We start from the raw sequence: 46,359 nt of genomic DNA on the forward strand, positions 1-46,359 counted from the left end.
AAGTCTTTGAGAGTTGCCTCACAGCGTTTAGATCCCCCCTAGCCCCCCTTTTTAAGGCTACGGTGTACACACAAGTCAAAAAAAGATCAATTTCGCATTATTCTCTCGTTTATCTCGTTCCTATGCTCTGCATAGGAATGCCTGATTAGAGACTCAAACCCCCAAAGTTCGTTGATATAGTTAACAACTTGTTTAAATTTAGGTTGATAAAAAAGGTGAAAATTAATTTTGCGTTGCTCGAAATCCTTGGTAGGGACAATTCATGAATTGTCCCTACATCATTTTCACCAGATGGCTGCCAATAACACGAATGACAGCCTTTTATTGGCTAGCGAAACATACTACTGACTGAAGTATCTTCATGAATCCGCCAGATAGTTTCGCCTAACAGATTAGCTACTGACAGCACCACTAGTTGGGGAAACCGATTGTTTTCTGGTATGGGAATCGTATTGGTGACAATGACTTCCTCAAGCAATCCACTGGACAACCGCTCCACAGCTGGTGGAGAGAAGACTGCATGAGTTGCACAGGCGTATACTTGACGCGCTCCTTCTTCACGGAGTAATCGCGCTCCTTCTGCGATCGTTCCCCCAGTGTCGATCATGTCATCCACCAACACTGCCGTTTTGCCTTTAACATCGCCGATAACATTTAACACTTCTGCGACATTATGTGCCTGACGACGTTTGTCAATAATCGCCAGTGGGGCATCATTCAGTTTTTTTGCAAATGCTCTGGCTCGTGCAACACCACCAACATCAGGGGAAACAACTACTAGGTCGGGCAGTTGTTTGCTGGCTAGATAATCTAGCAATACTGGCGAACCGTAAACATGATCAAAAGGTATATCGAAATAGCCTTGAATCTGAGCCGAGTGTAAATCCATTGCTAGAACGCGGTTGGCACCTGCTTCGGTGATCAAGTTAGCAACCAGCTTGGCAGTTATTGACTCTCGTCCTGCGGTTTTGCGATCGGCACGAGCATAGCCATAGTAAGGAATTACTGCCGTCACCTGTCGCGCAGAAGCCCGACGACAGGCGTCAACCATAATCAATAATTCCATCAAATGATCGTTTACAGGTTGACAACATGGTTGGATTAAATAGACATCACAACCCCGAATCGATTCTTGGATTTGAACGTAAAGTTCTCCATCCGCAAATCTTTTACGAATCATTGGCCCCAAGTCCATGCCCACATAACGAGCGACTTCTTGAGACAGTTGTATATTGGCGGAGCCAGAAAAAAGTCTCAGGCGATGATTCTCGGTCAGCCCTGTTGCAGATGGTTGCATTTTGAAAGTTGCAGAACTGAGAACAGCAGATCCTCTATGTGCATTCATAGCAATATTATCATTGGAGATTTAATAGATTTAACCGAGAAATAGTCTAAAAAAACATCTGTGAGTTTTGTTAAAGCTTCCATACAAAATTTAAACATTTTCCCATAAAATTATCATTCGCTAACTGTCTAATTTTCTTGGTAAGCAAACTATTGATAGCTTAACGGACATCCAGTCTGTGTACTAGGTCTATAGTTCAAATTTTTTTGAGTTGAGGTAAATAACCTCAATCTATCAAATATTGGTGTAATAGATTGCTTCTTTTAACTACCTCATTTATAACTGACAGTAAAGCATTGACAAATTAAATGATATTTAAGTTTGCTGTTAGACAAGAGAAGATTTGAGACTAAGTGTTCAAGGTGTATCTTATTATATTCTATGATACTAGCAATAAATAAACTAGCAGATTTAATTTTAAGTTTTAATTCACACAATAAAATTCCAGAATAACGGAAAAAGGGGAAAGGCTTTGAATACATTCTTTACCGAGAAAGGCAGAGGGCAGAAGGCAGGAGGCAGAAGGAATAAGGAATACTGTTTTCTGCACTCTGCCACGACCGGAGGGAGTAAGGGTTTAAGACCCCCACTGAAACGAAGTTCAGTGGCCCTAATTTAAGGAGGGGGTCTGAATCCCCTTCTTAATTGTCCCCCTGCCCCCTGCCCCCTGCCTCTTGCCTCCTGAATTAATTTGCGTATACTCCTAACTGGGGGTATACCCATTAGGTAAGGTAGAATATCGCTGCATGTAACTGTGTTGCCTCTTGGACTTAATCTTTGTGGGTGACTTCCTCCTCAGTTGCTACTACACTCAATCAATCGATCATGCAACCACCCATTACAGTTGGCACTGTCTTGCAAAACCGTTACCGCATAATTCAAATTCTCGGACAAGGAGGATGTGGTAGAACCTATCTGGCAGAAGACCAGAGGCGCTTTAACGAACTTTGCGCGATCAAGGAATTGATTTCAACAGCAACGGAGGCTTTGGCTTTAGAAAAGGCACAAGAGCTTTTTCACCGAGAAGCTGCCATTTTATATCAAATCGAACACCCACAAGTCCCTAAATTCCGGGAAAGATTTGAGCAAGACCAACGCTTATTTTTGGTAGAGGACTACGTTGCAGGTCAGACGTACCGAACTCTACTAGTTGAACGTCAAGCGCTTGGTCAAACTTTCACAGAGGCAGAAGTATTGCAGCTGATACAGTCGTTGCTGCCTGTTTTAGAGCATATTCACAGTCGAGGGATTATTCACCGAGATATCTCGCCAGAAAATATTATTTTGCGAGATAGTGACGCTAAACCTGTGTTAATTGACTTTGGGGTGGTAAAGGAACTGGCAACGCGTTTGCGATCGCCAGAGAGTGCAATGCCAGAAACCACTGTGGGAAAATTAGGCTACTCTCCTAGTGAACAAATGCAAACAGGGGGAGCTTACCCTAGCAGCGACTTGTATGCATTAGCGGTGAGTGCGGTAGTTTTGCTGACTGGAAAAGAACCAAGGGATTTATTTGATGAAAACCAACTAACTTGGAATTGGCAGCGGTGGGTAAAAGTCAGTCCGCGATTTGCCCAGGTTGTGAATCGAATGTTGAATCATATACCGAGCGATCGCTATCAAAGTGCTGCTAGTGTATCTCAAGCACTACAACCTTTAGAGCAAGTCAGTCTTCCTTCCTTGAATGTGTCTAACTTGCAGACAATGGCTGTTGGTCGCCGTCCTGACCCGGTAGCATCACCACCTTCGCCGAAGAAGAAACCCGATCCTGTGATTCCACCAAGTCCCTCTAGTTCACTCTTGGATAATCCGTTAGCGATCGCGGCAATTGCCATTGTTGTAGTAATCGTCGCGGGATTTGGTTCTTGGGCATTAGTCAGTTCCATTCGCAGTCAGTCGAAAACAGCAACAGATGAGACGCTTCCACAAAATTTCCCTTCACCAGTAATTTCTGGTGGTACTACATTCACAGCCACACCCACACCTACGCCTACTAACGATCAACCTGTTGTATCTACTAAGCCCCTCAATCTGGGATCGTTGAATAACACAGCCACGGTTGAAGATACTCTCCAAGTAAATCAGATAATCCGGTATACTTTTTCTGGGCAGGAAGGTGACAAGTTAACTACGTTTCTTGAGCCAGGAAGCAGCATTTTGCTAACAGTCTTAAGTCCCAATGAACAACCAATTGATCTTAATGCCCGACAAGTAGCAGCATACGAAGGCACATTGCTGCTAACTGGTAGATATACTATTGAGTTAACTCTGCTTCCAGGAGTTGCCGAAAGTAATTACAATCTCAATGTTTCATTAGAGAAACCAGTCAAACCAATTCCCACAGAGACACCCCTGCCAATTCCCACAGAGACACTCATACCAATTCCTCCGACTGGTGAAACGCCAACTTTTCCGCCGGTTGATGAAACACAACCATTTTCTGGCCAAAGAAATTAATGTTAAGCACGCTACTGATTACTGGAACTGATACCGAAGCTGGTAAAACTGTTTTAACAACAGCGCTAGCAGCATATTGGCAAAAATATTACCCGCAGCATAGCTGGGGAATTATGAAACCGATTCAATCGGGAGTTGGCGATCGCGAGTGGTATCAAAAGCTGTTTGCGCTAGAACAATCTGCTGAAGAAATTACACCTTTGTACTTTCAAGCACCTCTGGCTCCTCCCATCGCCGCAGCAAAGGAAAATCGCCAAGTAGATTTAGCTCTTGTGTGGCAAGCTTTGTCTAAGTTGCGATCGCATCGTGATTTTGTGCTTGTAGAAGCTTTGGGAGGATTAGGTTCGCCAATAACCGAGGAATTAACGGTAGCTGATTTAGCAGGAGAATGGCGATTACCAACAGTATTGGTAGTGCCAGTGAGATTAGGAGCGATCGCTCAAGCAGTGGCAAATGTTGCATTAGCGAGACAATCGCGCGTCAATCTCAAAGGCATTGTGCTGAACTGCGTACAACCCCGAACGGATGCAGAAATAGCCGACTGGACACCATCTCAATTGATTCAATCACTGACTAACACACCAGTTTTAGGCTGCTTACCTTATCTAGATAACCTGACTGATTTAGATAAACTTGCTCAAATAGCATCAGATTTAGATTGGGAAACACTGACACTTTAAATTGGGCATTGGGCATTGGGCATTGGGCATTAAACATCTCCGAAATTGAAGGAGGCAGGAGGCAGGAGGCAGGAGGCAGGAGGTTTTTTCACTTATAGGATTCAAACCCCTCCTGAAAAATGTCCGTCTATTCCCCATGCCCCATGCCCCATACCCAATGCCCCATGCCCCATTTCCTACGATAAACTGGGAAAATAAACTCAGTTAGCCGTCTAAGTTAGCTGTACTTAAACTAGCTTGCCTTCATAATGGTTTCCACCTTTCCCAATCCCTCTTCTGTTGATCTATCTCGCATCCGACTGGCGATCCGTTCATTGCAACCGCAATTAGTAGAGTGGCGGCGGCGATTGCATCAACAACCAGAGTTGGGTTTTCAAGAAAAACTGACGGCTGAGTTTGTATCACAAAAGCTGCAAGAATGGGAAATTGAGCATAAAACTGGCATTGCCCACACTGGCATTGTTGCCACCATCAAAGGCAATAAACTCAGCACTCCCCACTCCCCACTCAGCACTGACAAAGTTTTAGCGATTCGGGCGGATATGGATGCATTGCCAATCCAAGAACTCAACGAAGTGCCCTACAAATCGCAGCATGATGGAGTGATGCACGCTTGTGGACATGATGGGCATACTGCGATCGCATTAGGTACAGCTTATTATCTCCAGCAGCATCGCCAAGACTTCTCTGGTACAGTAAAAATTATCTTCCAGCCAGCCGAAGAATCACCAGGAGGCGCAAAGCCGATGATTGAAGCTGGAGTCCTGAAAAATCCTGATGTTGACGCGATTATTGGTTTGCACTTGTGGAATAATTTGCCTTTGGGAACAGTGGGGGTGCGGGCTGGGGCATTGATGGCAGCTGTGGAGTGCTTTAACTGCACAATTTTGGGCAAAGGTGGACATGGCGCACTACCCCATCAAACTGTTGACTCAGTAGTTGTTGCTGCTCAAATCGTCAATGCCTTGCAAACCATTGTCGCTCGGAATGTTAATCCCATTGATTCAGCAGTGGTGACAGTAGGCGAACTTCATGCTGGAACCAAGCGGAATGTGATTGCTGATACAGCGAGAATGAGTGCAACTGTTAGGTATTTTAATCCCAGTTTGAAAGGCTTTTTTAACCAGCGTGTCGAGCAGATTATTGCTGGAATTTGTCAGAGTTATGGTGCGAGTTATGATTTAGACTACTGGTCGCTTTATCCACCAGTAATTAATGATATTAAAATGGCAGAACTGGTACGAAGTATAGCAGAAGAAGTGGTAGAAACTCCTATGGGTATTGTGCCCGAATGCCAAACAATGGCTGCTGAAGATATGTCATTTTTCTTGCAAGAGGTTCCTGGTTGCTATTTCTTTCTGGGTTCTGCTAACCCCGCCAAAGACTTAGCATATCCCCATCATCATCCCCGGTTTGATTTTGACGAAACCGCCTTAGCAATGGGTGTGGAAATATTTGTTAGATGCGTGGAAAAGTATTTTATCTCAACTTAAGTGAGCAAACAGAGCAATTGCGATCGCAATGCTTTCACTATGAGCAATCCAACACGCATATTTGACATCAAAATACCCAAGCTATTTCCAGGTTGCAGCAAGTGTTTTGCTATCCTAGCCGTACCAAATGCATACCAGATGTTCGTGTCAAATATGGGATAAAGGTAATGAGTAAACGCTCAATAAGAGGAAATCGCGGAAAATATTGTGAACAATCTGAAAAGTAGAGCGAATTTTCGACTTTATACCGTGAGTCCCAGGTTTCTATCTCTTGAATATTTTTAATACCCCATTGTAAATTAGCAGATGTGTATTTGATTGCATCCCAATTTCTGTGATACTTTACCATAAATGGCGATATAGCATCAAAAATTAAGAAAGAACCAGGAAAATTATCAGCTAGCATTGCAAATAGCTGCTTCACCTGTGACTCAGTAAAGTAGACCAATACTCCCTCAGCAATAAATAAAAGCGGGTTAGAAATCGATGTTTTCATCTTGTTTATCCAGTGTGATTCCAAAACCGAGCCACTAATAAACTTGCGGCGATCGCTCTCCTCAAAAAATCTTTGCCTGACTGCCATCGAATCAGCTAAATCGAGGTCAAACCAATTTAATGTCCCGTTGTCAAGTCGCTCAAATCTTGTATTCAAACCTGCACCGATCTCTATCACAGTGGTTCTGGGATAATTTTGTAAAAAGTTCTTAACCAACTGATCAATTGTTTGCCCTCGGATACATACTATTAATTGAGAACTAAGCGACTTAGAAACTTTATTGAAGTTATAGTCGATTTGTGAAAGTATGTCTACAGCTTTAGAATCATACAGAATAGGCTGTTGTTGACTTGCTTCAACTGCACGTGCCCATAATGTAATTAAAAGCGTCTCCTGAACAACTCCCAAACTGACTTTCTCTTTCAACATTTTCACTTTCCCTACAAATTTCTTAGCTAATAAAATGCTAAGGTTGAAGTTAGCCAATTGAAGCTTTACTATCAAGTGCTTGAAGTGACTTTTGATAAGGATGGTATTCAGTTAGTAGAATATCATAAGGGTTTTTGACTTGATAGACAACGCCACGCCACTCAACATTTTGCTTGATCATGGCTGATGCTGTAGCGAGGGTAGAAATTAATTGTGTCAGTGGAACTGCCAGCAAAAGTTTTACTAAAAATCGAAACGAAAAACGCTTCATCAGTTTGCTATGTTCCCAAACCACCTGCCGCACACCTTGTTCCAAACGTGTAATCAGTAAAACCATAACCAAGATATAGCCTACAAATCCGCCCCCAAACAAAGCTGCTGCTGCAAAGTTGCCTCTGAGTATGGAAATTAGCATCATTCCCATAGCTACTACAAGAGCTAATGAGGGTACGAATACCTGGACGACAAACAGCATCCACTTAGGGTGATAGAGCCTTGGCATGATTAATTGGCGTGTAATAAAGCGCAAGCATTGAGCTAAATCACAATCCTCGCCATTGATCATCATAACGGTAGGCACAAATTTCACTTTTAAGCCGATGTTTTGCAAAGCTCTGTGGACTGGTGCATCAACAGAAATGCTTTGCGTCCATATATCTAAAAGTTGGGCTTGTCGCAAATTAGAGAGTTTCATTGCCATTGAACCTCCCCAAGCATATTCGTGGATATACATAGAGACAACAGATGCCGAGTTATATACATATCGCACCAGCGAACCCCATTGTTCGCTTGGTGGTAAATACCAACGGTTTCCTGTGCTAGCTCCAATTTGCTTGTCTATTAAGGGTACAACTAATTCGCGTAACCAGTTTGGATGGGCAATGACATCAGCATCTATGAAAGCCGCTACATTGTAAGAATCATCTAATGCAAATATGGCTTGCACTAAGGCACTGCATTTGAGACTACAGGTGTTGTGCCGCACAATTAAAGGACTGACTTTAACGTGTGTTGCTCCTGTTTGCTGGATGGTTTTTGTGATGATATCCCAAGCAGGATCTTCCTGACTATCAACTACAATGTGCAATTCATACTGGGGATAGTTCTGGTTTACTAAGGCGCGAATACAATCAGCTAAGAATGGATCGGCACCTCGCAAGGCAAGGATAATTACCGCTTTAGGTAACAACTCATCTGGCATGATCTGCGATTTTGGCAAACAAAGTGATGATGTAAAAGCCAGCGCACAGAGCGTCTGAATAACTACAAAAACTACCAAAACTGCAAAAATATAGATCCCTATCTGGTTCATTGATTTACCTCAAATTGATTAACTCTGCTTAAATAAGTCACTAATGCGAATGACCCCGAAGACAATTCGCGCTGCACAACGCTCATTTTTGCTTCAGTTGTCCATTGGCGCAGCACTTCTATTTCGCCCTCGCGATCGGCATCATCAAGTAAAATCAGGGCATTGGTAGCAAGATGTTGTCCAAGAACAGGCAAAAGACCATACCGACCACCAGGTGTTTGATTCGTAGGAGGCCCATCACAAATAACTAAGCGGAAATCATTCGGCAGACTAGCTAAAGGAGGTTGATACCAAGAAAAGCCTCCGAAGTCGTGCAACGGTGATAAATAAATATTGACTCCTGAAATGCAATAGCGTTGCAGCATATCACTTACATGTGTGTACCACTTCGGTATATGCTCCAGGGAATAAACCTCAACACCGCGCCGACCAGCAAGCAATCCCACAAGAATAGTTGTTAGTCCACTGCCACACTCAAGGATAGGCCCAGGGGTATTCACAGCTTGCTTGGCCACTTCCTCTAGATAATCAAGGTCAGCAGCAAAAAAATTATTCTTCCAACCTACTAGCAATCCAGCTAGCATTTTGCGCGTTGGTACTTGCTCTAGTGGAAGATTGGCAATTTCTAGTACCACCTCATGGAAAGTAGGCGCAAGCCTGGCCTCTTTGTACAACATTATTTGACTATTGATAAACTTGAAACCCCAAGCTAAAGATTTGAAGGTATTGCTAAGCGGATTAGGAATGTAGGAATTTTTAAGCATTGTTGACATATCCTTTGTCATTCGTTTTTATTCAAGTCTGCATACACAACAAAAGAACAAAACATCCTTAATTGATATGCATACAAGCATTCACATCAATTCAGGCAAATCTTATGTAAGATTAGTATTTTTCAACTGTGTTTTCATGTAAGTAGGCAGCATTTCAATACTGTTTAAATTTTCTGTACGCATTTTGTTCAGTTTGACCACGCCAATCAGGCGATAAATTGTATCTAAAAATTCTGGATATATTTGCCCAATTGCAAACATCATTTTAATCAAAGTTTCTGTGATCGGGCTTTGATTGACTATTACTTCTGTCTGATTTTGTTTCAGAGATTTAATGACTGTATTTGCCACTTTTTTTGGTGTGGAGATACCCGCTAGCAGGGGTAGTGGTACATGGGTATTAAAAGTCATTCCGACTTTATTAATATATCCTGGACAAATTGCCGAGACATTTACATCAGTACCAGCCAATTCTTGTCGTATAGCATCAGTCCACATAATCAAACCAGCTTTACTTGCAGAATAAATGCTGTTGTAAGCAACTCCCTTTTTTCCAGCTACAGAAGCAATATTGACAATATGTCCACTACGCCTTTCCAGCATACTTGGCAGTAATAAACGGGTTATTTCCATAGCAGCAAGTAGATTTGTTGAGACAACTAACTGCATTTCTTCTAGAGAATAATCTACAAAATTACGATAGAGTTCTATACCAGCATTATTAATTAAAATGTCAACTGGGCCTGCAATTTTATTAATTTGCGTTGTCAGAGTAGAAAGTTCTGTCAAGTTTGTTATATCAAAGGGAATACTTATCCCTTTCCCTCCCAAAGCTTTGATTTGAGCGCATGTTGTATCTAGTCCGGACTTAAAACGAGAAACGCAAACCACAGTTGCCTGCTCTCTAGCTAGAGCATGGGCAATGTATACTCCTAAACCGCGTGATGCACCTGTCAAAAGTGCTGTTTTACCTGCTAAATTTGTCATGATAAACACCTTAAACCTTATCCTGTTGCTGTCAAACTATTTCAGACTATGAAGCTAAATAACAGCTTTTTTAGATAACTTATCCTGTATATTATTGCAACTATTTTATGGTGTAATTATATGAATTAATAATATGAACTCAATAAGTTGCAATTCTCCACTATATTTATTAGTGGTCTGATTAATTTCACCAAAAAGCTTTTGCTTCGCTGCCTTGTAATATGTCAGGATTTTTCCTGCTTTTATTTTGGATTTTTTGAAAAGTCAAATACGCAATTATCATCAACTTTATTTTACGAAAGTATTATTAGTTTTAGCGTGAATCAAAGTTCTGTAATACAGAACAGATTTTACATCTGCTGCCAAAATTTTGTCTTGTTTGCTTTGTGATGCAAGTTTTTCTTTTATTAAAAAATTGCTGCGGCGCTCTGAAGCTTCTAGTAAGTTATTCAAAAACATTGCTTTACTCCTTTCCAATGTTTAAATCTTCAGTTTTTACTTGGCCGTATTCCAGCTTGACAATCCTATCTGCTAGGTAAAAATATTGGTCGTCATGACTGATAACCAGTATAGTTTTACCTCTATTCTTTAGCTCTGCGAGAAGTTGAGTGTAGAAAATTTCCTTAAATACAGGATCTTGATCTGATGCCCATTCATCAAACATATAGATAGGACGGTCTTCTAAATAAGCAGTAACTAGAGCAAGTCGCTTGCGCTGTCCTTGAGAAAGGTCGGTGGTAGAAAGTACTCCATTCTTGACCTTAACTTTATGGTCTAGTTGTAGTTGAACAAGGTACTTTTGAGTCTGAATATCTAGATCGTTACTATCCAAACCTAGGAAGCGATCAAAAAGATAAAAATCGGAAAATACTACAGAAAATTGCTGGCGATACCACTCTAAATTATGATTATCGATGAGATTTTCATCTAGATAAACATTTCCTGTTTCAGGAATGTAAAGCCCAGTAATTAATTTAGCGAGGGTAGACTTACCACTACCATTACCTCCTACAATAAAAACAAGTTCTCCTGGATGAAATTTCAAGTTAATAGGCCCAAGGATAAAGTTGCTTTCTTCTCGCTCTTGATAATAAGTATGGGTTACATTTACTAGTTCTAAGCAGTTCCAAGATTTATCTGATGCCAGTGAAATATTGTAACTACTATCGTTTGAGTAATTGGCTAATGAAAGTCCTAAAGAATCTACTTTTTTTAAAGCAACTAAAGCTCTAGTTATGCTAGGCATCATACTCATAATGTACTCTAGAGGTGATATTAAATAAATAATAGTTAGGGCATATGCAGATAAAGTTGTCGGATGAATTTTATTGATAGTAGGTATGATGAATAAAAGTAACCCGATAGCCACAAAAAATAGAATTTGTCCCCAACTTGCAGCAGCAGCAAAGATACTCATACCCACAACATTATGATGACGGGATGATAAGGCAGTGGTATGAAAATCTTCAGAGAGAAATGCTTGGCGTCGACTATGATTCAGCTTAAGTTCCTTTGTGCCTTGAGTTACAGTACGGAAATGCTTAAACAATCTATCTTCCTGTTCACGAGCCAATTTTAGAAAAGACATAGCTTTCTTCATTGGTAGTGAATAGCTGAATATTCCCAGAAACATAAAGCTAATACCTATAAGGAAGACAATTTTAGATAACCAGCCCAGATAAATCAGACAAGCAATCACAATGGCAATGTTAATACATACAAAAGGAACAGTAATAATTGTATTAGAGATTGTTTGAATATCTTCAGTGAGGACGGCTAAAAGACCATGAGCACCGATTTGTTCTAAATGACGTAAGGGTGAGGCAAGAATGCGGCGGGTTAAAAGTATCCGCAAATTGAGAATTGCTTTTTGTGAAAGTTGGATTAACAGAAATTGAGAAGTAAAACTAGCAATTAGTCGTATTAGACAAAGACTAACAAAACTCCAAATCAATATAGTTTTTGATGGATGATTTTGGCTTAATGTCATATTAATTATGGCAATTAAGCCAGCAGCAGTAGCGCCACTAAAAATACCAGCTAATATTGCAAGACTAAGGTGGAGAGAAGAAGTACGTAATAGAAGGTGGATCAGGTTCATAAGTAATTAACAATCCACAGCATTCGGTCTGACGCAGAGACTTTTTTGAAGAGTAATTAAGCAGATATGTTATTTACTTAATAAACTCCTTGATAAGGGAGATATTCTACACATTGGGCTGCCATCAATTTGTACTTAGTGAGTCGTTATTAAGACAATACGGTTCAGTTAAGGTTACTAGTGTAGATAATTTGTCTTTGAAGACGCGATGAATCGCCGTCTCTACAAGTGTTTTGGGCTTATCTGAACTGTGTTGCTTATTAAGATGGTCTAACACTTGGTATGTGTGGTTGATGGTCTAACACTTGGTATGTATGGTTAATGGTCTAACGCTTGATATGTGTGGTTGATGGTCTTACACTTGGTATTGAAACTTTATAAATCGACTACAGCGACTAAATTATCATTTAGATGTCTGCTTTTTGTAGCCATTCTTGTATGCGCTGCATCCCCTCTTGCAAATCAATTTTGGGTTTATAATCCAAAAGACTTTCTGCTTTAGCAATTGAATAAGCATAGGGACGAGTGATAAAATCTATAGATTCCGGCAGAATATCGGCTTTTTTGCCAAATAGTTTCTGCCCTTGGGAACGTAGTTTTATCAGAAGTTGGAGTTCATCTTTTGGCAGAGATATGGGTGTAGGCGTACCTGCCATTTCTACCAAATAGGTAAAATATTCTTTCCAAGAAGTTTCTTGTCCATCAGTGATATTAAATATTTCACCGTAGGTTTCTTTTTCGATCGCCAAAAAGATAGCATCAATCAAGTTGTCTATGTATACATGATTGATAACTCCTCTCCCATCATTGACATAGACAAATTCTTTTTGACGCATCATCAAAATGGGTCGGACTATCCAAGGAATACTTCCTGGGCCATAAACATCACCTGCTCTAATGATGATGAGGCCAAAATCTGGTGGGGAATTTAGTGGTAATATTGCTTCTTCGGCTTCTATTTTCGTTTGACAGTAGGGATTATTATCTCCAGACAATGGCCCAAATTCTGTAATGCGATCGCAATAGTTGAAGCCGTAGACCATCCCACTTGAAAGATGCACAAAGGTTTTAACACCAGCATTCTTAGCAGCTTTAGCTGTATTGACAGTGCCGCCAACATTTACCTCGCGAAAATAGTCAAGTGATCCACCTTCTTTCGCTAGTTCAGCCGTATGTGCAACTACATCTACTCCCTGACAAGCAATTTTGACAATAGCTGGGTTAGTAACACTACCAGCAATCACCTCAATGTCTAGCTTTTGCGCTTTTTTTGCTTTAGCTTTATCTGGGGAACTTTGCAGCCCACGGACTTTCATTCCCTTTGCTATGGCTAACTCAGCAAAACGCAAGCCGATAAACCCATTAATTTCTGTGATGAGAAGAGTTTTGTTTTCGATATTCACAGATTTAATCTACCACTGTGTTGCTGGTTTGATTTCAGGTGCGTCATTGATTCTCATATATAGTAAGAATCTTTTTAACACTGCCTAATAATCTCCTCCAGTTGTGATTTATAAGCATATTATGACGGCGAGATACTCAATCGCAACTCATATGCAACTCATATGCAACTTGATAAATACTTGAGAAATTTTTGATCCAAACTAAAAAGTCATTCGTGTAAAAATACTAGAGCGTTATTTCTAGCATTTTTATACGAATGACCTAAGTTTAATCGTGATTAGCTGCTTCAGCTTTGCTGTATTGTATCGTATCCCTACTATTAAAGCTTGGCTACGCGCAGGTATTCCGTAGCAAAGAAAATCACCTTTTTGAAGTATGCTTATATAGCAACCTCTAACGACTAAACAGTGATATTAAGAGCCTATTTCACAAATTTAGATTCTGTATTCTTCTACTTTTGATTTGAGAGAGGCAAAATGTTTTCCACCTAGTTCAATTTCCCCATCTGAACATCCAGCTTTCAATCTTTCGACTAGATAATCCAAATCATGAGCTATAAAATTTGTGCCATGATCTGGTTCTATCAAACTAACTAAAGATATATCTCTTGCTTGTTTTCCAGCCAAGCTAGAAATACCCAGAAAGTTGAATACACCAGATTCATAGGTTCCACAAGGTACTGAAGGATTATGTACTCCAACACAGTATTCATTTGGTTTAAACCAATCAAATGCTGGGTAGCCGTGGAAATGAACAATTGCCGCACCATCTTTAATTAATTCTGGTGTATACAAAGCCGCCGAAAGACTAATCGCCAGCATGACATAAATATCATAAGAAGGTTTCATATCTGCTAACTCCGACTGAATCACTTTAGGTAGTTGGAGATATAGCTTTTCTTTCAAACCAATTCTGATAATATCATCAGCGATATTCAAGTTTGTTTTATTTGACCCTGAACGAGAACTTACAAGCCAAATATCAGGTACTTGCCTAAATACATATTCTTCTAGCAGCTTAATTTTGACATAGCGTCTACCTTTTTCATTTTGACGAAGTTCGTTACTACTAAATCCCTTAACAGGTAATAGACCTTCCCACTCATTTTTAGTTAATTCTATATCTCCAAAATATTGTGGAGGTTCAGCATAGGCAACAAAGCCATAGGAGACACCTGTTCTACCATTTATAATGACGCTGACAATATCTCTGTGAGATTTCCTTTTGATAACTTCGTCTAACTTAAAACCAGGTGGGAATAAACCTGTTGATGCTAATTCTTGACCCAATTTTACTAATTTTTGAGCGTAGATAGATTCTTTAGGATTATATTTTCCTAACTCAAATCGGCTCAACAAAAGTGGTGCGATCGGTACAAAAACTTTAGGTATTAGTGATTTTAAGACAAACCTATCTATCTCATTTTTAGAGAAAATAGAGTCTGAAAGATTCATGTTTAATATAGAAATTTTATCAGATGATACTCCAACAACAATCTCTGAAAATGTTCTAATTAAAGTATTTAACCCAATATTTATTTTCTGTTTATACGGAATAAGAGGGTTGATAAAATCATGGTCTATGTCAGTAATTGTAATTACTTGTGTCTTACTAGGATTATCAACATACTTAGCTGCATGATCCTCAGCCCAACTGCTTAATCGAGCCATTTTTATGACAGGTATCTTACGACCATTTAAAACGAATTTAGAATAAAATAGATAGAGAGCCTCTGCTGTAAAAACACCAACTTTTCTTAGAATTGAATGAGGTATTTCTACATCAATAATTGCATTAACTTCTGATTTAACTCCTTTGAATTTGAAGTTTTTCTTTTTGTTAATTACTGGAATTGTTAGGTCATAGTTAAATTCTGCGATCGCTTCTTCCCAAGTTAATACTTTAACCCCATAATTTATCAGCTTAACCTCCAATTCTTGGCGGAATTTCAGAATTTCTTGATTGTTGTAACTATTAGGTAAAGGTTTAAATGTAACTATCAGTTTTTGAGCCATAACTTTAGGATCGATGATTGGTGGCTTATACTCCACTGTTGATTGTTCTGTAAATCCCCCAATTAGACGACCAATGGTTTGTAAGTTGAGTCCTTGACTTAAAGGAACACACTCTAAGTCAGCAGCTACATCCATCTCGTGTAAAAATGCCACAATCTCTGCTTTACAAGCGACTATTTCTGCTTGCATCTCTAATGTGATTACTCCTTTTGGTGAGCGAATCTTTAATTTGTCGTTATCAACCCATAAATGAACACCTTGTTCAGTAAGATTTGCGACAAGTTTTGATGCGTTCATTGTTTTAGAATCTCCTAATTGGTTCAAAATATTCATTAAGTAGTCATTGGTCATTGGTACATACGCCGGAACGGAAAAACCAATGCCACGTTAAAGAGTGAGAGTCGTATCTGAAGAACTAATCACTCTCGCGTTACGCTTTGATTTCTTAGCCTTTCAATTGAGCAATGAATAGCCTATTGCCGCAAGGCGTAATTCGTAATTCGTAATGACGCGACGCTCCTGCGTCGCTAACGCGGACTAACTACCGCTACGCTAACGGAATTCGTCATTCATTGTTTACAAGGGTTTCAGAAATTTAAAATGGGTGGCTTATTTACGTTGTGCGGTACTAGTTGCACGTTAAACTAAAGTCTAAACTTAAATTGCAAATCTCAAGAATATAAGACATAACGTTATTGACAAGAGTCTCCATAGTATTCTGACTAATTGAAGGTTCAGAAAAGACAAAATTCAACAGCATTTTTCCTTGAAAAGTTGAGGCGTGGATAATAAAAACACCTGCATACAAAGCATGGGAACCAGCAAAACTGATTTCTTCTAGTTCAAATTCACCGTAATGTTGGGGAATATTGACTCTGCCAACATTAGAAACAGACACCGTGGCAGCTACTTGCCTGGGGTAGATAAAACAAAAATCTATAAGATCCTTGGCAATCAAAATCATTTTAAAGAGATCACCAGATTTTTTACTAACTTCAAGCTTTTGTTTTACCTCGCGGGCTAATTCCCATAAGGACGTATTTTTTTTAATGCTATAAAATCCCATGCTAGAGGAGGCTAATACAGCTAGATGATTATCACTGATTGCTGGTTCCAGATGCCTCCTCAAATCAAAATATGATAGGCAATTTAGTCGTATATTTTTTCTATTACCTTTGATTATTTTTCTCCCAATTGTAAACATCATTACAGCACACAATGCACTATGTACTGTTGTATTTTCTTGCCGACAATGATCGACAAACTTTTGGGTTAAATCTTGGTCAAGTTGTCTGTGGATAATATTGCAACGACGCTTCGCAATAGATACGTACTTTTCAAAACCTAATGTTTTGGGTCGATTCCAGATTTTTTGTAATCCAAGCTGTAACAACAATATAATGCTGTTTATCCTACCTCTGAACCCTTTAGTCCATTCGGGCATTAATTCTTCGATGGGTGGAAGTGGAGTTAAGCTAGCACCTGGATTGATTGGTTCACCAGACACAATTTTTTGGCAACAAGTCAATATTTCGGAGTGAAGTTGGATGGATGATAAACCATCTGCGATCGCATGGTGTATTGTTGTAATTAGGTAAGTTATATGCTCCGCACCCACCAGATGAACAAGAACCACTCGTAGCAGACCTTTGCTACTATCAATTTTTTCGTTCATCTCTTCACAAACTACTTCTTGCCACTGCTGATTATTTGACTGCCTTACAACCCGTAAAGCAATCTTTGCAGTTCCTTGATTTTGAAAACTGAGACTATTCTTAGAACGAACAATTTGAGAATTTAGACGAGGGTGACGACACTGAATCACGTCTAAAGCTTGTGCTAGAGTTTCTTCGCAGATATAGCCCTTGATGCGACTAATAGTTACTATGTTCCAGGTTTTAGCACGGCTATTTAAGATTTCCATAGCTTGCTCGATGCGTCCCAGTTTCCTGTTGTAAATCATATTTACTTTTGATTTGTTCTAACGACTAATGTTTGCAAGCTTAGTTTCTATGGAGGTTGTCATTATTTAACAACCTGTAGAGTAAGCTTTGCTAAAACCTGGATATATTCATAGTTTTAAACTATCAAAGTTTTGTTATGTAAATTTTTCAAGAACAGCTTTGATGTTCAAATCTCAAAAATCTCTGACTGCGAAGCTTTAGATTCTTCAGCTAAACGCTGGGATAGAGTTTCAATAGTGGGGTAATGCCACAATAGAATTGGAGATAGCTCAAAACCAAACAATTTCTCTGCTTTGCTAACAAGAAACATTGCCTGCGCTGACTCTAAACCGTAACTATCTAAAGGCTGACTGACATCTATATCTTTGGGTTCAACTCCTAACTGCTCTGCAATATGAGATACTAACCAAGCTTGAATTTCTTCTGCGGTATAAGACTGCTTTTTAGTTGTCTCAGGAGTAGACTGACTCATTTACACACCTCTGAAGTAAAAGGAATTTGATATGTAGCATTTCTAAATAGGATATGAACAAGTTAAAAACTGATAATTCTTGTTCATAGCATCAATAGAATTGCTATACTCACTAAAATTTTGGAAAAGTTGAAGCTAGGAGATACTAGAAAATGTTTTAACTTTCACTACTGCTTCATATCTGTTAGAGGATGTTTGAAAAGTAATTGTCTGTGATTTTAGGCACTTGTTGATCCCCCCTAACCCCCCTTAAAAAGGGGGGAACCGGAATTAAAGTCCCCCTTGTTAAGGGGAGCCAGTGCGGTCTTGGGGGTTTCCCCCATGAGCAACTGGCGTGGATTTAGGGGGATCTAAAACTTTTGATACCGAGAAGAGGACTTTTCAAACATACTCTAAGACTTACGCAAACAATAGTCAAAAAATGATTTTCAGTTAGGGGCAGCTTTGCATTTACATTGATTACCCCTACAGCCTATAGTTTTGCGTAAGTCCTAATCTCTTAAACGCACATCGGGCTATATACAATTTGTCAACTAATCAGCGACCCGAATGCGAATATCACCCTGCACAATGCATTGACAAGCTAGGCGAATATTGGGATTATCTGGAGCCAACACATCAAGCAAAATCCGTTCTTCATCCATCACAGGAGTTAGATTTTCCATCCCACTTACAACTTCTATGAGGCAGGTTCCGCAAGCAACGCAACGACAACCAAATAAAATTGAACTAGGATGATCATCACAAACCTGAGTTAAGCGTTGGTTTGCTTCAACTTGAACTGTTTTTTGATCGTCTTCAAAATGAATAGATACTATCATTTCTCAACTCACTAGGTTCAGGAAATAGGGTTAGCAGATTTAGCAAACCTTAGGCAACTTCAACAACTTTTTGAATTTCCTTAATTGCCAAAGCATCCTTGTAACGCTGATAGCGGTTACCTAGCTTAGTTGTGTTTAACTCCAATCCCAGTTCTTTAATCAGACGCTCTAGCTGCTGAGATTTGTATTGCCAACTCTTTTGTTCCATGTAACCAATGATATTGCGCCACTTTGAACTCACCTGTCTCCAAGAATGAACTAATTGATTTATATCTACTTGCTTATCAGCTAACTCAGGATGGTGCAGAGACATACTTAGTGAGTTTAGCCCGATTCTAACATCAGTTAACATGACTCCTTGCACAGTCAGGTCTAACTTCTCCAAATAAGTTGTGAAACTAGCACTAATGTAGTCTTCCACAATTAGCTGTATGAAATATCGAATGAAATCTTGAGCTTCTGGAGGAGCTACCCTATACAGTTCTACTCCTAAATCAAAAGATGTTGTGTAATGACGTGCTTCATCTGTTAAGTGACCCTGATTCAATTCAAAAGCTAATGGTTCATAATCAAACTTTTCGGGAGAATCAAATAAATAGGCTTCGCTTTTTTTTAATTCCACATTAGCCATGTACCGATACAGCAGAGCCAAACTACCTAAGCCACTTTCTTGGACTTTTTCGGCGGGTAGCATCCTCATAGCATCCCCAATCATGAAGCGTAAAGTTCGATATGTAAAATTTTGACCTTGTTGCTGTGTCTGTTTGATAATCTCTTTAAGAGAGCTTTTCCCCTTTTGAAGATTCAACAGAGTTTCATTTAAATCTTCATTAAAAGTAAAACGGGTATCGAAACTGTCAAAATCTGATTGAGGTATTGCACCAACAGAACCATAGAAAAAACCAGGCTCATCAAAGGAGCTTTGAATTCCTATTTCTCGGCAAACCATACTATATACGGTTCTAAAAGACCAAATATGATCCATTTCTTCATTAGTTTCCTGATGAAGAATCATAAATTCATCCGAGTAGGAAGAAAAAACTTTTTCGGCAATACTCATGTTGGAAATGAGAGACTGATATTCGCTATTGGCAACATACTTGTATAAGTTAGCAAAAAATGTCGCAGATAAAATTGACATTTGACGAGCATTAAAGGAAAGTAAATACTCACAAATTGGTACGGGTAATGGGAGCATTCCCGGATGAGAGTAAAGTTTTTCTCCTTTAATTCCCTGCTTGCTCATCGCTATAGCGACAGTTTTTAATTCTAAGGGATTAGTATGTGCCTGCTCGAAAAGCTTATTTTGGATCTTGGGAATTCGGTTATCAATTTTAACAGTGCTCATCTGATTTTCCTCCTTTAATTAGCAGTAGATGGACGATATTCACTGTAATAAGATGGCATTTGTAAACCCTGCATTTTCAAACTTTGCATCCGGTATAAAAATGCCGCTCCGGTCATAATCTGATTAGCAATATCAACGACTTGGCGATTATTTGATTCAGATAAATAAGAACCTCTAACCCAGTCATTGAAGCTGCCCATAGCTGGGCCACACCAAATTTGATAATCCATTTCTCTTCCTTTTTCCCCAAAGTTAGACCAACGAGATGATAATCCCAGATACCAGCGGAAAATTAGAGCCATCTTCAGTTTGGGATTATTAACAGCTTTGGTTAATTTATCGGGATTACGTTGAGATAAATAACTAACTGTTTCTTCCCAAACTGCTTCCAAACTCTTTTGTAAAACTTGTTTTTCTAATTTCTCTCTTTCTGCTAGTGGAATATCTTCAATTGAGTCATAGTTTTTGTATAACTCAAACAGTTTTTGTGCTCGCAAAGGAAAGAGAGTTCCTCTTTTGAGAACTTGGAGTTTTACCCCCATTTCAAACATATCTGCCGCCGGAGCCATCATTACATCAGCCATCTCGGCTTGAGCCAGCAATTGTTTAGTATGTTGAGAAGTTCCAGCTTCAATACAAGATTGATTAATTGAGCCGGTCACAACATAAGCAGCCCCCATCATAAAGGCAGCTAATGCTGATTGTGGCGTAGCAATTCCTCCTGCTACTCCGACTCTGACTGGTTTTTCATAAGAAAATTTTCTTTGAATTTCATCTCTCAATTCCAAAATAGATGGTAAAAGACAAACCAAAGGACGATTATCTGTATGACCACCAGAATCAGCTTCTACAGTAATATCATCAGCTACAGGAATTTTTTCAGCTAGACTTGCTTGTAATTCACTAATAAGACCTTGCTCAACTAATTGTTTTAAGATTTTTGTGGGAGCAGGTTGCAGAAATTTAGTTGCAACTTCTCTCCGAGAAATTTTGGCAATAATTTTATTTTTGATTTCGATTTGATTGGCTGCATTCAAACCAAGTCCAGCAGCGCGGTAGTAAACAATGTTGTCAGTCAAATCGAGGAAGGCGGAAGCTTCGATTGTTCTTACCTGATATTTAAGATACAAATCAACAACGCCGCGTTCAATAGCAGGTTCACTGGGACTGTGGAGTAAGTTAAATGCGTAAGGCCCTTGGGGTAAAGCTTTTTGAATATGGTTAATGGCTGCTTCGACGCGAGCAGGAGATAAGCCACCAGCACCAAATGAACTTAGGATTTTCTCTTTACCAAGGGCAATTACTAGTTCTTCAGAAGCAATTCCTTGAGCCATTGCGCCCGTGGCATAAGCGTATTTTACGCCATGAAAGCTGAGAAAAGTTGGATCACCTAATTGTCGAATTGATAACGGTGGAACAGCTATTAATGTTTCTACATCCTCAGACTTTTCTTGGTTGTAAGGATATAAATAACCTTCGTTAGTTGCGCCAATTTTTCCTTCGACTCTAATAATATAACAAGGTTTTTCTAAATTTAGTAATTTAGATTTTATGCCTTTTTCGTTAAAAGAGACAGAATCTAAAGCACCTTGCCAAGCTTGATTTTGATGGTAAGAAAAGTCTGATACTTTCAGGTAATTACCATTTTTGTTTAGTATATTGTTTGCGCCTATCATGCTTTTATTTCTCCAGTCAGATAATGTAGCTGCATAAAAGTATGAAAATTTAGATTTTATTCAAATAACCTTTGATAACAAGCCATTTGCAACTGAATTATGGCGCTGATTTGCTTTAGTGACTCCTGTCGCGCTTGTAAAAAAACAGCATGAGTTTTGGTCATACGAGAAGCATTTTCACTTAGCTTTTGATAGTAAGGGCTACGTAAATTGAGACAATGGGGTTCATCAATAACATGAGAAATTGTCAAACTAGAAGTCAGAATGGATTGATAATTTTCCTGTTCTGTTATCCAAGTTTCGTTATTTTCTGATTTCTCTACAGTTTCTAAATTACGCTCTTGTAGCAATAGCCGAGTCGATTCGCTACCATTTTTAAGACCTTTTTGCTGTTGGATATGTTCTGTATTTCTAGAGGTGTTGACAGGACTTGTAATTGTAGTTTGAAACAAAGAAGAATTCATTTGTGCTAATTCCTTAAAATCTGGTAGTTTATGCTGCTGTTGATTAGCAGTGTTAATGGGATGGCTAAAAGAGATGTCTTGAAGTTTTTCTTGTTTATTATTGTTCAAAGATGTGTAATTAATCTTGCTACTGTCTAAGGTTATAAATCTCACCCTAGAATTGTTTTTTTGGGAAACTTTTGGTTCTTGAGAATATAGTGGTGATAAATCTAAATTAACCCGATGACTGAGGAGTTTTGCTAAGGCTTTGATAATAGAAGTATGATCGTCTACACCTCTTTTATTAAGAGACACTGTGATGTGTTCTTTTGCATTGAGGGTTTTATCAATCCATCTAGAACAGTTACTACCGGCACCTACTTCGATGAATATTTTGAAACCATCTTCATAGACGCGGTTAATTAGCTGAGGGAAATTAAGCTGTTGACAGAGGTTTTGAGCAATGTTGTGAGCAATAGAATGGCTGTCAAGGGCAATGGGTTTATACTCGGCTGCGGAATAGAAAATAGTATCTGGTACGTTTTGAGTAGGTAATGTATTTAATCTCACAAGTTCATCGTATTCAGAGCGCATTGTCTCGCAATGAATTACATGGGTGAAGGGAGCAGAAAAAGCATTACAATTTAAGTTGGCAATCACTCGCTGACAGGCTTGGATATCACCAGCGATCGCAACTTCTTCTGTAGTATTAATTAAAGGCAAATAGACATGCTTTTCATCTTTAATAGCTTCCTGAACACGCGAGACTGGACACATGAGAATATAGTTGCGCCAAAAATCTTCGCCTTGCTCATCTTGTCCTTGAGGTAATCCCCAATACTCGCGCACAGCATTTTTGGGGCCAGATAGCCTCGTCTTCAGCAGAGATGATGAGTTAAAGCCCTCACTACCTTCTTGAAACTCAGTCCAGACACCCTGAGCCAACATCATGCTAATTTCGCCCAAGCTATAACCAAAAGCAGATTGGGGCTTGAGTTGGAAATAATTTTTCAGAATTGCTGTCATCAGCCCAGCACAGGCCATTTCTGATTCGAGTACTGCTACTGAATCTTTGAGCAATCGCTGTTCAAGGGCTTCTAATTGCCTGGTTGATAATTTTTCTAAGCTTCGGGGATAAATAAGTTTTTCGACGTTGGCAACACGATTGTAGATGCTTCTGATGAAGGGATCATCGTAAAGTTGAGGAAACAAACGAAACAGATTTCGACCTAATCCGATATACGCACTAAAAGCACCTGGGTAAACGAAAGCAACTTTACCTCTTTGACCCATCGGTTTGGCCGTAAAATAGCTACCGAGAGGGCTTTGCCAGTCTTTCCCTGTCTCGAAGGCATGGGCAATACCCTTGAGGGAGTGCTGAATTTCCCGTTGCAATTCCTCTTGATTGTGTCCGAGAATTGCTAGAGCATAAGTTGCCTGTTGACGCTGTTGAAAAGCTGTGAAAGTCTGACTAGCAGCGTCAGATAGGGAAGAAGAATTTTGAATCGTTTGCTCAAGAGTGCGGATTTCGTCTAATAAAGTTGATTGATCATCAGCTGCGATCGCAAATACATAATAAGGCATTTGCTCTAAATATCGGCTGCTGTGATCTCTCTGATTTGGTTCCTCTGACAAAATTAAATGTGCGTAACTCCCATCTATCTCCATCCCATTAATCGCAGCTATTCTTCTGCTAGCTCCTTTTTCTAAAAACCAGGGTTTTGATTCAAAAGCGACATAAAAAGGACTACCTTGCCAAATCTCTGGCGTTTTGGGGCTAGACCATTGGGGAACCGCAGGAATATAGCGGTGATATAAACAGAGTGCTGTTTTAACCAGACTAACTACTCCCGATGCAGTATGTGTATGACCAATATTGGCTTTGACACTACCGATCGCACAAGTTAAATTTGGTTCAAATGTGCGATAAGCTGTGAGCAAACCTTGAATTTCTGACTCATCTTGCTGGGGAATACCACTACCAACAACTTCCAAATAGTTGATATCTTTCGGTTTGATGTCTGCAAGATGAAAAGCCTGTTGACAAACTTGTGTCACCGCTTCAGAATTTGGGGATTGGGAACTGGAGACGCGATTTGTTGAATTTTTCAGGACACTGAGAGCGTCAATCGTTGCATATATGCGATTGTTCTCTTGTTTTGCTGTTTCGTGGAGCTTCAATACTACAGCCGCCGCACCCTCGCCTACTATCCAGCCATTGGCATTCTGGTCATAACTGAGAGTATTCACGCCTGTGTTAACTTTTGTTATTTGATTTCGTCGTAAAACACTAGCACCATCCCCAGCAAGCTCGATTGCACCGACTAAAACAGCATCTACTTCTCTGATTGTGAGTAGCTTTTGTGCAAGTTCTAAAGCTTTAAAAACAGTATTGTGTTTAGCAATTAATGTGAATGCAGGTCCAGCAAAATTCCATAGTTTGGAAATATAATCAGCCAGTCCATTTTCGATGTAACTTGGATATTGATTATCTTGTTCGATGGCTTTTAACTGCTCTGTTTTCGGAAGTTGATCCAGAGTTAGTTCTGTAGCAGTAGCAATGATTATTGCTATTCTTGTCCCTTGAGAAAGTGCCGCATCTTTGAGGGCATTATCAGCTACCTGAAGCATCAATAGTTCTTGAGAATTAAAATTGTCTACTTCTTCTGGCGGTATTTCCAAATCTAAAGCATCAATCTCAAAATCTTTGATGTATGCGCCTAATGGTAATGCACCGTCGGCAAAACCATAGTTTTTCAGCAACTTTTCTTGGGCTTCTATTGCTTGCAATCGCTGAGGAGGTATGGAAATAAAATGCTGAGTTCCTTCATAAATACTGCGTTCAAAGGCATCTAATCCTTTGCAGTCACCACCCAAATAGCAATCCATTCCCACAATTGCTATTTTAGGAGTTTTATTTTTTGCAAATTCTTCCATCACCTGTCTCCTCAAGCTGATATATACATTTTTGAGTTGCTGATTCCCTGACTTTTTACGGTATCTGGAAAACCTCTCTCCTTTAAGGCCACGGTGTCTGAAATGCTGATTAATCGAGGTTTTACCCCACCCTAACCCTCCCCTTGCAAAGGGGAGGGAACTAGATTTTCTATTTCCCCATTCTGGAAAATCAGTAATGATTGGTTGGATTTTACTTGCAAAGGGGAGGGAACTAGATTTTCTATTTCCCCCCTTGCCAAGGGGGGATTAAGGGGGGTAATTTGACTTGTGTGTACACCGTAGGGGGGTAATTCTACACCGTAGCTCCTTAAAGGAGAGAGACTTTGAATTTCTTACCTGGGGTTAGGAAGCTTTTCCGAATTAAGTGAAAAGTTAGGCTAATTCCTAGTTAAATTTCATCTAATTGCTTGGGTAAAATAGTTCCCTTTGCTCCAAGCATTCGGGTATATATTTGTCCTTGCTGATTATGGGCGATGACATCAACCACTAAACCCGATTCTGTTTTAGATTTTATTTCACAAGAAACATAAAATGTTTCATCAAAGGGGACAGCTTCAAACTGTTCAAAAATTTTGATTTCCGAAGGTAGACAAGCTACCTGATAAAAATGCTGTGCCCAAATCCAAAATGCATGAATCTGCACATCTGCAATATAGGGATTAAATGTTTGGACTGGGAATTGTCCTTGTTGTCTTTTTGCTGGTTCTGGTAAGTAGCATTCTATGGTTATCTTATCCAGAGTGGCATTTAAGACAGATTTTACGCCTTGAAAAGTAAGTCCGTGAAATAAGGTAGCTGCCCCATTTTGATAAAGTGATGAAGTCGTAGCGGTGATTCTATGATCCTGGCTTAAGTTCAGAAATTCGAGTGTAGGGGTACTAGGAACTTCCCGCTTCAGTTTCATCTGGCTACTGAAATGATAACGGATTTTACCTTCTGGAGTTTTACTCCAAATCTTGGCATCGAAATCTATCTCATTGATATCATGTTTAGCAATTTCTTGCAATTCTAAAGTGTATTCGGTTGGTAAATTTTCATCGAAGATTAGTCCCTTTAAAACTTTATAATTTGTACAACTGAAAGCTTTGTAACCAGGATAGATTTGTTCACAAGCATTAGCAATCCATAATAGTCCACAAGTTGCTGGTAGAACTGGATAACCAGCAATTACATGGTCTTGTAAAAAAGGATTAGCAGCTAATGTGAGTTGCCGCTGGATACGAAAAGTTCTTAACTCACTTGGTAGCTTTTCCGGGATAAACACCAGGGGACTACCAATCACAACTTGCACAGTTTCTTGATTTGTACTAGCTAATTCATCAACTAAAAACTCTGTGCCAATTTCAATCGGAATAGTCTCAATATTTCGTTCAGCAAAAGCTTGCTTTAATTCGGGAGAAACCATACCACTGTCCCAAGGGCCCCAATTAATCGCTACTACATGAGAATGGGGATGGTTGCGTTTGACAAGGTGGGCTGATTTGTTGAGAATTTCATTAGCGATCGCATAATCTGTCTGTCCGACATTTCCGTAGAAACCAACTACAGAAGAAAACAGGACTAAATAATTCAATTGATTGGGTGGTACACACCGCAACAGATTTTCTAAACCTTTAACCTTGGCAGCATAAACTGTTTCAAAATCTTGGACTGATTTTTTCTCAATCCGCTTATCAGCCAGATTACCAGCCCCGTGAATAATTCCTGTCACTGGGCCAAAACGCTTCACAGCATTAGCAACTTGTTCAGAAAGCGCGATCGCATCAGTCACATCAACATTCAAATATTCAGCTTTCCCACCCGCTTGTTTAATGGCTTGTAAGGTTGTAGCAATTTCCCGACTAGATGAAATAACGTTAAACTTTTTCTGCACCATTGCAGGTGTGGGTTTTTCGCCTCTAGCGAGGAAATCCTCCATAATCCGCTTTTTCAAATCAGCTTCACTCAAGTAGCCTTCAGTCCACACGGGTTCTGGATCGGCGGCGGAACGACCTATTAAGATAAATTTGCATTGATAACGTTGCGCTAGTTTGATCGCACACTGAGCCGTTATCCCTTTAGCACCGCCACTTACGAGAAATACTTGAGATTGGGCATTGGCGATGGGGAAAAGGTTGGCAGAAAAGGTGCTGGGTGCAAAGGGGATTGTTCCTACTTGCTGCTCTCTGTTTTTTTGTTCTTCTTGTTCACATATTAAGGTTGATCGTCCTTGTGAGTTATATCCCACTTCCACAACCAATAGATTGGGGTCGTGAAGTTCAGCGAGGATATACTGTGCTGATATTTCGGCATCTAAATCAGGATTGAGGTCGATCGCTCGGCAAAATACAGATTCCCATTCCTGGTTCAAACTTTTAGTGAGTCCAAATAGTCCAGCGCCAATTGCACCGAAGTTAGTTTTGTGTCCTAGTCCGAATTCGCCATCTAGACGAGCCACAGTTACAAAACTACTGCGTCCTTGAAGTGCTGCTTGATTCAGTGGTTCCTTGAGATATTTGGCGATGAGAAAGATATGGCGAAGAATAGCTTTTTCTGATTCCAAATAGCGGACATTCTTGCTTGTATCTTCGTGATTTGAGGGATTTAGATGGATAAATGCAGCGATCGCACCATAATTATTAGCGATCGCTGTTAACTGTCCTTGCAAATGCTCCTCGCTCAAATCTGCAAGCACTACACGGCTAACCCCTTCAGGTAAAGCAGATTGCTTAGAAATCACAGTTGAGGGAAAAGTTAAGACAACAGTTTTCCAGCCACGCTTTAACAGAGTCTCAGCTAGTTTCGTCGTGGTGAGAGAACCATCATCAGTAAGCAATGCAATATGCTGATCTGGGAACGTGAAATCTAAAAAATCAGGTTCAGGAAGATATTTGAGTTTGACAGGAGAGCGAAGAATTCGGGATTGGGTACTGGGTACTGGGGATTGGGGATTGGGTATTGGGGATTGGGGATTGGGTAATGGGGATTGGGAAAACTCTTCCCCAGTCCCTAGTCCCCAGTCCCCAGTCCCCACCCCCTTCTCTATATATGCAACAATTTGTCCGAGAGTATGTAATTGAGCCAATGCTTCTGAATTCAGCTTGGGTAAATCAGGATATAGTTCTAGCAACGCTCCTAGAATTTCCACAAGTTTGACGCGATCAATTCCCAAATCTGTCTCAAGATCCATTGATAAATCTAACATCGTCATCGAGTAGCCAGTTTTTTCACTCACGACGTTAGAGACAATGTTAGTAAGCTCTGGAGATGAGGGGGGTGAAGAGGGTGAAGAGGGTGAAGGGGATGAAGGGGATGTTACTGTTACTCCCCCATCACCGTCATCTCCCCCATCCTTCCCATCTCGCCCATTTTCATCCACAGGTGCGTTGACAAGGCCCACCGCAGGGATCGCTGCTGAGATTTCTGATGCAATTTTCCCCATATACTCAGCTATTTGACCGAGGGTGCGTAGCTGTCCCACTTCTTCGGGATTCGGCCTGGGCAAATCAGGATATAGTTCTAACAACGCTCCGAGAATTTCCACACGTTTGATGGAATCAATCCCCAAATCTGCCTCGATATCCATTGTCAGGTCTAGCATCTCCGTTGGATAGCCTGTTTTATCACTAACAACGTTAATCAGAGTTTCGCTCAGGATGGCTTGATCAATGATTACTGCTGGGGGTGGGGGTGCTACTGGTTCTGCTGGTGCTACTGGTTCTGTGGGTATTACTGGTTCTGCGGGTGCTGGGGGTACAAACGCTACAGTTGCAGTCTTATTCTCCTCTAATGGATTAATATCCAAAACTGCTGCTTGATGATGTGCGCCATTACCATTTGTGCCATTACCATTAGTTGAAACTGGCTCAGATTTAGTGGCAAAACCGTTACTCGGTACATCAACCGATGCAGTTTCCAGAACAGAGTTATCCTTTTGGGTTGGTGGAACTACTGGACTAGGTTGATAGTTAATTGGCGGTATCAGACTTGTACTGCTGGGCGACTGTTCATAATGTCGCTGAAGCAATTGGAAAAAGTTGTTAGTGTATTCTTGCTGATGGTTCAGATATTGCTCATGGATGCGGATGCTATCAGCTTGATGGTCGTGAAACCGCATGATGCTGCGTTCTGAACTAGAGACTACTAATTGCTGTGTTTGTGTTTGTGGCTCGCTGAATTTACCATTTCCCCACAACGCATGTTGTTGCTGCATGAGTTGGAAAAAGGTTTTGGTATATTCTGTCTGATGGTTCAAAGATTGTTCGTGAACCTGCAAGATATCATGTTGATGGCGATTGAACTCTATTAATGTGTACTCTAAGTTGTCTATAGCTCTTAGGTAACTTAGAGGAAGTTCTGGAATAGGTTGCAAAGACTTGATATCTAGTTGGTCTGATTGCCCATTCTGCACAGATTTTACTCCACCATTGACTGCGACTTTCTCTGCTGGATGAGAGGGGTTAGCTGTTGCTGGTTTATTCCCATTTCCAAAGGTGGATTGACCGTTGACTGCGACTTTCTCTGCTGGATGAGAGGGGTTAGCTGTTGCTGGTTTGTTGCCATTTCCAACGGTGGATTGACCGTTGACTGCGACTTTCTCTGCTGGATGAGAGGGGTTAGCTGTTGCTGGTTGATTACCATTTCCAACGGTGGATTTCACTTGATGCCCATTTTGCATAGCTTTTTCAAAGGACTGCTTTGTTTTTTCTGATACATAGTTGGTGCTATTTAAGCGGACATTCAAGACCTTATTTGGAGAAGCTTCTGGGATTTTGTACTCCAGTTGATAGGGGTCTAAGTTTTGCAAAGGTAATCCAGCAACGCGCAACTGAATAACAGCTTGCCGTAGAGTGCGATCGCTATCTTTGAGATGACTGGTGTTTAAAGCTACAGCTAAATGAGGGCGATCGCTCAGAATATCTTTTACCAAGTTGGTGAGAACACTCCGCGGCCCAAATTCAATAAAGCAATGACCGCCTTCAGCATAAATATTCTCAATTTCCTGCTTAAACAACACCTGATTCCTCAGATGTTCTTTGAGGACTTTTTGAATAACTTGCGGGTCATTTGGGTAACGCTTTCCAGTCACATTGGTGTAAACCGGGATTTGTGGCTCGTTGAAAGTGACTTTTTCAATAGCTCTGGCAAAGGGTTGCTGTGCATAAGCTACTAGTGGAGTATGGAAAGCTGCGGAAACTCCCAATAAAATGCTAGAAAATCCTTGAGTTTTCAGAGCTTCTTCTACATTGGCAATTTCAGCTTTCGTCCCTGCTAACACCATCTGATTTGGAGAATTCAGGTTAGCAATGGTAATCAGCGGGAAATTCTGAATCAGTTCTGTAACCTGATTAACATCCCCTTTTACCGCCAGCATGGCTCCCGCATCCAATTCGGGATCTTCTGGTGCAGCCATCGCTTGACCCCTAGTTTTGACTAAGAAAAAGTAATCTTTCTCACTCAAAACCCCCGCAGCCCAAAGAGCGGTAAGTTCTCCAAAGCTATGCCCTGCCACAAAATCAGGCTTAAACCCAGCTTGTTGCAATATCTTGTACAAACCAGCACTAAAAGCCCCAATCGCCGGCTGTGCATATTCTGTTTGCTGCAAGATTTTCATCTGGGCAGTCTTTTGATCTAAATCAAACACCGGGTTAGGGAAAACAACCTCCGAAAGGGGCTGCAAACCGTCTTGGCGTAAAAGGTTGTCAATTTGAGCATAGGTCTGCCCCAACTCAGGGAAATTAATTAAGAGTTCCCGACCCATTTCTAAATATTGCGAACCTTGCCCAGAAAATAGGGCAACCACCTTCCCCTCTGTTGCTATGCCAGTTTTGCGGTAGTAAATTCCTTGGGGATGTTCCCAAGATTCTGCTTGCAACTTGTTTCTTAGCAACTCAATACTTGTTTGTAATAAGTCGCTAGCTTGAGTGAGAGAATCAGCAACAAATCCAAGTCTGGCATTTGCGATCGGAATTTCTAAAGATTGAGACGCCGAAATCAATTCTGTATAAAGTTGCTCTCCCGTATCGGATTGCAATTGCTGTCCAATTTCTTGACAACGCGACAACAATTCTTCCGGCGTTGACGCAAACAGCAACACCGGCTGAGAAGGTTTGTGTAAACGATAAGGTTGCTGATGTTGACTGGTGTATTCTTCCAAAACAACGTGATAATTTGTGCCGCCAAAGCCAAAAGAACTTACCCCTGCACGTCTTGGTTGCTCATCGCTGCTAATCCAAGGTCTAGTTTCCGTATTTAAATAAAATGGGGAACTATCAATATCTAATTTAGGATGCGGTTTGGTGACATTAATGGTGGCTGGTAAGACTTTGTGGTGGAGAGCCAAAGCCGTTTTAATCAAACTCGCCGCACCCGCAGCCGCTTTTGTATGTCCAATCTGCGATTTAACAGTTCCGAGGGCAATATGTTGTTTTTTGGGATTGTTTTCGCCAAAAACTTCTTTTATCGATGAAAATTCGGCTGGATCTCCAGCCATAGTGCCAGTACCGTGTGCTTCAATCAAACCAACACTGGTAGGTGAAAATCCGGCATCTTCGTAAGCACGATGTAAGGCTCTGACTTGACCTTCAGGACGCGGTGCATAGATGCTTTTATAACGGCCATCGCTAGAAGTGCCAATACCTTTAATGACTGCATAGATTCGGTCATTATCTCGCTGGGCATCCTCAAGGCGCTTCAGGACTAACATTCCCACACCTTCACCCAGCATCATCCCATCAGATTCGGCATCAAAAGGTTTGACATTCTCACCTTGGGAAACAGCAGGAGTTTTGCTGAAACACATGTAGGCCATAATTGAGTTGTCGGTGTCAACTCCGCCAGTGATCATCATATCGGCTCGATGCTCAATTAGCTCACTAATTGCCATTTTGAGCGCACCCAATGAACTTGCACAGGCGGCATCGACTACACAATTAGTTCCACCCAAATCTAAGCGGTTGGCAATTCTTCCTGTAACTACATTTGCCAGCATACCGGGGAAGGCATTTTCATCCCACTGCACATAAGCGCTTTTGATTTTCTCAATGATTTTTTGTGTATCCTCATCGGATAAACCGCTACCTTTGAGAACTTTTTCCCAAACTGGGTACTGCATTCTCGCAGTCAGTGGAACCGCCAACTGCCTACCCAGCGCTACACCTAAGATTACACCGGTGCGTTCACGACTAAACTGCCGAGATTCGCCGTAACCGGCATCTTCCATCGCGGCTTTCGCAACAACTAAACCTAGCAATTGCGAAATGTCTGTAACTTCTAGGCTGTTAGGTGGTAGCCCAAATTCCATCGGATTGAAATTCACATCCGGGATAAATCCGCCTCTTTTACAGTAGGTTTTATCAAACGCTCTGGGATTAGGATCGTAATAATCCTCTACATTCCAACGCGAAGCTGGAATATCAGTAATACAATCAACTTTGTGAATAATTGTTTCCCAATATTCCTGTAAATTTTTCGATTGGGGAAATATAGAAGCCATTCCGATAATGGCAATATCGGTTTTTTGCCGATGTGTCTTTATTTCGCTGGTTAGTGGTGCATTGTCAACCATAACTTTTTTCACCTGTATGAGCTTGAGTAGAGCTTGTTCACAATTGCTCACTTCTTCTTGCAACTGTGCCAAAACAGCTTCAATCTTAGAAGCAGCCATGACTTTATCTTTACTATTGGATTTATTAAGATGTAGAGATTTTTATAAAAATATTACCTCTACAAAAAAGGTAGATTTGAGCGGCTTTTAGACAGAGTTAGGGTTATAGATGATGATTGATATGCTTTGAGTTAAAGATTCAAGAGTTATAACCCTGCTGGAAGAGATTTTAATGGCAATATTCTGAAGTCTAAATGTATAATCATGACTTCTTTCTTGAACTATTTCACGTATCTAAAAATCTCTTAAAATTAGAGATTCAACGTTAAAACATAAATTATTGATCCAGGGCTATTGCATTCTAGGTTCTAGACATAAACTGCCCATCACTCAAGCTTCAGGCTAATAACTACAGTTTGTGCAAACAGACTATAATCTTTTCTCAGCCGTCTTTAGACGAATTTCGCTATTAGACTCAGAATTCATTCTGAGGCGGAATAGATGAGAATGAAATAGCCCTGGTTGTTGATCAGTTTTAGCTTGGATAGTTTCATCCAGAAAACTTATCCTACTCCGTGTTATCTTATCAACGGTTGCTTGTACTGAATCTTAAACTAGTCGCTTCTCCATTTCAATTGATATGCAACTTGCATACGACGAGATAAGTGTTACCACATGAAATATTGTCAAACAAAACTTTGTAGGCAACTTCAAATTAACAGTACTATAGTTTTGGTTACACATTTGCTAGCTAACATCAGGTAAGTTATTCAGAATCTACGTATTAAACTATACAGAATCTTCTTCTGGATTAGAATTGTTATCTCCTTTATTTGTTATGGCTTGATGTTGAGCAGCAGCTAATAGCTTTTGTTCAAGTCTACTAATACTAATTCCCAACTCAGAAGCTTTTTTACTTTTCCACTCTTCTAGCTCACAATCATGTTGATTGAGCCATTCACGCACCGCGACGCGGGCCATTTCAGCTTTGCGAAGAGTCTGGCGAGCTGAATGAAAAATTAGTCGCTGGTTATCAAAGCTTGGCAATGAGAGCATGAATCGCTGTAGTTTCATTTTATCTAGGGTCTTTGGAGGGCGATCGCTTTCACTCACATAATTATTAAAACTCATTTCAATTAGTATGTCACATCGTAAAAATACATTTTAGAAATTGCATAGAAATTGCATATATCTTCGCTTCAATAATTCTCATTGAATTAAGTAAGTAAGTCGGCATGGAAATTTATAACTATGTAACGAAAAGTTAAAAATGATAGGAAGAGTTAAAATTAATACGTTCTACACTGTGTTTTCCTCTTTCTCCCCTCGCTTTAATTCCATTGATTACGGCATAAGCAAGGTCTAACTCGCCGTCAAATATTTGTCCTGATAGTTCATCTTTTTTAATATGTTGCCACTCCAATTGAATTTTGCGCCATTCATGTAAGACTTCTCTTATAGTTTGAGGAGTCTAGTTAAAGTGAGCAGCTATTTTTTTTTACGTATTAGGCATGTGTATTTTATCTTGAAATATTTACTATGCCTAGAGTGATAGAAGAAGGTTAAGTGCTAATAAAAAGCATTAATTTATCAACCAAGTTAAACTGTATGTAGTTTATTTGCGTATTAAAAGACACAGACAACCATCTTTTTACAAAGATTGGGTATCTGTGAATTGCTGCTATAGCTTTTACATCTATCCACAAGTTGATTTATTTGTTTAATAAATTATGCATTAATCAATAAGCTAATTTTTTCAAAAGCTATTACTGTAAAAAAAAATCTATTTACCCAATGTCACAATAGCCACTAGTAGCTGTATCTAAGGAATGAAAAACTCTAGTTAACAAAAAATAAATCACAAATCAAAGACTTATTTCGATATGCTGAATAATACCAAGGATATAACAATGTTGGAAACTGATAAAGAATTGCAAACATTATTTATGATTTATGCCAAAAACATTGCTAACTACTTATCATCAATAATGTTGCATGTGGGTTGCAATTGAGTATCATTCCGTTTATCGTAAGTGATTAAATGATGTAATTCAATACTGTTTGTTTAAGAATGTCTAGAGATAGATCAATAGGGAGAAGATAAATATAAATTCACCTGATTTGCTGGTTCCTCTATATATTCATAAATGCACAGTATGACAATGCAATTTAATGCGATGACCCGTGTTGTATGAAGCGTTCTGCATAATTTTACTGTCACGAAAATATAAGGGCTTGCTGGCATGAGACTATCTGAGCTAGATCCACTCATACCGCTAATTAAGTTAAGAGAAGAACTCCTGAAGTTACCAAAAGGCTACTCGTTTTTTGAAGAGGAACTAGTAGATTTTTTATCCAGACGAAGATGGCCAGAAAGTAATCGCCGCATTGACCGGACAACTTTCTGGCGCTGGAGAAATGACAACGGGATTGAGCATCAAAAAGTATTTAGTCGATTGGATATTTTGAAGCTCTGCCAAATCTGCGACCACTATCGCATAGATGGAACTCGTAGTGAATACTTAGCGATCGTTAAAACTAAAAAAGAGGTAGTGCTAAACAAATAGAGCTATCTTTGACTAGATGCATAAAGTACCGAATGGCTCTACCGAAAGTTGATTAAGTAGTTATTGGTCATTGGTGCATACCCCGTTCCTTGTGGGTGGAAAAACTTTGTCTTTCATCGGACTAATTCAAACCATCTTAAAGAGTGGGTGTGATTTCTATTGGACTAATAACTAATGATTAGTGACTCTGCACAGTGGTTTGATTCTACTAATAGATTGATGAATCAATACCCTTAATGTTAGTGATATCTGGCTGCGGAAGATCCCCCAACCCCCCTTTAAAAGAGGGGGGCTTAATTCCCTCATTAAAATTATGGTACAAAAACAAAAACAGTCATTCATCAAACCATTCATCAAACCTGTAGGTTGGTGGCCGGTCATGTTAGCAACTACTATGGCTGTAGCTACTGGTGCTGTTACTTTCTATACCTTTTCACGATTTCAGTTGTCCTCGAAAGTTGAGCCTTTACCTACCCCAAATAGTTCTCCTAAAATGACTGCTATTGCTGCTTTAGGACGTTTAGAACCTCAAGGAGAAGTTATTCGTCTGTCGGCCCCAGAATCCCAAGGGGGTGTAAGGGTCACAAAACTCATGGTAAACAAAGGAGATAGGGTGCGACAGGGGCAAGTAGTTGCAATTCTAGACAGTTACTTTCCTCGTCTTGCAGCGCTAGAAAAAGCCCAGCAACAAGTCATAGTTGCCCAAGCTAGTCTCAACCAGGTAAAAGCTGGTGCAAAAGCTGGAGATATATCTGCACAAAAAGCAACCATTGCTCGTTTAGAAGCTGAGTTGCGCGGAGAAACTTCTGCACAACAAGCAACGATCGCTCGTTTAGAGGCTGAGTGGCGCAATGCTGAAAGCGAAAATCAGCGATATCAACAGTTATACAAAGACGGGGCGATTTCAGCTTCCGACGCAGATACTAAACGTTTGCGAGTAGATACAGTTCAACAGCAACTCAATGAAGCTAGGGCTTCTCTCAACCGCACTGTAGAAACTCTGCAAAAGCAGTTAACGGAGGCCAAAGCCAGACTCAAAAGTATTGCCGAGATTCGTCCTACCGATATAGCAGCAGCTCAAGCTGATGTCGAAAGTGCAGTAGCCTCAGTTAACCAGGCTAAGGCAGAGTGGGATTTAAGTATTGTGCGATCGCCTATAACCGGGCAAATCATGAAAATTAATGCTTGGCCTGGAGAAGTTATCGGCAATACAGGAATAGCTGATTTAGGTCGCACACAACAGATGTATGTGGTAGCAGAAGTCTATGAAACTGATATTAAAAAAGTACGTCTAGGTCAGTCGGCCATTATTACTAGCGATGCTTTGCCAGGGAAATTACGAGGAAAAGTCGCAGATATTGGTTTGCAAATTGGCAAACAAAATATCTTTAATAGCAATCTTCAAGCAGATACCGACAACAAAATAGTTGATGTAAAAATTCGGATTGACAATACGGAAGACAACCAGCAAATCGCTGGCTTTACTGATTTACAGGTGGAGGTAATGATTGATATTTAGCACTTCTAAATAGAGCTTTTTTAACTCACAAAATATTCCTAAACTGCCTAAGATTAATTCGTAATTAGGACAGGCTAAAAAATCTTGATTTAAACAAAGCAATTTTCCTCAGCTTAGTCTAATTTCTATCCTTGAGGTTTACCAAATGATTCTCAATATACCCTTAGCTTGGCTACAATTAGCTCGACAAAAAATTCGTTTTATTGTAGCTTTGGCTGGAATTGCTTTTGTAGCAGTTCTAATGTTTATGCAAATTGGTTTCCAAGCCGCCCTCTATGATAGTGCTACCCAGTTGCATAAAAATCTAGAAGGAGACTTATTTTTAATCAGTGCCCAATATAAATCGCTAACATCAAATCAAAGCTTTTTTCGTTCAAATTTATATCAGGTATTAGGTTTTGATAGTGTAGAATCAGTTAGCCCTTTATATGTACAATTCGCGAAATTTAAGAACCCCAACAATGGTCTAAAATTTCCACTATATGTGCTTGGGTTCGATCCAGTTAAATCAATTTTTAAGTTTCCAAATATCGAAGAAAAGCTCAGTATAATCAGGATTCCTAATATTGTTTTATTTGACCGCGATTCTCGTCCAGAATTTGGTGCGATCGCTAAAGATTTTGAGCAAGGAAAAGATATAAAAGTTGAAATATTTAGCTATACCGGATTAGTTGGTTACAGAGTTAAAATTGGTGGTTTATTTAAACTAGGGCCTTCTTTTGGCGTTGATGGAAATTTAATCGTTAGTTCTTCAACTTTTCTGCGAATATTTCAAGATCGTCCGGTACAAAAAATAGATATAGGATTAATTAAACTCAAACCTGGTGCTAACCCCCAAAAAGTTTTAGCAGATTTATCAGCCAAATTACCCAAAGATGTCAGAGTTATTACCCGCAAAGACTTTATTGCTTTGGAAAAAGCCTATTGGTCTCTTAGAACACCTATTGGGTTCGTGTTTAACTTGATGGTTTTAATGGGGTTTGTTGTTGGTGTAATCGTTGTTTATCAAATACTTTATAGTAATATTTCTAGTCATTTAACCGAATATGCAACTTTAAAAGCAATGGGATTCAAAAACAAATACTTATTAAGTGTAGTTTTTCAACAAGCTTTAATTTTAGCATCTCTAGGTTATGTTCCGGGTTTAGCTATATCTATAGCCCTATATGATGTATCAAAAAATGCTACTAAATTACCAGTTATCATGACTACAGATAAAGCCATATTAGTATTAATCTCAGCAACATTAATGTGTTTAACTTCGGGTTTTTTATCTACAAATAAACTCCGGAATGTAGATCCAGCAGATATTTTCTAGATTAAATCTAGTGTATAAATAAAATGCTTAAACAAAAATTCATCGTCACCATAGAAAATCTTAATCACTACTTCGGCGATAAAAAAATACGAAGTCAGGTATTATCTGATATTAATTTTAATATCAAATATGGAGAAATTGTGATTATGACTGGGCCATCAGGTTCAGGAAAAACAACTTTACTGACTTTAATTGGTGGGTTACGTTCTGTCCAAGAAGGAAGTTTGAAGTTTATCGGTCAGGAGCTTTCTGGAGCTAGTAATCAGCAATTAGTTCAAGTACGTCGGCATATTGGCTATATTTTTCAAGCTCACAACTTGCTAGATTTCTTAACAGCGAGACAGAATGTTCAAATGTCACTTGAATTACACAAAAATATTCCTGAATTGGAAGCTCGCAAAAAATCAGAATCTATACTCAGTGCTGTTAAATTGGAGAATAGAGTAAATTATTATCCGTCTGATCTTTCTGGAGGACAAAAACAACGAGTAGCCATTGCTCGTGCTTTAGTAAGTCATCCCAAATTAGTTTTAGCTGATGAACCGACAGCAGCTTTAGACAGTAAGACAGGCCGAGATGTTGTCACCTTGATGCAGCAACTAGCTAAAGAACAGAATTGTGCTATCTTAATGGTCACTCACGACAATAGAATTTTAGATATTGCAGATCGGATAATTCATATGGAAGATGGTTATCTGGTCAAAGAAGTTTCGTGATTGTCCTTAAAAAAACGAAAGTCTCATACCATTTCACGAAAATCTTGATACATATAGATTTTTCGTAGGGGTTTAGCACTGCTAAACCCCTACCCACGTATTTGTATCATTATTAAAGTGAAATGGTATTAGAGCCTATTTATAAATCAAGACGCTTGGGTTAAGGGCTAAGAGGTTGTTTGAAAAGTTTTTCGCTGTGACTTTCGGCACTTTTAGATCCCCCCTAACCCCCCTTAAAAAGGGGGGAATCGGAATCAAAGTCCCCCTTTTTAAGGGGGATTTAGAGGGATCTAAAATTTTTGATACTGACAAGAGGACTTTTCAAACATCCTCTAATTGTACAAAATTGTGGGTTTTCGAGACGCGATAAATCGACGTCTCTACAAGTGTTTTGGTCTTATCTGAACTGTATTGGACAACTGATTTTTACTCAGCACTGGCTCAACGCCCCGCTATCCATTTACAGCACTCAGCACTTAGCTATATATTTAAGTATTTTGATGCAGATATGATATGCCTCCTAACTGTTGACTCCTAGTTTCTATTTATTGCTAACTTCTAAAGGCAAGAAAATCGTCAAAACTTCCCCATAGTGTGGACGCTGGCGTACAATCAATTTGCCACCGATCGCCTGGAATAAATGTTTGGTTGCGGCGATATTCAAACTAATCGTACCCGTTTCTGGTTGGAACATCAGCAGTTGACCAAGGGCTTTGCGAATTGGTGGTGTTGCAGGTGTGGCAGCTTTATTGGAATCTTTGCACCCAAATTGAGGCGATAATTGTAACTTCAGTTGATCTCCAGCCGGGATAACTTGTACTTGAATATGGCTACCAGAGGGTAAGCTGCGAGTGAAATTCTCTATTAAACCAGTGAGTACCTGATCTAGCATCATGGGATTGCTCACCACTGTTGGTAGTTGCTGGGGTAAAACAACATTTAAAGTTAAGTTACGCCGATGTGCTGCTTGTTCCCAACGGGGAATACTTTGCTGCAACACTTGATCTAAAGACATGGGCGTGAGTTGAGTTTTTGAGGATTTTGCTGAGGTAGTAGTTTCCAGTTCTGCTGCCTTAAACAGCAACTCCATGCGGTCAATTTGCTCGGTACACTCGTGATCGATAACTTTTAAGCGATTGATCACGCTAGCATCTAAGTCTCGCCGTTTCAGCAGCAGACGAGTCATAGTGCGAATCGTGGTTAAAGGTGTGCGGACTTCGTGAGCGAAGGCTTGGAGCAATTCTACATCAGGATTTGGGGATTGGGTATGAGGGATTGGGCATTGGGCATTGGGCATTGAGGATGAGTTATTGTCCTTGTCTCCAGTTCCTAGTAAAGAGTCTCTAGTCTCTTCTGCTTCTGTTACTTCTTGAAGCAACAACTGGCTAAACTCAATCATAATGCGGTAGTCTGGTGCTACCGGGGAATACTGTTCTACCAATGCATCCAGGCGGGCAAAGAACTCTGGATTAGCTAGCATTACCCTTGCGCCTAGCGATCGCCAAGCCTGCTGTACTACCTCTGGCTCAAAAGAAAATGAAAAGGTTTTTTTACCGTTTTTGTGAGTTGCTAAAACCAGCACTAATCTAAATTTATCTGTAAAAACCAAGCAAAATTGTTCCGCGCCGAGTGGATCGGCAGGTAGTAAGGGAAGTACCGATTCATGAGGAGCAATTTCTTCATTTACAGATTCGTTAACATAGTCCAACCCAGGCATCGCACATGGCATCTGAAATGGCATCAGCGCCAAAGGGTTAAATGGTTTTGCCGTAAAAGTTACTGTTTCTAAGCTTTGAGTCAGTTTTGGCTGACTAAATAAGGGTGCAGGTGCAGCTAAAACTAATCCTTGGGTTGTGTCAACCGAGGCAGTTGCTAAAGTCTTTAATAGCAAATGTTCTGTCGCTGCTAGGCTGACACGCCACTGCCGCTCTGCTTTGGCAGGTGAACATTCAGCTATACTTGATTGATTTTCAGCCAAGATTTCGCTCAGGCTTGGCAATATCCATTTGTACACAGGCTTTCACCCCTTAATTCAAGAGCGACTAACAGCGTCTAGGGTAGACATTTCACTACTACTTAAGAGGTTATAGCCATTTGTGTACTGGTGACAGTGGTAGAACCGAACAATTCGGGCGCAATTTCCGCTATTTGGCGATGTCTACGACGGGCTACGCCTAGGCTGTTGACTTTGATGAGATTTACCCATTTTTTATTCATACAGTTTTGGTGTCATCATTGGTGAACCAAATTAAATAAGTAATGAGTAATGAGTAATGAGTAATGGGTATTTACTCATTTATGTTCAAAATGACTTTCCCTACCCTCAAATTTATCTCCTCACCGACCTAAAGGCGCTCTTAAGAAGGAGTAATGAGTAATAAGTAATAAGTAATGAGTGAATACCCATTTTTCATCCACTCATTACTCCTTACTCATTACTTTAAAACCTTGCGTGAAGCACGGGGTTTCAGACCCAATTCTTTGGTGATGAGATATTTTTTATTGAAAGTCCCTGTTTCGGCGATGTACGTAGGGATAGCCGATCATAGACATTGCATTTTTTGAGTAGATTAACAATAGACTATCTTAAAAGCACTTTATGACTTCTTTTGATTCAGTTAAAGATTTGGTATTAGTTGCTGGTGCTACTGGTGGAGTGGGGCAACTGGTGGTAGGCAAGTTACTAGAAAAGGGCGTGAAAGTTCGTGTCCTGACACGCAATGCCGCCAAAGCTGAAGAGATGTTTAACCAAAGAGTGGAAATTGCCGTTGGTGACATCCGCCAGCCAGCTACACTGCCAGCCGCAATGCCAGATGTCACCCACATCATAAATTGTACCGGAACCACTGCCTTTCCCTCTGAGCGATGGGAATTTGAGCAATCCCCGAACTTGCTTGAATGGGGCATCACTTTCCTTAACCCCAAATCTAGTCAAGCAAAAGCAAAGAATAGTCCGGAAAAGGTCGATGCTCAAGGTGTAAGCAATCTAGTAGAAGCAGCACCCCGGAATTTGAAGCGATTCGTTTTCGTCTCTTCCTGTGGAATTCTCCGTAAAAATCAGTTTCCTTTTAGTATTCTTAATGCCTTTGGTGTGTTGGATGCCAAACAAAAGGGCGAAGATTCCATTATTAATTCAGGATTACCCTACACCATTATCCGCCCAGGACGCCTCATTGACGGCCCCTATACCTCATACGACCTCAACACCCTCCTTAAGGCAAAAACAGGCGGTAAATATGGTGTGGTCGTAAGTACTGGGGATACACTTTCGGGTGATACCAGCCGGATTGATGTAGCAAATGCTTGTGTGGAATGCCTTTTGTACCCAAGTAGTTCTAGGAAAATTTTTGAAATAGTCAACCAAGGACAAAGACTGCCTGTAATTGATTGGGAAACTCTTTTTTCTTTACTCTGAGTAACTGCTAAGTGCTGAGTGTCATATTTTATTCAATGCCCTATGCTCTATGTCTGATGCCCAATCCTCAGTGTTTCTGTAGTTTATTGCCTCAAAAGACGGCAAACACCACTCGGACGTTACGGTTCACCCTAATTGCTGAAAGTATTAATTCTCATACATTAGACAGAGTGAAGACAAATAAATCCATGAACCAACTAAAAACACAATTTAGTTAGTTTAACCGTCCTAAGCAAGGTTCGGGAAACCACCCTTCATGGACTGGCTACCACTAAGGTTCAGTATATATATCAGCATTAGTCTGGAGTTTTAACCCCAGGAAGGCCGAATCAAAGGTATTCATGCTGAACTGGCTGATTTCTTGACCCTGTTGGTTGAAAATTTAGTGCTTTATATTCTCATTCATTCATTTGTAGTTATACGGAGCCAGCACCTAAAATGGCAAAAGTAGTTGGAATTGACTTAGGAACAACGAACTCCTGCGTGGCAGTGATGGAAGGTGGTAAACCCACGGTAATTGCTAATGCTGAAGGTTTTCGGACAACACCCTCAGTAGTGGCATTTGCTAAAAATGGCGATAACTTGGTTGGTCAAATCGCCAAACGCCAAGCGGTGATGAACACAGAAAATACGTTTTACTCAGTCAAACGCTTCATCGGACGCCGCTACGACGAAGTGAGTAACGAAGCTACGGAAGTTTCTTACAAAGTCCTCAGCAATAACGGCAATGTCAAATTAGATTGTCCAATCGCTGGTAAAGCATTTGCTCCTGAAGAAATTTCTGCAAAAGTTCTTCGCAAACTAGTTGAAGATGCCAGCAAATACTTGGGCGAAACCGTAACCCAAGCTGTAATCACCGTTCCGGCATACTTCAACGACTCCCAACGGCAAGCGACAAAAGACGCTGGTAAAATTGCCGGGATTGAAGTTCTACGGATTATCAACGAGCCTACAGCTGCATCTTTGGCTTATGGGTTTGACAAGAAAAGTAACGAAACCATTCTCGTGTTTGACTTGGGTGGTGGTACCTTCGACGTATCCGTACTGGAAGTAGGAGATGGAGTTTTTGAAGTACTAGCCACATCTGGTGATACCCACCTTGGCGGTGATGACTTCGATAAAAAAATAGTTGACTTCTTAGCTGATAAGTTCAAGAAAGCCGAAGGTATTGACCTGCGGAAAGACAAACAAGCTTTACAACGTCTGACTGAAGCCGCAGAAAAAGCCAAAATTGAGCTTTCTAGCGTCACCCAAGCAGAAATTAACCTGCCATTTATCACCGCAACCCAGGATGGCCCCAAGCATCTGGATACAACCCTTACTCGCGCTCAGTTTGAAGAACTTTGCTCTGACTTAATCGACCGTTGTCGTGTTCCTGTGGAAAACGCCCTTCGGGATGCCAAGTTAAACAAAGGCGATATTGATGAAGTGGTATTAGTTGGTGGTTCTACCCGCATTCCTGCTGTACAGCAGATTGTGAAGCAGGTATTGGGTAAAGACCCCAACCAAAGCGTGAACCCTGATGAAGTCGTAGCAGTTGGTGCAGCTATTCAAGCCGGGGTACTGGCTGGTGATGTAACTGGCATCTTGCTGTTAGACGTGACACCGCTATCTTTGGGTGTGGAAACATTGGGCGGCGTGATGACCAAAATTATCCCTCGCAACACTACAATTCCCACCAAAAAATCCGAAGTTTTCTCCACCGCTGTAGATGGTCAAACCAACGTAGAAATTCACGTTCTGCAAGGTGAACGCGAATTCTCTAACGATAATAAGAGCTTGGGAACCTTCCGCCTTGATGGTATTCCTCCTGCACCACGCGGCGTCCCTCAAATTGAAGTGGTCTTCGATATTGACGCTAATGGTATTCTTAACGTCACTGCTAAGGACAAAGGCACTGGTAAAGAACAGTCCATCAGCATAACCGGCGCTTCCACCCTGGATAAAAATGACGTTGACCGGATGGTGAGAGAAGCTGAACAGAACGCTTCATCTGACAAAGAACGGCGTGAGAAGATTGAACGCAAGAACCAAGCCGATTCTTTGGCATACCAAGCTGAAAAGCAGTTACAAGAATTGGGCGATAAAGTTCCCGATGCTGACAAGACCAAAGTCGAAGGTTTAGTGAAAGAACTGCGGGAAGCAGTTGCGAAAGAAGACGATGAGCAAATCAAGAAGCTCACCCCAGAATTGCAACAAGCGCTATTCGCTGTTGGTAGCAACATCTATCAACAAGCTGGTGGCGGTGCAGCACCTGGTGCTGAACCTCAAGATAGCGGTTCTACATCTAGCTCTGGTAGCGGCGATGATGTGATTGACGCTGATTTTACAGAAAGCAAATAATTCCCCTACTCCTGTTGGGAAGATTATCTTGTCCCACCTCATATTACCCACTCAGACAAATCTCTGAGTGGGGATTTTTTTAAGGAGTTATAAGTTAAAAGTTAGGAGTTTGAAGTTAGGAGTTAGGAGTAGAGACAATACTGCTTGGGTTTTGCATTTTGAACTCGGAATTGGGTTTTGGGAAAAGGTTAAAGGTTTTTTCTTTCCCCTTACCCTTTTCCCCAAAACCCGACAAGTATTGGGAGTAGAAACAATACGGTTCGGTTAAGGCAAGAGACGCGATAAATCGTGTCTCTACAGATTTAATTTTTGTTAAGCATCCCCGTTCTAATAATTGCTCGGCTAGTGCGTAGGCGTAGCCCGCCGCAGGCATCGCCTCTTCAACCGTCATTTGTATATGTATTAGTACTAGTTAGACTACGATATTCTCACTAAAAGCTTTATTTTTTCTTAATTTTTACGTAAATTTACTAAAAAGATCCGACTTTTTTCCGACCTTTTCTAACCGGCAATCTTTATACCAGGCAGTAGAGTCTTTAGATAAGTAGTATTCATAATTCCCAAGTTTTTACTGGGAATTTAGGAGAAGCGAAACAAAGTAAGCAAGAGGAATGAACAAACAATTAGGAATTGGTTTAACTTTCGCTGCATTAAGTTTGGGAATGGTTATAACTTATCAACTGTTTGCAAACACGAAAATGCTTGAGTCAAAATGAACCCGTTCCATTGTTCCATAATGATAATTTCTGTTGCTGTTATACACGTTAATTTGAGAATCCAATATTATGTTACAAATCATCCGACGAGAAATTGTGAATGCTGCATTATTCTTGACAGTTCCAATCGGCGCAATCCTTATTGGTGTTGATATCAAACCTGCATTTGCGGATTGTAATCCCTTTGGCTGTTCACCATCTAGTGTTGCTGAATGTAATCCCTTTGGCTGTCCTAATGCACCACTAGGACAAGCCTGTACGCCCTTTGGCTGTCCACAATCACCACCACTACAAGCACAACGGCGGGATGATGATCGAAGACCTGGAGATATACGTAGATGTGTAAGAATTTTGAGAAGAGAAGAACTTGTTGGTAGACGAGAGGTTGATAATGTTTGTGAATCCTTAATAAGAAATGAAACAGTGTCTGAATGTTCTCGACAATTAAGGAGTGTGTCAAGACGAGAATTGAGGAGAGGCGAAGCTAGGGATATTTGTGAAAGAATATTGTAGTATAATCGCCGAGCCTATAGTGTGCTTTAACAGAATATAACGCACCTTTTTTATATCATCCAACTATCATCAAACAAAGCAACTCAAACAGTTTTACGCGCTTTGATTGGTGCGTTAGGTTATTTGCAGGTTGGGTGGATTAAAGCGAAACCCAACACTATATTCTCTCTACACGATAATTTCATGCAATGCCTACGAGAGTAAACTAGGCACTCTTACACAATGATTTTTTGCGATGCCTATGGCGGGCGTAGCCATCGCATTTTCTATCATGCGCTAATTTATATTAGCGACTTTCAACAAATAAATTATCCAATCTTGTGGGGTAGACATCTTGCCCGCCCCACAAGAATTTGTTGAGTATTTTTTATTTGGAAGTTCCTTAGTGCTATTCATTTTTTTTTGAAAATATCTTAAGTTCCCAACATCTGCAAGTTATGCAAAGTGGCATAAAGCCCTCCTTCTCGCAATAATTGATCATGGCTTCCCTGTT

The 46,359-nt window shown here is 40.2% G+C and carries 30 protein-coding genes; 10 read left to right on the top strand and 20 right to left on the bottom strand.

Annotated elements, in window-relative coordinates; translation table 11 throughout:
• Positions 1-328: 328 nt before the first annotated feature.
• A complete protein-coding gene (locus tag A4S05_RS35355; protein WP_069074426.1) occupies positions 329-1,345 on the bottom strand; it encodes a ribose-phosphate pyrophosphokinase in 1,017 nt (338 codons plus the stop codon).
• 825 nt (positions 1,346-2,170) lie between these two features.
• Between A4S05_RS35355 and A4S05_RS35360 the strand changes: the two genes are divergently transcribed.
• From A4S05_RS35360 to A4S05_RS35370, 3 genes are all read left to right on the top strand, one after another.
• Positions 2,171-3,802, top strand: coding sequence for a serine/threonine-protein kinase (locus A4S05_RS35360; protein WP_069074427.1), 1,632 nt, complete (start codon positions 2,171-2,173; stop codon positions 3,800-3,802).
• Positions 3,802-4,482 carry a dethiobiotin synthase gene (gene bioD, locus A4S05_RS35365; RefSeq protein ID WP_069074428.1) on the top strand — a complete coding sequence of 227 codons (681 nt, stop codon included), beginning with the start codon at positions 3,802-3,804 and terminating at the stop codon, positions 4,480-4,482. Before A4S05_RS35360 ends, bioD begins: the two co-directional genes overlap by 1 nt.
• A 248-nt stretch (positions 4,483-4,730) precedes the next feature.
• Positions 4,731-5,975 (top strand): M20 family metallopeptidase, encoded by a 1,245-nt coding sequence (locus A4S05_RS35370; protein ID WP_069074429.1) that lies wholly within the window; start codon positions 4,731-4,733, stop codon positions 5,973-5,975.
• Between the two features lie 109 nt (positions 5,976-6,084).
• On the opposite strand, the gene A4S05_RS35375 is transcribed toward A4S05_RS35370, so the two are convergent.
• The 16 genes from A4S05_RS35375 to A4S05_RS35445 all read right to left on the bottom strand — a co-directional run bounded on the left by A4S05_RS35375 (position 6,085) and on the right by A4S05_RS35445 (position 33,890).
• Positions 6,085-6,900, bottom strand: a complete 816-nt coding sequence (locus A4S05_RS35375) for a class I SAM-dependent methyltransferase (RefSeq protein WP_069074430.1) — start codon at positions 6,898-6,900, stop codon at positions 6,085-6,087.
• A gap of 49 nt (positions 6,901-6,949) precedes the next feature.
• Entirely contained in the window at positions 6,950-8,212 is a 1,263-nt protein-coding gene (locus A4S05_RS35380) for a glycosyltransferase family 2 protein (protein WP_069074431.1), read from the bottom strand.
• Entirely contained in the window at positions 8,209-8,889 is a 681-nt protein-coding gene (locus tag A4S05_RS35385) for a class I SAM-dependent methyltransferase (protein WP_256091373.1), read from the bottom strand. Before A4S05_RS35385 ends, A4S05_RS35380 begins: the two co-directional genes overlap by 4 nt.
• Positions 8,890-9,087: 198 nt before the next feature.
• Positions 9,088-9,972, bottom strand: a complete 885-nt coding sequence (locus A4S05_RS35390; protein ID WP_069074433.1) for an SDR family NAD(P)-dependent oxidoreductase — start codon at positions 9,970-9,972, stop codon at positions 9,088-9,090.
• A 288-nt stretch (positions 9,973-10,260) separates the two neighbouring features.
• The gene (locus A4S05_RS42340; RefSeq protein WP_176727199.1) at positions 10,261-10,431 is read right to left on the bottom strand and encodes a hypothetical protein; all 171 of its coding nucleotides are present in this window, start codon (positions 10,429-10,431) and stop codon (positions 10,261-10,263) included.
• Between the two features lie 4 nt (positions 10,432-10,435).
• Entirely contained in the window at positions 10,436-12,073 is a 1,638-nt protein-coding gene (locus tag A4S05_RS35395; protein ID WP_069074434.1) for a cyclic peptide export ABC transporter, read from the bottom strand.
• A 407-nt stretch (positions 12,074-12,480) separates the two neighbouring features.
• Positions 12,481-13,476 carry an NAD-dependent epimerase/dehydratase family protein gene (locus A4S05_RS35400; RefSeq protein ID WP_069074435.1) on the bottom strand — a complete coding sequence of 332 codons (996 nt, stop codon included), beginning with the start codon at positions 13,474-13,476 and terminating at the stop codon, positions 12,481-12,483.
• A gap of 435 nt (positions 13,477-13,911) precedes the next feature.
• Complete coding sequence (locus A4S05_RS35405) at positions 13,912-15,789, bottom strand: TubC N-terminal docking domain-related protein (protein WP_069074452.1); 1,878 nt, start codon at positions 15,787-15,789, stop codon at positions 13,912-13,914.
• Between the two features lie 331 nt (positions 15,790-16,120).
• Entirely contained in the window at positions 16,121-17,455 is a 1,335-nt protein-coding gene (locus A4S05_RS35410) for a phthiocerol/phthiodiolone dimycocerosyl transferase family protein (RefSeq protein ID WP_069074436.1), read from the bottom strand.
• 167 nt (positions 17,456-17,622) lie between these two features.
• The gene (locus A4S05_RS35415) at positions 17,623-17,928 is read right to left on the bottom strand and encodes a phosphopantetheine-binding protein (RefSeq protein ID WP_069074437.1); all 306 of its coding nucleotides are present in this window, start codon (positions 17,926-17,928) and stop codon (positions 17,623-17,625) included.
• Positions 17,929-18,461: 533 nt separating this feature from the next.
• Complete coding sequence (locus A4S05_RS35420; RefSeq protein WP_069074438.1) at positions 18,462-18,749, bottom strand: 2Fe-2S iron-sulfur cluster-binding protein; 288 nt, start codon at positions 18,747-18,749, stop codon at positions 18,462-18,464.
• Between the two features lie 49 nt (positions 18,750-18,798).
• Positions 18,799-20,097 carry a hypothetical protein gene (locus A4S05_RS35425; protein ID WP_069074439.1) on the bottom strand — a complete coding sequence of 433 codons (1,299 nt, stop codon included), beginning with the start codon at positions 20,095-20,097 and terminating at the stop codon, positions 18,799-18,801.
• Positions 20,098-20,111: 14 nt separating this feature from the next.
• Entirely contained in the window at positions 20,112-21,773 is a 1,662-nt protein-coding gene (locus tag A4S05_RS35430; RefSeq protein ID WP_069074440.1) for a PfaD family polyunsaturated fatty acid/polyketide biosynthesis protein, read from the bottom strand.
• Between the two features lie 56 nt (positions 21,774-21,829).
• Positions 21,830-25,153, bottom strand: coding sequence for a PfaB family protein (locus A4S05_RS35435; protein ID WP_069074441.1), 3,324 nt, complete (start codon positions 25,151-25,153; stop codon positions 21,830-21,832).
• 409 nt (positions 25,154-25,562) lie between these two features.
• The gene (locus tag A4S05_RS35440; protein ID WP_069074442.1) at positions 25,563-32,819 is read right to left on the bottom strand and encodes a type I polyketide synthase; all 7,257 of its coding nucleotides are present in this window, start codon (positions 32,817-32,819) and stop codon (positions 25,563-25,565) included.
• A 729-nt stretch (positions 32,820-33,548) separates the two neighbouring features.
• Positions 33,549-33,890, bottom strand: coding sequence for a hypothetical protein (locus tag A4S05_RS35445; RefSeq protein ID WP_370684515.1), 342 nt, complete (start codon positions 33,888-33,890; stop codon positions 33,549-33,551).
• A 1,112-nt stretch (positions 33,891-35,002) separates the two neighbouring features.
• Between A4S05_RS35445 and A4S05_RS35450 the strand changes: the two genes are divergently transcribed.
• The 4 genes from A4S05_RS35450 (at position 35,003) to A4S05_RS35465 (ending at position 38,879) form a co-directional block, all read left to right on the top strand.
• On the top strand, positions 35,003-35,326 hold the full coding sequence (locus A4S05_RS35450; protein WP_069074443.1) for a hypothetical protein: 324 nt from the start codon (positions 35,003-35,005) through the stop codon (positions 35,324-35,326).
• A gap of 313 nt (positions 35,327-35,639) precedes the next feature.
• A complete protein-coding gene (locus A4S05_RS35455; RefSeq protein WP_069074444.1) occupies positions 35,640-36,845 on the top strand; it encodes an ABC exporter membrane fusion protein in 1,206 nt (401 codons plus the stop codon).
• A gap of 145 nt (positions 36,846-36,990) precedes the next feature.
• A complete protein-coding gene (gene devC / locus A4S05_RS35460; protein WP_069074445.1) occupies positions 36,991-38,163 on the top strand; it encodes an ABC transporter permease DevC in 1,173 nt (390 codons plus the stop codon).
• A gap of 23 nt (positions 38,164-38,186) precedes the next feature.
• Positions 38,187-38,879: a DevA family ABC transporter ATP-binding protein gene (locus A4S05_RS35465; protein ID WP_069074446.1), complete on the top strand. Its 693-nt coding sequence runs from the start codon at positions 38,187-38,189 to the stop codon at positions 38,877-38,879.
• Between the two features lie 541 nt (positions 38,880-39,420).
• On the opposite strand, the gene A4S05_RS35470 is transcribed toward A4S05_RS35465, so the two are convergent.
• Positions 39,421-40,893 (bottom strand): sensor histidine kinase, encoded by a 1,473-nt coding sequence (locus tag A4S05_RS35470; protein ID WP_069074447.1) that lies wholly within the window; start codon positions 40,891-40,893, stop codon positions 39,421-39,423.
• Positions 40,894-40,955: 62 nt separating this feature from the next.
• Entirely contained in the window at positions 40,956-41,096 is a 141-nt protein-coding gene (locus A4S05_RS42345) for a hypothetical protein (protein ID WP_176727200.1), read from the bottom strand.
• A gap of 382 nt (positions 41,097-41,478) precedes the next feature.
• Here A4S05_RS42345 and A4S05_RS35475 point away from each other — a divergent pair, with 382 nt between their 5' ends.
• Both A4S05_RS35475 and dnaK read left to right on the top strand, forming a co-directional pair.
• Positions 41,479-42,294 carry an SDR family oxidoreductase gene (locus A4S05_RS35475; protein ID WP_069074448.1) on the top strand — a complete coding sequence of 272 codons (816 nt, stop codon included), beginning with the start codon at positions 41,479-41,481 and terminating at the stop codon, positions 42,292-42,294.
• Between the two features lie 438 nt (positions 42,295-42,732).
• Positions 42,733-44,637 (top strand): molecular chaperone DnaK, encoded by a 1,905-nt coding sequence (dnaK, locus tag A4S05_RS35480; RefSeq protein WP_069074449.1) that lies wholly within the window; start codon positions 42,733-42,735, stop codon positions 44,635-44,637.
• Between the two features lie 115 nt (positions 44,638-44,752).
• Here dnaK and A4S05_RS35485 read toward each other — a convergent pair whose 3' ends face one another.
• Positions 44,753-45,028: a hypothetical protein gene (locus A4S05_RS35485; protein ID WP_069074450.1), complete on the bottom strand. Its 276-nt coding sequence runs from the start codon at positions 45,026-45,028 to the stop codon at positions 44,753-44,755.
• 394 nt (positions 45,029-45,422) lie between these two features.
• On the opposite strand from A4S05_RS35485, the gene A4S05_RS35490 reads away from it, so the two are divergent.
• Complete coding sequence (locus tag A4S05_RS35490; protein WP_069074451.1) at positions 45,423-45,866, top strand: hypothetical protein; 444 nt, start codon at positions 45,423-45,425, stop codon at positions 45,864-45,866.
• The last annotated feature ends 493 nt before the right edge of the window (positions 45,867-46,359 follow it).

Source organism: Nostoc sp. KVJ20 (assembly GCF_001712795.1).
GTDB lineage: Bacteria > Cyanobacteriota > Cyanobacteriia > Cyanobacteriales > Nostocaceae > Nostoc.

Coding starts and splice junctions, on each gene's coding strand:
- A4S05_RS35355 (WP_069074426.1), bottom strand. CDS start 1,345: ATGAATGCACATAGAGGATCTGCTGTTCTCAGTTCTGCAACTTTCAAA.
- A4S05_RS35360 (WP_069074427.1), top strand. CDS start 2,171: ATGCAACCACCCATTACAGTTGGCACTGTCTTGCAAAACCGTTACCGC.
- bioD (WP_069074428.1), top strand. CDS start 3,802: ATGTTAAGCACGCTACTGATTACTGGAACTGATACCGAAGCTGGTAAA.
- A4S05_RS35370 (WP_069074429.1), top strand. CDS start 4,731: ATGGTTTCCACCTTTCCCAATCCCTCTTCTGTTGATCTATCTCGCATC.
- A4S05_RS35375 (WP_069074430.1), bottom strand. CDS start 6,900: ATGTTGAAAGAGAAAGTCAGTTTGGGAGTTGTTCAGGAGACGCTTTTA.
- A4S05_RS35380 (WP_069074431.1), bottom strand. CDS start 8,212: ATGAACCAGATAGGGATCTATATTTTTGCAGTTTTGGTAGTTTTTGTA.
- A4S05_RS35385 (WP_256091373.1), bottom strand. CDS start 8,889: ATGTTGTACAAAGAGGCCAGGCTTGCGCCTACTTTCCATGAGGTGGTA.
- A4S05_RS35390 (WP_069074433.1), bottom strand. CDS start 9,972: ATGACAAATTTAGCAGGTAAAACAGCACTTTTGACAGGTGCATCACGC.
- A4S05_RS42340 (WP_176727199.1), bottom strand. CDS start 10,431: ATGTTTTTGAATAACTTACTAGAAGCTTCAGAGCGCCGCAGCAATTTT.
- A4S05_RS35395 (WP_069074434.1), bottom strand. CDS start 12,073: ATGAACCTGATCCACCTTCTATTACGTACTTCTTCTCTCCACCTTAGT.
- A4S05_RS35405 (WP_069074452.1), bottom strand. CDS start 15,789: ATGAACGCATCAAAACTTGTCGCAAATCTTACTGAACAAGGTGTTCAT.
- A4S05_RS35410 (WP_069074436.1), bottom strand. CDS start 17,455: ATGATTTACAACAGGAAACTGGGACGCATCGAGCAAGCTATGGAAATC.
- A4S05_RS35415 (WP_069074437.1), bottom strand. CDS start 17,928: ATGAGTCAGTCTACTCCTGAGACAACTAAAAAGCAGTCTTATACCGCA.
- A4S05_RS35420 (WP_069074438.1), bottom strand. CDS start 18,749: ATGATAGTATCTATTCATTTTGAAGACGATCAAAAAACAGTTCAAGTT.
- A4S05_RS35425 (WP_069074439.1), bottom strand. CDS start 20,097: ATGAGCACTGTTAAAATTGATAACCGAATTCCCAAGATCCAAAATAAG.
- A4S05_RS35430 (WP_069074440.1), bottom strand. CDS start 21,773: ATGATAGGCGCAAACAATATACTAAACAAAAATGGTAATTACCTGAAA.
- A4S05_RS35435 (WP_069074441.1), bottom strand. CDS start 25,153: ATGGAAGAATTTGCAAAAAATAAAACTCCTAAAATAGCAATTGTGGGA.
- A4S05_RS35440 (WP_069074442.1), bottom strand. CDS start 32,819: ATGGCTGCTTCTAAGATTGAAGCTGTTTTGGCACAGTTGCAAGAAGAA.
- A4S05_RS35445 (WP_370684515.1), bottom strand. CDS start 33,890: ATGAGTTTTAATAATTATGTGAGTGAAAGCGATCGCCCTCCAAAGACC.
- A4S05_RS35450 (WP_069074443.1), top strand. CDS start 35,003: ATGAGACTATCTGAGCTAGATCCACTCATACCGCTAATTAAGTTAAGA.
- A4S05_RS35455 (WP_069074444.1), top strand. CDS start 35,640: ATGGTACAAAAACAAAAACAGTCATTCATCAAACCATTCATCAAACCT.
- devC (WP_069074445.1), top strand. CDS start 36,991: ATGATTCTCAATATACCCTTAGCTTGGCTACAATTAGCTCGACAAAAA.
- A4S05_RS35465 (WP_069074446.1), top strand. CDS start 38,187: ATGCTTAAACAAAAATTCATCGTCACCATAGAAAATCTTAATCACTAC.
- A4S05_RS42345 (WP_176727200.1), bottom strand. CDS start 41,096: ATGAATAAAAAATGGGTAAATCTCATCAAAGTCAACAGCCTAGGCGTA.
- A4S05_RS35475 (WP_069074448.1), top strand. CDS start 41,479: ATGACTTCTTTTGATTCAGTTAAAGATTTGGTATTAGTTGCTGGTGCT.
- dnaK (WP_069074449.1), top strand. CDS start 42,733: ATGGCAAAAGTAGTTGGAATTGACTTAGGAACAACGAACTCCTGCGTG.
- A4S05_RS35485 (WP_069074450.1), bottom strand. CDS start 45,028: ATGACGGTTGAAGAGGCGATGCCTGCGGCGGGCTACGCCTACGCACTA.
- A4S05_RS35490 (WP_069074451.1), top strand. CDS start 45,423: ATGTTACAAATCATCCGACGAGAAATTGTGAATGCTGCATTATTCTTG.